Annotated in this window: 51 protein-coding genes, 2 pseudogenes and 1 riboswitch (1 of these 54 running past the window's edge); of the genes and pseudogenes, 43 read left to right on the top strand and 10 right to left on the bottom strand. The window is 70.5% G+C overall.

Annotated features, from left to right (window positions below):
• The 3 genes in view from D0Z06_RS15070 to D0Z06_RS15060 are tightly spaced (at most 29 nt apart) and all read left to right on the top strand, a layout consistent with a single transcriptional unit that may run on beyond the window.
• Positions 1–130 carry the end of a pilus assembly protein TadE gene (locus D0Z06_RS15070; protein ID WP_233517706.1) on the top strand. The gene continues 263 nt to the left of window position 1, outside the view, so only the last 130 of its 393 coding nucleotides appear in the window; its start codon lies beyond the left edge, outside the window; its stop codon occupies positions 128–130.
• Positions 127–552 (top strand): hypothetical protein, encoded by a 426-nt coding sequence (locus D0Z06_RS15065; protein ID WP_233517705.1) that lies wholly within the window; start codon positions 127–129, stop codon positions 550–552. The genes D0Z06_RS15070 and D0Z06_RS15065 overlap by 4 nt, the downstream gene beginning before the upstream one ends.
• Before the next feature lie 29 nt (positions 553–581).
• Entirely contained in the window at positions 582–3,920 is a 3,339-nt protein-coding gene (locus tag D0Z06_RS15060) for a LysM peptidoglycan-binding domain-containing protein (RefSeq protein ID WP_233517704.1), read from the top strand.
• Between the two features lie 126 nt (positions 3,921–4,046).
• Here the strand turns inward: D0Z06_RS15060 and D0Z06_RS15055 are convergent, their stop codons facing one another.
• A complete protein-coding gene (locus tag D0Z06_RS15055; protein WP_199522332.1) occupies positions 4,047–4,814 on the bottom strand; it encodes an AbiV family abortive infection protein in 768 nt (255 codons plus the stop codon).
• An 86-nt stretch (positions 4,815–4,900) separates the two neighbouring features.
• Here D0Z06_RS15055 and D0Z06_RS15050 point away from each other — a divergent pair, with 86 nt between their 5' ends.
• The 19 genes and pseudogenes from D0Z06_RS15050 to D0Z06_RS14965 all read left to right on the top strand — a co-directional run bounded on the left by D0Z06_RS15050 (position 4,901) and on the right by D0Z06_RS14965 (position 25,455).
• Entirely contained in the window at positions 4,901–5,260 is a 360-nt protein-coding gene (locus tag D0Z06_RS15050; RefSeq protein ID WP_117378303.1) for a hypothetical protein, read from the top strand.
• A 58-nt stretch (positions 5,261–5,318) separates the two neighbouring features.
• The gene (locus D0Z06_RS15045; RefSeq protein ID WP_117378301.1) at positions 5,319–7,118 is read left to right on the top strand and encodes an SIR2 family protein; all 1,800 of its coding nucleotides are present in this window, start codon (positions 5,319–5,321) and stop codon (positions 7,116–7,118) included.
• A 140-nt stretch (positions 7,119–7,258) separates the two neighbouring features.
• On the top strand, positions 7,259–8,536 hold the full coding sequence (locus D0Z06_RS15040) for an argonaute/piwi family protein (protein ID WP_117378299.1): 1,278 nt from the start codon (positions 7,259–7,261) through the stop codon (positions 8,534–8,536).
• Positions 8,537–8,885: 349 nt separating this feature from the next.
• Entirely contained in the window at positions 8,886–9,644 is a 759-nt protein-coding gene (locus D0Z06_RS15035; protein WP_117378404.1) for a hypothetical protein, read from the top strand.
• A complete protein-coding gene (locus D0Z06_RS15030) occupies positions 9,641–10,633 on the top strand; it encodes a hypothetical protein (RefSeq protein WP_147332058.1) in 993 nt (330 codons plus the stop codon). The genes D0Z06_RS15035 and D0Z06_RS15030 overlap by 4 nt, the downstream gene beginning before the upstream one ends.
• Positions 10,630–11,010, top strand: coding sequence for a hypothetical protein (locus D0Z06_RS15025; protein ID WP_117378295.1), 381 nt, complete (start codon positions 10,630–10,632; stop codon positions 11,008–11,010). Before D0Z06_RS15030 ends, D0Z06_RS15025 begins: the two co-directional genes overlap by 4 nt.
• Complete coding sequence (locus D0Z06_RS15020; protein WP_117378402.1) at positions 11,010–11,816, top strand: hypothetical protein; 807 nt, start codon at positions 11,010–11,012, stop codon at positions 11,814–11,816. The genes D0Z06_RS15025 and D0Z06_RS15020 overlap by 1 nt, the downstream gene beginning before the upstream one ends.
• Positions 11,817–11,955: 139 nt before the next feature.
• Complete coding sequence (locus tag D0Z06_RS15015) at positions 11,956–13,416, top strand: hypothetical protein (protein ID WP_233517703.1); 1,461 nt, start codon at positions 11,956–11,958, stop codon at positions 13,414–13,416.
• Entirely contained in the window at positions 13,413–14,927 is a 1,515-nt protein-coding gene (locus D0Z06_RS15010; protein WP_117378292.1) for an SCO6880 family protein, read from the top strand. The genes D0Z06_RS15015 and D0Z06_RS15010 overlap by 4 nt, the downstream gene beginning before the upstream one ends.
• Entirely contained in the window at positions 14,924–16,429 is a 1,506-nt protein-coding gene (locus tag D0Z06_RS15005; protein WP_117378290.1) for an ATP-binding protein, read from the top strand. Before D0Z06_RS15010 ends, D0Z06_RS15005 begins: the two co-directional genes overlap by 4 nt.
• Positions 16,426–17,595, top strand: coding sequence for a M23 family metallopeptidase (locus D0Z06_RS15000; RefSeq protein WP_117378288.1), 1,170 nt, complete (start codon positions 16,426–16,428; stop codon positions 17,593–17,595). The genes D0Z06_RS15005 and D0Z06_RS15000 overlap by 4 nt, the downstream gene beginning before the upstream one ends.
• A 53-nt stretch (positions 17,596–17,648) precedes the next feature.
• Positions 17,649–18,269: a conjugal transfer protein gene (locus D0Z06_RS14995; protein ID WP_233517702.1), complete on the top strand. Its 621-nt coding sequence runs from the start codon at positions 17,649–17,651 to the stop codon at positions 18,267–18,269.
• Positions 18,266–18,574, top strand: a complete 309-nt coding sequence (locus D0Z06_RS14990; protein ID WP_117378287.1) for a hypothetical protein — start codon at positions 18,266–18,268, stop codon at positions 18,572–18,574. The genes D0Z06_RS14995 and D0Z06_RS14990 overlap by 4 nt, the downstream gene beginning before the upstream one ends.
• Positions 18,574–19,866: a hypothetical protein gene (locus D0Z06_RS14985; protein ID WP_117378286.1), complete on the top strand. Its 1,293-nt coding sequence runs from the start codon at positions 18,574–18,576 to the stop codon at positions 19,864–19,866. The genes D0Z06_RS14990 and D0Z06_RS14985 overlap by 1 nt, the downstream gene beginning before the upstream one ends.
• 81 nt (positions 19,867–19,947) lie before the next feature.
• Positions 19,948–21,399, top strand: a complete 1,452-nt coding sequence (locus tag D0Z06_RS14980) for a type IV secretory system conjugative DNA transfer family protein (RefSeq protein WP_233517701.1) — start codon at positions 19,948–19,950, stop codon at positions 21,397–21,399.
• Entirely contained in the window at positions 21,396–21,878 is a 483-nt protein-coding gene (locus D0Z06_RS14975; protein WP_117378283.1) for a hypothetical protein, read from the top strand. Before D0Z06_RS14980 ends, D0Z06_RS14975 begins: the two co-directional genes overlap by 4 nt.
• Before the next feature lie 181 nt (positions 21,879–22,059).
• Positions 22,060–22,707: an Abi family protein gene (locus D0Z06_RS14970; protein ID WP_117378281.1), complete on the top strand. Its 648-nt coding sequence runs from the start codon at positions 22,060–22,062 to the stop codon at positions 22,705–22,707.
• A 408-nt stretch (positions 22,708–23,115) separates the two neighbouring features.
• Positions 23,116–23,274 (top strand): annotated as a pseudogene (locus tag D0Z06_RS27160) (HNH endonuclease); the annotation flags it as partial.
• A 114-nt stretch (positions 23,275–23,388) separates the two neighbouring features.
• Positions 23,389–25,455 carry a tetratricopeptide repeat protein gene (locus tag D0Z06_RS14965; RefSeq protein ID WP_233517700.1) on the top strand — a complete coding sequence of 689 codons (2,067 nt, stop codon included), beginning with the start codon at positions 23,389–23,391 and terminating at the stop codon, positions 25,453–25,455.
• 123 nt (positions 25,456–25,578) lie between these two features.
• On the opposite strand, the gene mobF is transcribed toward D0Z06_RS14965, so the two are convergent.
• On the bottom strand, positions 25,579–31,188 hold the full coding sequence (gene mobF, locus D0Z06_RS14960) for a MobF family relaxase (protein ID WP_233517719.1): 5,610 nt from the start codon (positions 31,186–31,188) through the stop codon (positions 25,579–25,581).
• A gap of 220 nt (positions 31,189–31,408) precedes the next feature.
• Here mobF and D0Z06_RS14955 point away from each other — a divergent pair, with 220 nt between their 5' ends.
• Both D0Z06_RS14955 and D0Z06_RS27155 read left to right on the top strand, forming a co-directional pair.
• Positions 31,409–31,747 (top strand): hypothetical protein, encoded by a 339-nt coding sequence (locus tag D0Z06_RS14955; RefSeq protein WP_117378275.1) that lies wholly within the window; start codon positions 31,409–31,411, stop codon positions 31,745–31,747.
• Between the two features lie 189 nt (positions 31,748–31,936).
• Positions 31,937–32,302, top strand: a pseudogene (locus D0Z06_RS27155) (helix-turn-helix domain-containing protein); the annotation flags it as partial.
• 36 nt (positions 32,303–32,338) lie between these two features.
• On the opposite strand, the gene D0Z06_RS26390 reads toward D0Z06_RS27155, so the two are convergent.
• Complete coding sequence (locus D0Z06_RS26390; protein ID WP_117378271.1) at positions 32,339–32,764, bottom strand: heavy metal-responsive transcriptional regulator; 426 nt, start codon at positions 32,762–32,764, stop codon at positions 32,339–32,341.
• A gap of 86 nt (positions 32,765–32,850) precedes the next feature.
• Here D0Z06_RS26390 and merA point away from each other — a divergent pair, with 86 nt between their 5' ends.
• Positions 32,851–34,218 (top strand): mercury(II) reductase, encoded by a 1,368-nt coding sequence (gene merA, locus D0Z06_RS14940; RefSeq protein WP_117378270.1) that lies wholly within the window; start codon positions 32,851–32,853, stop codon positions 34,216–34,218.
• A 186-nt stretch (positions 34,219–34,404) separates the two neighbouring features.
• Positions 34,405–35,649, top strand: coding sequence for an MFS transporter (locus D0Z06_RS14935; protein ID WP_233517699.1), 1,245 nt, complete (start codon positions 34,405–34,407; stop codon positions 35,647–35,649).
• A 325-nt stretch (positions 35,650–35,974) separates the two neighbouring features.
• On the opposite strand, the gene D0Z06_RS14930 is transcribed toward D0Z06_RS14935, so the two are convergent.
• Entirely contained in the window at positions 35,975–36,910 is a 936-nt protein-coding gene (locus D0Z06_RS14930; protein WP_117378268.1) for a M56 family metallopeptidase, read from the bottom strand.
• A complete protein-coding gene (locus tag D0Z06_RS14925) occupies positions 36,907–37,269 on the bottom strand; it encodes a BlaI/MecI/CopY family transcriptional regulator (protein ID WP_117378266.1) in 363 nt (120 codons plus the stop codon). The genes D0Z06_RS14930 and D0Z06_RS14925 overlap by 4 nt, the downstream gene beginning before the upstream one ends.
• 279 nt (positions 37,270–37,548) lie before the next feature.
• Positions 37,549–37,705: riboswitch (cyclic di-AMP (ydaO/yuaA leader) on the top strand.
• 44 nt (positions 37,706–37,749) lie between these two features.
• On the opposite strand from D0Z06_RS14925, the gene D0Z06_RS14920 reads away from it, so the two are divergent.
• From D0Z06_RS14920 to D0Z06_RS14890, 8 genes are all read left to right on the top strand, one after another.
• Positions 37,750–38,766 carry a C40 family peptidase gene (locus D0Z06_RS14920; RefSeq protein WP_233517698.1) on the top strand — a complete coding sequence of 339 codons (1,017 nt, stop codon included), beginning with the start codon at positions 37,750–37,752 and terminating at the stop codon, positions 38,764–38,766.
• Positions 38,767–38,864: 98 nt separating this feature from the next.
• Entirely contained in the window at positions 38,865–39,314 is a 450-nt protein-coding gene (locus D0Z06_RS27280; protein WP_458339535.1) for a DUF6153 family protein, read from the top strand.
• An 80-nt stretch (positions 39,315–39,394) separates the two neighbouring features.
• Positions 39,395–40,030, top strand: a complete 636-nt coding sequence (locus tag D0Z06_RS14910) for a DUF305 domain-containing protein (RefSeq protein WP_117378260.1) — start codon at positions 39,395–39,397, stop codon at positions 40,028–40,030.
• A gap of 201 nt (positions 40,031–40,231) precedes the next feature.
• Complete coding sequence (locus D0Z06_RS14905; RefSeq protein WP_233517697.1) at positions 40,232–40,792, top strand: TlpA family protein disulfide reductase; 561 nt, start codon at positions 40,232–40,234, stop codon at positions 40,790–40,792.
• A complete protein-coding gene (locus D0Z06_RS14900; protein WP_199522331.1) occupies positions 40,789–41,658 on the top strand; it encodes a cytochrome c biogenesis CcdA family protein in 870 nt (289 codons plus the stop codon). Before D0Z06_RS14905 ends, D0Z06_RS14900 begins: the two co-directional genes overlap by 4 nt.
• Complete coding sequence (locus D0Z06_RS14895) at positions 41,655–42,548, top strand: F510_1955 family glycosylhydrolase (protein WP_233517696.1); 894 nt, start codon at positions 41,655–41,657, stop codon at positions 42,546–42,548. Before D0Z06_RS14900 ends, D0Z06_RS14895 begins: the two co-directional genes overlap by 4 nt.
• A gap of 222 nt (positions 42,549–42,770) precedes the next feature.
• Positions 42,771–42,908, top strand: a complete 138-nt coding sequence (locus D0Z06_RS25110; protein ID WP_147252388.1) for a metal-sensing transcriptional repressor — start codon at positions 42,771–42,773, stop codon at positions 42,906–42,908.
• A 67-nt stretch (positions 42,909–42,975) separates the two neighbouring features.
• A complete protein-coding gene (locus D0Z06_RS14890; protein ID WP_117378258.1) occupies positions 42,976–43,242 on the top strand; it encodes a heavy-metal-associated domain-containing protein in 267 nt (88 codons plus the stop codon).
• Positions 43,243–43,556: 314 nt separating this feature from the next.
• Here the strand turns inward: D0Z06_RS14890 and D0Z06_RS14885 are convergent, their stop codons facing one another.
• Positions 43,557–44,153, bottom strand: a complete 597-nt coding sequence (locus D0Z06_RS14885; RefSeq protein WP_113831223.1) for a DUF305 domain-containing protein — start codon at positions 44,151–44,153, stop codon at positions 43,557–43,559.
• Positions 44,154–44,665: 512 nt separating this feature from the next.
• Positions 44,666–45,073: a four-helix bundle copper-binding protein gene (locus D0Z06_RS14880; RefSeq protein WP_113831222.1), complete on the bottom strand. Its 408-nt coding sequence runs from the start codon at positions 45,071–45,073 to the stop codon at positions 44,666–44,668.
• Between the two features lie 118 nt (positions 45,074–45,191).
• On the opposite strand from D0Z06_RS14880, the gene D0Z06_RS14875 reads away from it, so the two are divergent.
• From D0Z06_RS14875 to D0Z06_RS14835, 9 genes are all read left to right on the top strand, one after another.
• The gene (locus tag D0Z06_RS14875) at positions 45,192–45,569 is read left to right on the top strand and encodes an ArsR/SmtB family transcription factor (RefSeq protein WP_113831221.1); all 378 of its coding nucleotides are present in this window, start codon (positions 45,192–45,194) and stop codon (positions 45,567–45,569) included.
• A 177-nt stretch (positions 45,570–45,746) separates the two neighbouring features.
• A complete protein-coding gene (locus tag D0Z06_RS14870; RefSeq protein ID WP_113831220.1) occupies positions 45,747–46,088 on the top strand; it encodes an NADH-quinone oxidoreductase subunit A in 342 nt (113 codons plus the stop codon).
• Positions 46,079–47,383, top strand: a complete 1,305-nt coding sequence (locus tag D0Z06_RS25860) for a hypothetical protein (protein WP_199522330.1) — start codon at positions 46,079–46,081, stop codon at positions 47,381–47,383. Before D0Z06_RS14870 ends, D0Z06_RS25860 begins: the two co-directional genes overlap by 10 nt.
• Entirely contained in the window at positions 47,376–48,314 is a 939-nt protein-coding gene (locus D0Z06_RS14860) for an NADH-quinone oxidoreductase subunit H (RefSeq protein WP_117378256.1), read from the top strand. Before D0Z06_RS25860 ends, D0Z06_RS14860 begins: the two co-directional genes overlap by 8 nt.
• A 10-nt stretch (positions 48,315–48,324) precedes the next feature.
• A complete protein-coding gene (locus D0Z06_RS14855; protein ID WP_113831972.1) occupies positions 48,325–48,906 on the top strand; it encodes an NADH-quinone oxidoreductase subunit J in 582 nt (193 codons plus the stop codon).
• Positions 48,903–49,220, top strand: a complete 318-nt coding sequence (locus D0Z06_RS14850) for an NADH-quinone oxidoreductase subunit NuoK (protein WP_113800564.1) — start codon at positions 48,903–48,905, stop codon at positions 49,218–49,220. Before D0Z06_RS14855 ends, D0Z06_RS14850 begins: the two co-directional genes overlap by 4 nt.
• Positions 49,217–51,154: a proton-conducting transporter transmembrane domain-containing protein gene (locus tag D0Z06_RS14845; RefSeq protein WP_113831970.1), complete on the top strand. Its 1,938-nt coding sequence runs from the start codon at positions 49,217–49,219 to the stop codon at positions 51,152–51,154. The genes D0Z06_RS14850 and D0Z06_RS14845 overlap by 4 nt, the downstream gene beginning before the upstream one ends.
• A gap of 2 nt (positions 51,155–51,156) precedes the next feature.
• Positions 51,157–52,755, top strand: a complete 1,599-nt coding sequence (locus D0Z06_RS14840) for a complex I subunit 4 family protein (RefSeq protein WP_199522329.1) — start codon at positions 51,157–51,159, stop codon at positions 52,753–52,755.
• 5 nt (positions 52,756–52,760) lie between these two features.
• Positions 52,761–54,221, top strand: coding sequence for an NADH-quinone oxidoreductase subunit N (locus D0Z06_RS14835; protein WP_113831988.1), 1,461 nt, complete (start codon positions 52,761–52,763; stop codon positions 54,219–54,221).
• Positions 54,222–54,314: 93 nt separating this feature from the next.
• Here D0Z06_RS14835 and D0Z06_RS14830 read toward each other — a convergent pair whose 3' ends face one another.
• From D0Z06_RS14830 to D0Z06_RS14820, 3 genes are all read right to left on the bottom strand, one after another.
• A complete protein-coding gene (locus tag D0Z06_RS14830) occupies positions 54,315–55,379 on the bottom strand; it encodes a helix-turn-helix domain-containing protein (protein WP_117378254.1) in 1,065 nt (354 codons plus the stop codon).
• Positions 55,376–55,687 carry a hypothetical protein gene (locus tag D0Z06_RS14825; RefSeq protein WP_113831966.1) on the bottom strand — a complete coding sequence of 104 codons (312 nt, stop codon included), beginning with the start codon at positions 55,685–55,687 and terminating at the stop codon, positions 55,376–55,378. Before D0Z06_RS14825 ends, D0Z06_RS14830 begins: the two co-directional genes overlap by 4 nt.
• 1,079 nt (positions 55,688–56,766) lie before the next feature.
• Positions 56,767–56,949 (bottom strand): hypothetical protein, encoded by a 183-nt coding sequence (locus D0Z06_RS14820; RefSeq protein WP_117378252.1) that lies wholly within the window; start codon positions 56,947–56,949, stop codon positions 56,767–56,769.
• Between the last annotated feature and the right edge of the window lie 722 nt (positions 56,950–57,671).

The following is a 57,671-nucleotide window of genomic DNA, read 5'->3' as shown; positions in this document are numbered from 1 at the left end:
GGCATCGGTCACCGTCGCCGTGACGTGCACCGTCGACCTCTCCGACATCGGAGTTGCCGGCCTGCCCGGCTCTCGGACGCTGCACGACAGCGCCACCAGCCCGCTCGACCCTGCCAGGGACCTGTCGTGACACCCCGCCCGCACGCCAGCGCTGGACTCCGGGACGACCGGGGGTCCGTGGCCGTGCTGTTCTGCTTCATCGTGCTCATCGTCGGCGTCCTGGTCACCGCACTCGTCGACGCCGGGACCGCGATCCAGGCCGCCAACCGCGCCGACACCTACTCGGCTGAGGCAGCCCGCGCGGCCAGCATCGCCATCGGCCCGGTTCCCACCGGCGGCAGCACCGACGCACAGTTGGCGGCGACCGCGGCCCGTTCCTACCTCGACCAAGCCGGCGCGACCGGCACGGTGACCGTCACAGGCCCCGGCATCGTGGAGGTCAGCGTGACGGTCACCGACTCGACACCCCTGCTGGGCATCCCGGTCAGCCAGACCCGCGTGCACACCGCCCAGCTGCTGGTCGGGGTCACCTCCGGTGAGGGCCTGTCGTGACCGGCCACGCCGCCCGCCTGCTCAAGGCCGTGGGCGCCCTCGTGGCGCTGCTCGCCGTCGTCGTCGGCGTACCGGTGCTGATGGCGGTTCTGCACCTGGTCCCGGACAGCCTGCCGTCGCTGGACGAGGTCGACGCCGTCCTGACGTCCCGCGACAACGGGCAGCTCGCCGGACTCGTCCTCGCAGCCGGGGTGTGGGTGTGCTGGGCACTGTTCACCGCCGCGACAGTGGCGGAGATCGTGGCGTACGCCCGCGTACGGCCGGTTCCGGCCCTCCCCGGGCTGGGGATCTTCCAGCGGCCGGCCGCCGCCCTGGTCGCCGCCGTCGCGGTCGGCTTCACCGTCGCTCCACTGGCCGCCGGCGGCCCCGCATCCACCGCAACGGCGCCACCGCTGCCGGTCGCGGCCACATCCACCGCCGTCCCGGCGTCGGCGCAGTACGCCAGCGCACCGGTCATAGCGCAGACACCGGTCGCGTACTCCATGCCGGACGAGCACGCGCCTCCGGTCGCGACCACGACCTACCAGGTGCAGCGCCGGGACACCCTGTGGGCGCTGGCCGAGCGGCATCTCGGGGACCCGCTGCGTTATCCGGAGATCGCCAGGCTCAACCCGACCGCGGTGGGTCCGGACAACGAAATCGTCCCGGGCTCGGTGCTGGTCCTGCCGCCCGACGCGGTCGGCCTGCCGCCGATGGGCCCAGCCCCGACCACCGCGAGAATCGTCGAGGACGTCACGGTGGAACCCGGTGACACCCTGTGGGACCTCACGGAGGAGATCACCGGCAGCGGGCACAACTGGCGCCAAGCCTGGGAGCTCAACCGGGGACGCAGCCAACCCGGAGGTGCCACCTTCACCGACCCGTCGCTGATCCGACCGGGCTGGACGCTGAGCATCCCCGACCCGACCAGTCCCGCGACGCCTGCGCCCAGCGCACCGGCGCCTCCTGCAGCCGAGCCGGCACCGCCCACGACCGAACCGGCACCGCCATCAGCGCCAGCCCCGAGCAGCACCCCTCCAGCTGACCCGACCGCGCCAGGCACCAATGCGCCGCCTCCCGCCACGCCCGGTCCGGCCACCAGCGCCCCGACCTCGTCTCCCACGGCTGCACCGAACAGCGTCGAGCCGTCGCTGGCGAGGCCTGACGAGACGTCGACGGGTAGCACCTCGGAGCTGCCGATGGTCGCCTTCGCCGCCGGCGGTGGGCTGCTGCTGGCCGGGGCCTCGCTGACCGCGCTGCTGCGCTACCGCCGCAGGCAGTTCCGGCAGCGACGTCCCGGGCGCATGATCGGCAGCGCACCACCAGAGCTGCTGCGCGTCGAACGAGCACTGCAGGAGGCCGGCAGCGTCGGCAGTGCCGACGTCACCTGGCTGGACCAGGCGTTGCGGGCGCTGGTGCAGGATTTGGCGAGGGTCGACGCCGCTCGCCTGCCCGACGTGGTGGCGGCCTGCATGACCGACGACGTCCTGACTCTGGTACTCACCGAGCCGGCCTCGGGAGCCCCGGAGCCGTGGACGGTGGATTCGGCCGGCACCCGCTGGTCGATCCGGCGCGATGATCCACTGACCTACGACGAGCAGCGGCGGGCGTACTTCTTCGCACCGTTCCCCATGCTCGCGTCGGTGGGCTACACGGCCGAGGGCGAGCACTGGCTGCTCGACCTGGAACGGGTCGCGACCCTATCCCTGTCCGGGGACGCCGAACGCTGCCTGAACCTGGCCCGGTTCCTCGCTGCCGAGCTCGCGCACAACACGTGGTCGGAGATGCTGCAGGTGACCCTGGTCGGCTTCGGCAAGGAGTTGGCCCAGATCAATCCCGACCGGCTGACCCACACCGACGACGTCGAGAAGGCGATCGCGGCGCTCGACGGCCACCTGGAATCGGTCACCGAGGCCATGCGAATGGCCGACGTCGATGTGCTGTCGGGCCGGATGCGCGACGTGGCCGGCGACGCGTGGGCGCCGCACGTGCTGCTCATCGCTCCGGAAGTTGCCAAGGACAGCGCCGGGCTGGAACGGCTGATGACCGCCATGAAGCAGCAGCGGGCTGGCGGCGCGGTCGCGTTGGTGCTCATCGACGACCCGGACCACGCGGAGGCCGCCCGATGGCAGCTGACGGTCGACGAGGCCGGCATGCTCAGCGTCCCCGCCCTGGGAGTCGAGCTGATCGCGCAGCAGATCCCGGCCGACGAGGCCGCGCAGCTGGCCCAGGTCCTCGCGCTGGCTACCGTCACCGACGACCGCCCGGTCCCACCCTCTCGCGGCGATGAGGCCTGGGACGAGCACGCCGACGCCTGCGGCGGCCTTCGAGTCGACCCGTCCCGCGCCAGCCGGCGGCAGCCACCAGCGCCGGCCCAGGCGGACGACGTGCCGGTGGTCCACCAGACAGGCACCGCGGCCTGGACGACCAACTCGGTGCTACCGCTGTCCGCGCAGACCTACCTGAACCGGGCCGCGACCACCGAGCAGGACGTGCAGGCACTGGCTCCGGCCACCGACGAAGACATCCGCGATCAGGTCGAGGTCGCCGACCCTGCCCTGGACGCCGACCTCGCCGACTGGGCCGACCCGTCCTGCCCGCGGCCGAAGTTGACCCTGCTCGGCCCGGTCGAAGTGCGGGCGCAGGGCGCGCTGCCCGAGCGCAACCCGCGGCGGCAGTTCTACACCGAGATCGTCGCCTACCTGGCCACCCGGCCCGGCGGCGTGACCAGCGAGCGCTACGCCACCGCGATCTGGCCCAACGAGCCCGATGTCGTCGGCAAGACAAAGGTGCGGCAGTCGATCTCGATCGTGCGCGCCTGGCTGGGCGTCAATCCGGCGACCGGCGCGGACTACCTCCCGCCCGGGGTCACCGCCGGCGGGGTCGGCCGCTACCGCATCGACGACGTCCTCATCGACGCCGAGCTGTTCCGCCGACTGCGAGTCCGCGGGCTGGCCCGCGGTGTCGACGGCATCGCCGACCTGCGCGCCGCTCTCGACCTCGTCACTGGGCGGCCGTTCGACCTGCCCGCATCGCGGCAGGGTTCGCCCGGCGGCTACAGCTGGCTGGTCGAGGAGAACTCCCGGCTAGACCACGAGTACGCCGCCATGATCGTCGACGTGGCGCACACCGTCGCGACGCACCACCTCGCCGCCGGCGAGCCCGAGCTCGCTGCGGCCGCCGCTCACGTGGCGCTGAAAGCCGGCAGCTACGAGGACGTGCCCCTGCTCGATCTGGTCGCGGCCTGCGACGCGCAGGACAACCGGGCCGAGGCAGACGCCTACGTTGCCCGCATCCTGGCCAACCACGACGCCGAGGTGGAAGAAGACCTGCCGCCCAGAACCGCCGAGATCCTCTTCCGCCGTCAGTGGATCAACAGGGCCAGCTGACCAACGACGGAGGTGGTCGGAGGTGTGAACCGCTACGGACGGACGACGAACCTCAGAACGTCGCGTAGCCGTGCGGAGGGCCAGTCTCCCGCCCGCCCCGGACGGCCCCGAGCCGACTACCCCAGGTCATTCGCCTTCAGCTTCAGCCGCTGGGCCAGCAACATCGCCGATTCGATCGGCGAAGTCGGCGAACAGTTCTGGATGCGCATAGGGCAGGACTTCCCAATGGAGGTCTTGAACTGAGTCGATGGCGTGGACCGCAACGGCGTCCTGCTGGCGGGTGTGGTCCTCGATGAGGTGCATCTCAAGCGACTGCGCCGCTCGACGAAGGAAGGGGTCGATGCCCTCGGAAGGGATCGCCAAGGGTGTCAGAACGGCATCGCCAAGGCGGTCGACGTAGAAGCCTGCTTGCTTATCCGCGTTGCGCCTACGGGCGGCCTCTTCGAAGGTGATCAAGTCCGCTGGGAAGTAGTACTCCTCACGACGGCTTGCGTCCCAGAATCCGCCCAGACCCGAGGAGAACTGTTCGGCAGCCTGCAGCTTCTGCAGGTGGGGCAGTCGGCGGGTGCTCAACTCGGACGGCAGCAGAACGGTGCCGGACTTTGTGGAGGGCAGGCCGTACAGACCTAGGGGACGGCTCCACTCGTACTCGGCCGCGTCATAGAGCCATCGGGCCTTGGCCAGCTCCTCCATCGCCAGTACCAGTAGCGCCTGCGCCCTACCGGCGCTGCCGTGCGCCGCGAGGATCGCGCCATCCTTCAGCAGCGCGCACGAGTTGGCCATCAGGGTTTTCCACCAGTCCCGGGCGAACTCGGCGCTGACTCGCTCAACCTGTTCATGTTGTGCCATCAACGTCCAGCATCCCCCATCGAGCACGTGCGCGTTCGTCTCCAAGGGCGATTCACGGATCGCCGCTTGCTACGGCGTGTCGACTGCCGCCTACTTCCGTGGGCGCCCGGGTGTCGCTCTAACGTCGCGGCGTGGAGAAGTGGGAGCATGCGGTTCTTCGCTACAAGCAGGACCGCTACGGCACGGTGACGCTGAGACTGAGGTCGGTCGGCGCCTCTACCGTTGCCCCCATGATTATTGAATCGCAGCGCTTCGTCGGCGGGCACGAGGTCAAGCCTGGCGCCCGCATCCCGCACCCCACCAACCTCCAACCGGGCGCTCTGCAGCTGTTCACCGTTTGCGATGAAGTGAATCCGGACCGTTGGCACGCAGAGATCGCAGTACTCGGCAAGACGGTGCTCGCCACTGAGCAGTGCAACACCGACATCCAGGCCGCACGGGCCGCAGAGCAGCAGTTGGTCGACAAGCTGGCTCACTTGCTCGCCGGGTAGATCATCTTCAGCCAGGGCCGAAGTCGCTTCAAGCACCAGACTCGGGAGAACATTCGTAGTGGACGTTGTGGACCAGGGCGCCTTCGTGCGCTCCTGGAGCGTGCAGACGCGCCGCATCGCATGGCTGCTTGGCGCGGGGGCGAGCGCCGCCGCGGGGCTTCCGACCGCAACCCAGATACGCGACGACCTGCTGCTGCGGGTTTACGCCGAACGCCACGGACTGCTCCGGGAGAACCTGCACCCCAATGACCCAAAGGTCGCGGCCGAGCTAGGGGCGTACTTCGACGGTCGCAACGGCATGGTCGCGTTCGGTGCTGACGACGACTACTCCCGCGCCTTCGAGCTTGCCCTGCCTGACGAGTCGGCACGCGCGCGTTATCTGCGCGAACGCCTGGCGGGCAAGCAACCCAGCTATGGGCAGCGAGTCCTTGGCGCGCTGATCAGCGGCGGACAGACCGACATCGTCATCACGACCAATTTCGACGAGCTCCTCGAGACGGCTTCGGCCGAGGCGTACGCGGCGGTCGGTTCACCCGGGCAGCGACGGCTGCTGAACGTCGCGGCCTTGGGAAGCCGGGACCGCGCCCGTGCGGTGCTCGACCCCGACTCCCTGCCCATGCTCATCAAGCTCCATGGCGACTTTCGGGAGTCGTCACTGAAGAACCTCGACTCCGAACTCGCCGAGCAGGACGCAGTCCTACGACAGGCAGTGCACGACCTCAGCCGCACCTACGGACTTGCCGTTGTCGGCTACAGCGGCCGCGACGACAGCATTATGACGATGCTCGAGGCCGCAGCCGACATCGAGGGAGCGTGGCCCGCCGGCGTCTGGTGGTTCACGCGAGACCCCGACCGCACGCCACAGCGCGTCATGGAACTCCTGGACCGGGCCGCGGCCGCCGGCACCTCTGCCTACGTGGTCCGGCTCGGAGCGTTCGACGAACTCCTGGGTGATCTAGCGCTCCAGGTACAGCTGCCAGGCCACGCGCGCACGTTCGTCAGCCAACTCCAGCCCGCCAAGCGGGTGACTCCGGCGGCACCCCCCGACGGCCGCCAAGGATTCCCCCTGATCCGGTACAACGCTCTGCCAATTCTTCAGGCACCCACCCGCGCTCTCCGCGCCTCCTTCGCCGGTCCTGACCACCGGGAGTTCCGCGACCGGTTGAGAATTCAGGAGTACCGCGGCGCGGCCGTGATGAGCGGCGGCTCCCTATGGGGGTGGGGAAAAGCAGAGGCGTTCGCAGCCCTGGCCGGCGGCCCTGCGGAGACAGTCACCGTCGACCTCACCTCGGCGGCACTGGACCCTGGGCTGCACGCCCTCGCTCTCGAAGGGCTGACCAAGGCACTCAGCACTCGGATGCCGACCAGACCCAAGATTACCCGGCGCGAGTACGCGGTCGTCCTCACCGAGTTCGACGATCTCGACGAGCGCCGACAGGAGACTCTGGCCGCGTTCAAGAGGATCTATGGCGGTCACGTGCATGGTCACCTGCGTGTCTCCGATTACGGGTCTAACCGTGATGGGGGACCGCGTGCCTACGCCGAGGCCGTACGACTCCACCTTGAGCACCGTTGGGGCTTGAGCTGGCTGATCTTCACGCCCTTCACTTGGGTCGAACGCTGGGAACGTCCGGAGGGCCAGTTCGACGTGTTCGACCCCGCCACCGACTGGATCCGGGAACGTTGGGTCACCAGAAAGAAGAACGAGACCTGGGCTGAGCTCATCGCAGCCTGGACTGCCGCGATTACTCCGGAGCGCCGCGAGACTCCGCTCCGACTCACACGAGCACTCGGCGGGGACGCCTTCGGTGAGTTCCGACTGGGCCCTACGTCGGCCTACAGCATGAGGGCCCTGTGACAACGACGAAGGTGACCCCAGGGAAGCCCTGGGCGCCACATGCTGTCCTGCCCGAGCCGCTGCTGAAGTTCGACTCGGGATCAGCGCCAGCCACGCATCCCCACCCACTTGTCGGGTTGGCCAACCATGGCCCTTACGCCGTGCCACCGACGGGCAACATCCGTGTTGCCACCATCACGGTTCATGGCCAGCAGCAGACCCTGTATGACTTCCTGAGAAAGGTGACCCAGCCGCACGACCCGAGCGACCGCACCAGCTACGTCCCTCGGTATCCCGGCTTTAGCGAGCTGTTTCATGCCGAGCTGCTGCCGCAGACATCCGCTCATCGCAACCTCTCGCTCGACACCCCAGGTACCGGCAGCGGGGGCCACGAGCGGGTCTGCGAGGCATTGGCGAGGGCGGTCACCCAGCTTCAGACCGTTCGCGACACCTGGGACGTGATCGTGTTCCTGCTCCCACGTGCTTGGGAGCCACTGCGCAGAAGTCCCGACGGAGCCTTCGACCTGCACGACCGCCTCAAGGCTGCAGCGGCACCAATCGGCTGCCCCATCCAGATGATCCGCGAGGATTCAGCTCTGCAGTTCAGGTACGAGTGCTCGATGTTCTGGCGACTTTCGATCGCCTTGCTCTCTAAGTCCGGCGGTGTCCCTTTCCGCATGGTTCAGCCGACGCCGATCGACACGGCCTTCGTTGGGCTCGCGTACGCCATTCGTGGTGGTACCTCCAACGAGTTCGTCACCTGCTGTTCCCAAGTATTCGACTCCGAGGGCGGTGGATTTGAGTTCATCGCATACAACGTCGGCGCCGACCGAGACTTGGAGAACCCGCATCTCACCCGCGCTGAGATGCGCACGGTAATGGCCCGCAGCGCTCGCCTCTACCAGCGTCGACGCGCAGGGGACATGCCCGCCCGGCTGGTCGTCCACAAGACGTCTACCTGGCGCCCCGAGGAAGTCGAGGGCGTCTTCGACGCCTGGGGAGCTGCGGTGCCCGACATCGAGTGCCTTCAGATCAGGGCGGATACACCCTGGACCGGAGTCGCGCTGATTCCCGATAACACCAACCGGTCACGTCCCGACGCGTGGCCGGTTACTCGGGGGACGCTCCAGTACCTCTCCGGCACCGAGGCACTGCTGTGGGTTTCGGGAACAGCGCCCGGCGTCGCTCTACGCGGTGGAAACTACAATCAGTCCGCGAAGGCGCTGCCCACGCCCATCGCATTCTCCCGCGACGCTGGGAAGGGACCGCTCGAGACCCCGGCCCGTGAGATTCTCGCGCTGTCGAAGCTCGACTGGAACAACGACGCTCTCTACGGGCTGACTCCCGTGACGATTTCCTACAGCCAGAAGCTCGCCAAGATGATCGGGCGCGTGCCGTCTCTGCCTGACGGCAGCTATCAGTTCCGACTCTTCATGTAGTTGATGCCCGCTCGGCCTCGGCGGGACGCGCAGGTGCAGTGGATCGCCCGCTCACCCTGAAGGCGTGCGTTGGCTGCCCGCCGGCCGATCGGCTTTCAGCGCATGACGGTGCCCGGTGCTGGAAGCGGTCGTGCCGCCGTCGCCGTCGCACCTCGGTACGTCACCCCTTTGCTTCTCACTTCGTCACCCCTCGGTGCGGGATGCCGAGACTCCCCGGACGCGATAGCGGGGCAGCGCTGGTCACGGGGTGACGCGATCGCCCCCCTGTCACCCCAGCCAAGGGGTGACGACCCGTTGAACGTCTCTGCGGAGCGTCGACGGCATCACACCGATGCCGGAGGACCCGCACATGTTCCACGACCCCACCATCGTCGGCAGCTGGCCGGCGCTCGCCGCACGTCTGGACGGCGACGCCACCCTCGTCCGTTGGGCAGCTACCGAACCAGGCCTGGCCGGGCTGGGCAGCGTCCATGACCTGCTCGGCATTTGGGCCGAGGGCGGCGCGGACGACCGCCGCGACGTCGTGCTCGCCGCGCTCGTCCGGCGGGCCGCTGTGGACGGCGGCCGCGACGACGACGCGCTGCTGCTGACGCTTCACCTGCTCAGCGGACTGGTGCGGACGATGGCCAGGCAGCTCACAGATCTGAGCCCCGACATCCTCGCCGTGGTCGTCGGTGAACTCGCCTGCCAGATCCGCCGCTACCCATGGCGACGCCGACCTCGGGCGATCGCGGCGAACCTGCGCGCCGAGACCCGGCGGGCGGTACTCGCCGAACTGCGACCCAGCAGCCGTTACCACTCCGAGCGGGTCGAGAGCCTGACCGCTACGGGCGACATCAGTCGGATCGCAACTGCGAGCGCCGACGAGGAGGGGGAAGACCTCGACGTCGTCGACCTGCTGCAGTGGGCGGTGCGCTCAGGGGTCGACGCCGAGGACGTCGCACTGCTGATCGCCACCGAGTGCAGCCGCGACCGGCAACACCGGCGCGCCGACCAGAAGGTCGCCACCGCGCACGGCATCACGACGCGCACCCTGTACCGCCGGCGGAGCCGGACGCTGACCGCCTTGCGCGGCATGGCTCCTCAGTACCTGGCGGCTGTCGCGTGAGTCCTCTGCTGCAGGACGTCGACGAAGCCGGCGCCGTGACGGGCGGTGTGGCCAACGGCACCGACGTCGACCCCGACGAGCGACTGCTGTCGATTGCGGAGATCCAGCAGGCTTTCCGCGAGCTGCGTGCCCATCGTCCGCCATTTGCCGCAAGCAGGCCGGCCGTGCCGACGCGTCTCCACGAGCGGTGGGCTGACAGCGGTGACAGAGCGCCTCAGCGAGGCGCGAGCAGGGGTGACAGCGCGCCCGCGGCTGTCACGGGCAGGGGTGACATCGACGCGCTAGGGGCCGACTGGATCACGGTCGTAGCGGCACACGCCGGTGCCGGCGCCTCCACGGTGGCGCTGGCCATCAGCGACGCCGCCGCGGCCACCGACCGGCGGGTGCACCTGGTGGAGACTGCGCATCCCCGACAGTCGGGGCTGATTGCCGCAGCGGCGGCGGAGCTGGGCACCGACGCCGCCGGCGCCTGGCGACGTGGCTCCCGCGACCGCGTCACGATCGACCGCCGCGTCGCTGACGTGGAGCCTGACGGCTGGCCGGTCCTCCCGATCAGCGAGGAGCCGGCGGTCACCGTCCTCGATCTCGGGTTGCCTTCTCCGGAGGACCTGGCCCGGCTGGCCGCCGACCGTACGAGCACCGTCGTCGTCTGCCGGCCGACCGTGCCCGGAGTGCGACTGACCGAGCACGTGCTGAGCCAGCTCGCCGGGCAGCCGGTGATGGTGGCCGTCGTGGGCGCGGCGCGCTGGCCTCAGGTGGTCAAGGCCAACGCTGGTCCGCGGTTCCGCGACTTGCGGTCGAAGGGGCGGGTGGTCCGAGTTCCGATCGACCGACGACTGCAGACCGCCGGTCTGACCGGGGACCAGTTGCCCAAAGGAGTGGAGGCCGCCGGCCGGTCACTGGTCGCGCTGCTGATGCCCGCGGTGCCACTGCAGCATCGGCGTCGGGCGGCGTCGTCCCAGCCGAGCGCGGCGGGGGAGGCCTGGTGAATCCCCACCGGACTGCACATGCAGCGGTACGAACGGCCGCGACCGTCGCCTTCGTCGCCCTGGGCCTGGTCGTGCTGACCGCGGGGCCTGCCACCGCAGCGCCGGAGGAGCTCACCGCGGCGGTCTGCCCGGAGGCGCCGCCGGGAGTGGAGGCCTTTGCCGATCAGGTGACGGCGTGGGTGAAGTGGGGGGTCCTGGCGCTGATCGGGATCGCCGCGGTCGTGTCGCTGGGCTCAGTCCTGGTGGGCCGGATGTTCTCCCATCCGCATGCCTCCCGGTACGGGGCGATGGGCATCGCGGTGGTCGTGATGGTGGCCATCACCTACACGGTCATCCTGGTCATCCTCGGTTCGATCACCGGCAGTGGGTGCACCTGATGCGCCGCCGTCCTGACGTACATGGGAGCAGTGCGCCGGAGTGGAGCCCGGCGCGTCTTCTTGCGGCGCTCGTGGCCAGCGCGGCGGTGGCGCTGGCGGTGCTGGCCGGCCTGGTCCTGGCAGTCATCGGAGGGCTGACCGAAGAGCCGGACGAGAGGGCCCCCGCCCGTCGGGCGGCTAGCGCTGCCCCGGACATGACGCGGCGCGATGCGATGGCCGCCGCCCCGATGCCGACCGCCGACCCGCATGACGCGCTGCCCGGCCCGGTGTCGAACCAGGCTGCCGGCGTTCTCGAGCTGCCGCGCGCCACTGGAGTGGGTCCGGCGGACGTGCCCACCGGCTTTCCGCGGACGCCGGAGGGCGCGCTGGCGCAGCTAGCGGCGATCGACGTGACGGCGATGCAGAGCGGCTCGATGGCGGGCGTGCGACGGGTGATCGCCGAGTGGGCCGCTCCTGGCGGGCCGACCTCAGAGACGTGGTCGGGGGTGGACGGCATGGCGAGCCTGTTGTCCGCAGCGGGCCTGTCCGGTGCCGGGTCTCCGCAGCTGGCGATCGTCGTCCGTCCGGTGATGGGGCTGATCAAGGGCACGGTGGGGGAGGACTTCGCCGTGGTGTGCGTGAACTTCGAGTTCACCGTCACCGTGGAGCAGACCTCCCGAATCGCGATCGCCGACTGCCAGCGCATGACCTGGGCCGGGGACCGGTGGGTCATCGGCCCGGGGGAGGAGCCCGCGCCGGCGCCCTCGGTCTGGCCAGGCACCGAGGCAGCTATCGCAGCCGGCTACCGGGACCTGCGCTATGTCTGAGCAGCGACGCGAAGGGTGTAGCGGTTGGGGGCGCCGACTGGGAGCGGTCCTTCTTCTCTCGCTGGCGATCTGCTTGGTGTCCACAGGTCCGGCGGCGGCCGCGGACCCGATGGTGACGGCCTTTCCGGCCGTTCCAGGGGTGGGCGGCGCGCTGCCGTGCCTGCCGATCAATCCGTTCTGCGTGATCGGCGAAGCAGCCGGCGCGGTGGTCGAAGACGTCTGGGTCAACGCCATGTTGTCGCTGTGGGAGGCCGGCTTGTGGCTGCTAAGCCTGGCGTTCTCGGTGATCGACGCCCTGGCCACTCCGGACCTGTCCGCCGACGGCCCGCTGGCCGCCGTCTATCCGGTGACATTCGGCATCGGCGCGACCGTGGCCGCGCTGATGGCCATGGTGCAGCTGGGCGTCGCGGCGGTGCGCCGGGACGGGCAGACCCTCGGCCGGCTGCTGATCGGAGTGCTGCAGTTCGGGCTGGTCTGGGCCAGCTATATCGGGGTGGCCGCGCTGCTGGTCACCGGCGTCTCAGGACTGACCACCGCCCTGCTGCGCAACCTGCTCGACATCGACACCATGGCCGCCTTCGACCCGTCGATCAGCGTGAGCCGCGACCTGGTCGACGGCACGGTCGCCACCGTGCTGGGGGTCAGTTCGATCTTCCTGCTGGTGCCGGCCAGCGTGGGCTACCTGCTACTGATGCTGGTCCGCGAGGCGGCGCTGATCGTGCTCGCCGCGACCTCGGCGATCTCGGCAGGAGGACTGCTGGCGCAGACGTCGAGCAGCTGGTTCTGGCGGAGCCTCCGCTGGTTCCTTGCCGCGCTGCTGGTTGCCCCGGTCGCCGTGCTCGTCCTCGGCGTGGGAGTGACCATCACCGAGGGGATCCTCACCGGAGCAGAAGAGACGAGCGCCGAGGCCGCGATCGGCATGGCGGTTGTCGGCTGCCTACTCATCCTGCTCGGCGCGATCTGTCCGCTGGCGCTGTTCCGGCTGCTGGCGTTCGTCGACCCGGGCACGTCGAGTGGGGCGGGGTTGCGCTCCTCGCTGGCCGCGTCCGGTGGAGTCGTGGGCGCGCTGCAGAAGGCTGGTGGCGGGCGAGCCGCCGTGGCCACCGCGGCGGCGGGTGCCGCATCCGGTGGGGTGGCTGCCTCCGGTGCAGCGGCGCAGCTGGCCGGCGACCGCGCGCAGGGCGAGTCGACTGCAGACGCGGCGACCAGTGGGCGCTTCGCCGGCGCGCTGCGAGCGCTGGCCACGGGTACCTCCACAGCCGGCCGACTGGCCGCGGGGGTGGCCGCCTCGGCGTCAGACGTGCTGTCGGGCGCCGGCGTCGGGCACACCCACCCGTACTACGGGCAGCCGCTGCCCGCCCGGGAGCCGGCGCGCGGCAACGGCTCCGGCGGAGGGACGGCGACCGGAGGCGGGTACGGCCGCGGGCGCCGTCCCGACGACGGCGGAACACAGCCGACGAGACCGGCCGGGAACGGGCGCGTCCACTATGCCGGAGGCGCATCTTCTGCGGCCTGGCCCGCCGAGCGCTTCGACGGCATCGCACCTGACCGGCCCGGTGAGAGCGACCCGATCGGTCCCGACCAGGACGACGCGCGATGAACGCCGTCCGCTACGGCGACTACTCCCGCGACGTCTCCGGCTGGTTCCTCGGGATGACCGGCGCCCAACTGGCCCTCGTCACCCTCACGGGCGTACCGGCGCTATTGGCCCTGAACGCGCAGGCATGGGGGCTGTTCGCCATCTGGCTGCCGGTGTGGGCGCTGCTGGCCGCCGTGCTGCTGGTCCCCATTCGGGGGCGCGCGGCCGGCCGCTGGTTCGGCGATCTCTGTCTGCACGCAATTGGAGGAGCCATGGGCTGGACGGTCTTCGGCTCCCGGGCCGCCGCCGGGACGGCCGAGGACCTGTCCGCGGCCGACCTGCCCGGAGTGCTCGCCGGCATCCGGACCCACGACGGACCGCCCTACGGGCAGCTGTTCACCCGCCCGGTGATCGTGCAGGACTCCGCGGCGCGCACGTGGGCGGCCGTGGCGCGGATCGACCATCCCGGCATCGGCCTCGCTGAGCCGGCTGAGCGGGACAGGATGGGCGCCGGCCTGGCCGAGCTGTGCGAGATCGCCGCGCGCACCGAACTGATCGACGTCCTGGCACTGCAGGTGCGCACCGTGCCCGACGACGGTGCCGAGCGCGCCGCCTGGGAACGAACCCACACCCGTTCCGACGCCGCGCCGCTGGCCGCCCGGGTGAACGCACTGCTGGGCGCCACTCTCACCCCGGCCGCGGTGCGCACCGAAGCCTTCGTGACCGTCGTCGTCGGTGAGGGACGGATCGGCCGGGCCGCGAAGGAGTCCGGCGGCGGGGTGGACGGCCGCGCTCGGGTGCTGCACGGGGTGATGGCCGAGGTCGAGAGTGCGTTGCGTGGCCCGGTCGGCTGCACCGCCGTCACCTGGCTGGACTCGGCTGCACTCGCTGCCGCGGTGCGCACCGGCTTCGCTCCCGGCGACCGTGGCCAACTGATCGCCGCCGACCTGTCCGCCGCCAACGGCACGCAGCTGGCGACCGGGGTTCCGATGGCCGCCGCCGGGCCCACCCAGGCCCGCGCCGAGGTGCGCCACTACGTGCACGACGCATGGGCGTCGGTCACCGACACGATCCTGCTACCCGACTCCGGGGCGGTGCTCGGTGCACTGGCCCCGGTGCTGGTCCCGGCGACGGCGGGGGAGCGGCGCTGTCTCACGGTGTTCCTCGCCCCGCTGCCGCTGGACCGGGCCACCCGGGTGGTCGGCCGGGAGGAGATGAGCGCCACCACCGGCAACGAGCTGCGCGCCCGCATGGGCTTCCGTCAGCGGGCCCGACAGCGGCGCGACACCGAGCGAATCGGCGCCGCTGACGAGAAGCTGGCCGCCGGGCGTGCGCTGGTCCGCCCGGCCGTCGCAGCCTGTGTCACCGTCCCGGCCACCTGGCCGGTGGACGAGCACGGCCGCCGGCTCGCCGCCTCTATCCGTGCCGCCGGCTTCGTGCCGTTGCGGCTGGACTTGGCGCAGGACTCCGGCTTCGCCGCCGCCGCCATACCCCTCGGTGTGGGGCTGCCCGATCGCAGGGGACGCCGATGAACCGCCGCGGCTCCCGCCGGGGCCGGGACGTCGCGGTCCTGCTCGACGACTTCGGCCACCGGCTGCCCGCCGTCGTCGCCGTCGAGACGGCGGAACGGGAGCGCGGGCCATTCACCGCGCTAGTGCCCCGCCGCGGGCCGCACGGCCGCGGCCGGGGTCGCGCGGTGGCGCTCGCGCCGCTGTCGGTGTGGCGAATGACGTCGGAGCAGACGCCGGTGGTGTGGCCGCTGATCGCCACCAGCGGGCTGCCGCCCACCGGGGCGCAGATGGGCATCGACCTACTGTCGGGCGGGGCGTTCTACTGCGATCCGGTCGGCTGGGTCACCGACGACGACATCTCGGTCACCAACCCGAACGTCGTGGTCTTCGGTAAGCCCGGCCGCGGCAAATCCGCCACCGTCAAGGCCTTCGCGTTGCGCATGGTGGCTTACGGCTACCGCAGCCTCGTCCTCGGCGACACCAAGGACGAGTACGAGCCGCTGTGTCGCGCGCTGGGCGTGCAGCCGTTCGTCATCGGCCACGGACTCTCCGCCCGGGTCAACCCGTTGGCCTTCGGCCCGCTCGGCCACGGCTGGGAGCAGCTCGACGCCGCCGAGGCCCGCCGCCGCGAGGCCATCATGTTCGCCCGCTGGCTTGTGCTGATCCGTGGCCTGGTCGGCTCGCAGAACATGCCCTTCGGCCCCGTGGAGGAGACCGCAGTCGGCGAGGCGCTGCGACTGCTCACCGGCTACCGCAGCGGAGCCACCCGGCTGACCGAGCCCACCATCCCGCAGCTGTGGCGAGCCCTGGACGAGCCCACCGACGAGCTCGTCGCCTGCTGCCGGTACGCCGACCGGCGGCACTTCCTCGACGCCACCCGCACCCTGCGCGACGCCCTCGGCTCCCTCGTCAAGGGCTCGTTGGCCGGGCTGTTCGACGACCACACGTCGATCGAGGTCGACTGGCGCGCGCCCATCCAGTCCCTGTCGCTGTCCCGCCTCGAGCCGCTCGGCGACCAGGCCGTCGGCATCGCGTTGACCTGCCTGAACTCCTGGGGGCAGGCGATGCGCGAGATCGCCGACCCGGGTGACCTGCGCATCGTCATCCGCGACGAGACCTGGCGGCAGATGCGCCTCGGTGCCGAGGCGATGAAGAGCCTGGACGCCAACCTGCGGTTGTCCCGCCGTGACGCCGACGTGCAGATACTGCTCGCGCACAAGCCCTCGGACATGCTCACCGCCGGCGACGCCTCCTCCCAGGCGGTGGCCATCGCCCGCGACCTGCTGCATCTGTGCGACGTCAAGGTGCTGCACGGCCAGGACCAGGCCGTCGCCGACGAGCTCGCTTCCATGCTCGGGCTGACCCCGATCGCCCAGCGGGTGGTCACCGGGTGGGCGATCGCAGGCAAGGGCCGTGCCCTGTGGCTGGTCGGCGACCGTGCGTTCAAGGTGCAGACCGTCCTCACCGCGCCCGAGCTGGCCCTGACCGACACCAACGAGGCCCTCACAGGACCTCCGGCATGAGCGGGACGGCCGAGGGATTGGCCCGGGCGTATGCGAAGCGATGGCTGTGGAAGGCCGCCGCTCCCGTCGCCGTCCCAGTGTTCGGCGTACTCACCCTGCTGTTGATCCCGCTCGCGGTTCTCGCCGCTCCGGAGGCGTCGACGGCGGCGGCGTCATCGTCCTGCTCGATCGGCGGCACCGGCGCCACCGTCGCCGGCATCGAACTGGACGCCGTCCAGATGGGCCACGCGCAGACCATCGTCACCGTCGCCTCGGCACAAGGACTCGGCCCGTACGCGGCCACCGTGGCGCTGGCCACCGCTTACCAGGAGTCGCGCATCCGGATGCTGGCCAACGACGGCAGCAGCCCCGAACTCACCGCCGAACAGGCCGCAGTGACCGCCACCAGCCTGACCTACCCGCACGACGGGCTCGGCTCGGACCACGACAGCGTCAACGCCTTCCAACAGCGCTGGACCGCCGGATGGGGCACCGTCGCCCAGCTGATGGACCCCGTCTATGCCGCCGAGGCCTTCTACCGCCGGCTGGTCGAGGTACCGAACTGGCGGACCATCCCGCTCACTCAGGCGGCCCAGGCCGTGCAGATCTCGGCTGCCGGCGGCGCATACGCCCGCTGGGAGCCGCTCGCCCGCGAGCTGACCGCCATGCTGTGGCCCGCCGCCCAAGCCACCGCGGCCGACGCGAGCGGTGCGGCGGCCGGCGTCTGCCCAGACCTGCCGGTCCCGGCCGGGTCGTGGATCCGCCCCACCGCCGGCACCGTCACCTCCGGCTACGGGTCCCGCTGGGGCACCCTGCACGCCGGGGTCGACATCGCCGGCCCCCGCGACAGCCCCGTCTACGCCGCTGCCGACGGCACCGTAGTTCGGGCCGAGTGCACCAGCGCCTACTGCGACCGCGACGGCACCCTGAGCCTGGCCGGCTACGGCAACCTCGTCGAACTCGACCACGGCGGCGGGGTGACCACCCGCTACGCGCACCTGTCGGCCTACACCGCTACAGCCGGCCAGCGCGTGAGCGCCGGGGCGCTGATCGGCTTCCAAGGGTCCACCGGCAACAGCACCGGCGTCCATCTGCACTTCGAGGTCCGCCTCGACGGCGCGTTCGTCGATCCCGTGCCGTGGCTGGCCAGCCGCGGCGTCGACCTGCATGCAGCCAGCGCCGGCTGACCGGTAGAGAGGAACCAGGACGTGGACATCAACCACCGGCTCAGGGCTGGCGCGTGACGACGCCCTTCCGGCGTCGCGATCCGCAGCCAATTGCCCGGGGATGGGAACTGGCCGTCGCCGCGGCCGGTGGCGCCCTGATCGCTGTCGCGTTGGCGGCTCTGGTCGGTCTCGGGCTCGCCTCGGCGTTGTGGGGTGGTGGCTGGGTGTGGCCGCAGGGCACCGAGACGATCACCCACGTCCTCGGCGGACTGCTGGACGGCAACCCCGGCCGCGGCCTGCCGCCCGACCAACTGCGTCGGGTCGCCGGGCCCACCCCGGTGTACGCGTGTGTTGCCGTCGCCGAGCTCGTCCTGCTGACCGCCGCGGTCATCACCGCTGTCCTGGTCGCCCGCCACCGGCGCCCGGGCGACGCCCGCGGCGGCATGGCCACCCGCAGGGAGGCCGAGCAAGCCCTCGGGTTGCGCCAGCTCCGCGACGGGCGAGCGGTCATCCGCCCGGACCGATACCCGTCCAGAGGCAGCCGAGGCCGTGTCCATCGCCTCCTGTCCACAGGCGGCGACGCGATCCGGGGTCGCACCCACAGATCCGTCCCGAGCACCACTTCCCGATCGACATCCCCAGCACCGTCGAACCAGGCACCACCCGTCCGCACCGTGAAGGAGACCCCTCGATGAGCTCGACCGACGACGGCCTGAACGCCGATCTTCTCGCCGCCCGCGCCGAGGCTGCGGCACTGTTCGCCGCCGCTTCCCGGAACGACCAGGCCGGACCGACAGCGCAGCTCCACTGCCTCGCCGCAGCCACCGCCCTACGCGCACCCAGCGGCCCGGTGCCCGCGACCGCCGACGCCACCGACCCCGACCGGCTCGTCGAGCAGGCGCTGCGCATTCTCGGCAACCTGCCCGCTGACGACTTCGCGCAGCCCGACGTCCTCGCCGCGGCTCAGCACGGCCACCGCGCGCTGCGTGCGCCACGCTGATGGCCACCTCGCTCGGGCAGCTACTCGACGCCCTCGCCGACACAGCGCGGACCACGGACGACAGCGCAGCCGCGCGCGCCGATGCAGGCACCGCCTTGGGCCACCTGGGTCGGGCGCTGACCCACCTGCGCCGCGACGGCGTCTCCCCGTTCGCCGGCGATGGCCGCGAACAACAGGTCGCTGCCCTGGCTGCCGCCTGCACAGAGCTCGGCGTCCGCGCTCCGGCGACCGAGTCGGCGTTGACGCGGTTGGCGGCTGCCGCGGCCGACACCGTCGGCGTCCTGTACGACCACACCACCGTGACCAGCCGGTGGGCCGTCGCCACCGCCGTAGCCGAGACAGTGACGCCGCTGGCCGAGGTGGTCGCCCACCGCCTGCCTGCCGGTCCGGCGACGCAGTGGCACACCGAGGTCGAGCGTCAGGCGGCCCTGGTCCAGCAGACAGCCGCGCTGCAACCGCCGACACGCGCGGACGTCGCCATCCTCGACCGCCCCGTTCCAGGTCCCGCGGTCAATGCGTCCGTCGACCCGGCACGCGTGGTCCCCGATGCCATCGGCGTCCTACTCCAGGCCACGGCCCGAGCGAATGATCCGCCGTCGGTCACCGAGGTCCTGGCCTACACGATCGCCGCCCAGACACTCAGCTCCGCTGCGGAGCGCCTCGGCTCGACCGACGCACCACCGGCAGGTCAGACGACGGCGGCCGACGCCTGGCGCGCCGTCCGAGCATCCCTGCGTCCGTACGACGACGGTAGCCGCCGCTTCCACCAGCACACACCATCCGGCGTCACCGCAGCCGGTCGCCTCCATGGCGTCCTCCGCTCCGAGCCCGACCCGACCACCTGGACGGCGTCCCTGCGCTCATCGGTCACGTCCGCGGCTCAGCACCTGCCGACTCTCGCCACGCAGCTGCTCTACCGCACCGTCCGGTCCTGGGCGGACAACGGATCGCTGGTCGCCTACGCCCGTGATGTGCCGCCGCGCGAGGAGCGGGTGGCCGCGTACCTGCGCGGATATCAGCCCGGCGGGCTGGTTCGCGTCGACGCGACCGACCTGCAACCGGTCGCCGGAGCCCTGCACAACGCCCGCCTGCTCTCCCTCGCCGTTGCGGACCGGGCAGCCGATCCGGGCGCCCGCGCGATCGCCGGCTTCCCGCGCCGGGCCTGGGCCGCGAATCGGGCGCTGCTCGACGACCCGCAGACGCCGGTCGCGCTCAGCGTGGCCATCCAGCAGGCCCACCAGCAGCTGCAGGCGGCACGAGCCCAGCGGTCCGGGCCGAGCCGGGCACGCTGAAAGGAGAGACGGATGCTCACGTCAAGGTTCGACCCGACCGACGTCGGCTGGCGGCTGGGCCGCTCCTCCCAGCCGCACGGGGTGGAGCTGTGGTGCCGGTATGACCGCACCACCGGCGTCTACGGCGAGCAGGGGTCCGGCAAGACTCTCGACCTGCTCGCTCCCGCCCTGCTGGCCCACCGCGGCGCCGGCCTGGCGACGCTGACCAAGGTCGACGATTTGCTGCTGACCGCCGGACGACGGCAACGGCCCGCTGGCCCCGACGAGCCGCCGCGCCCGGTCGCGGTGCTCGATCCGTTCGGTGCGGCACCGGGATTGCCGGAGCTGGTGTGGGATCCGGTCGCTGGCTGCGTCGATCCTCGGATCGCCGAACGACGAGCCAAGGCGTTCGCCGCCGGCACCGTCGCCGGCGCGGTCACCGGCGGCCGGCAGGACAACGCCGCCCGGTTCTACGCCGCGGAGACCGCCAAGGTGCTGCAAGGATTCCTGCACGCGGCGGCACTCACCGGCCGCACCCTGGAGCACGTCCTGGAGTGGGTCGCCAACCCTGTCGCCGCCGAGCAGCCCGCCGAGATCCTGCAGCAGCATCCGCACGCGGCCCGGTTCTGGGACGGGCTGCTGGTCGGCGCGCTGCACGGCAGCCCGGACACCGTCGGCAACACTGTGACCACCGTCCAGCAAGCGATGGCCCTGTTCTTCCAGCCGGACATCAGGGCGCGCTGCGTGCCCTCGCGGGGACGGTCGGCGACCGACCTGGCCGACCTCATCGCCCGGCAGGGAACGGTGTACCTGCTCGGCCGTGAGGATCCGTACGCCTCGGCGGCACCGCTGATGACCGCGGTCGCGGAACACGTCCTCGACACGGCCCTGCAGGTCGCCACCACCTCGCCGCACGGGCGGCTGACCCCGTGCTTCCTGGCTTGCCTCGACGAACTGCCGTCCACCACGCCGCTGCCGACCCTGCGGGTGCGGATGGCCAACGAACGCGCGCTCGGTCTGTCGTTCATCTACGCCGCCCAGACCTGGAAACAGATGGTCGTCTCCTACGGCGAGGACGAAGCCCGATCGCTGTTCGGGCTCACCAACAACCTCGTCATCTTCGGCGGCGGCAAGGACGTCCACTTCTATCGGGAACTGTCCGACCTGCTCGATGACGTGCGGATCAGCCGGCGGACCGTCACCGAGGGGCCCGGCGGCATGGGCACGTCCCGCTCGGGTGAGGACGTGCGGGTGTTGCGCCCCGGCGACATCCGTCGCATCCCCGAGCGGCACGCTCTCGTCGTCGCAGGCACCGCGCCGCCGATCATCGCCCGGTTGCGGCGCTGCCTCGACGGCAAGGACGGTCAGCAGCTCACGACCGAGCTCGACGCCGCCCGTGCGCGTGTCAGCCACGCCCGCCCCGACACCGACGACGTCCAGCAGCGCACGGCTGCCGCGCTGGCCTACGCCCGCGACCACCGACTCGTCCCGAGCCGGCACGTCCAATCGGCCGACCCGCCGGTCGCACCGCAGTCCGAGACGCGGTCCTGGTGATCGTCCTGCCGTTCCCACCGCCACCCCTCGCGGTCCTGCGTGCGCTCGAACTGCTGGGGAACGCGCGTGGAGGCGACCGCGGGGGGGCGGCCCGAGCCGGCGCCCTGGCAGACCTGGAGCGCCCCTGGGAGCCGGCCGCCTGCACCGGGGAGCTGGGCGCAGCGGTCTGGAGCTGGTGTGACGACGTCGTGGCATGGATCAACCACGAGTACGCCTGGCGGCCCGCGCAGATGGTCCCGGCCTGCTGGTCCCACCACCCGCACATCGCCCGGGAGCTGCCCGTGCTGGCGGTGCTGCGGTGGGAAGCGGAGAACGCAGCAGGTCCCCAGCTGATGGAGGAATGGAACCGCTACGCCTTTCCGATGTTCTGCGACCGCATGGCGCAACGGCTCGGGGAGAGCACCTGCCGCACCGGCCGGCATCAGGACTGGCCGGCCGAAAGCCGCTACATCGCCTTCCTCGAGGCCTCGCCTCGATGATCAGCGCAGGTGCCAGCGGCTCACCGCGACGAAACGGGCGGACCAGGGCCAGGAAAAGACGTAGCCCCGGCGACATGACCAGAGATCAGCGGTCCACCGGGGCTTTCGCGGTCACTGTACGCCAGGATGGGTCGTGATGACAACGCCGACGCCGCCGGCCTTCCCACCGGCCGGTCGGTGGGTGGAGGCCTGGCTCAGTGCCCCGCGATTCGCGGTTTACCTGGCCTCCACCGGTACGGACCGCGACCGGGCGTTGGCGCTGTACGAGTGGAACGCTCAACTCAGCGCTGCACTGTTGCACGACCTGGCGCACGTGGAGGTCGGGCTGCGCAACGTCTACGACGTCGCCCTCTCCGCGCGCTGGCCCGGGCCTCCGCACTGGACTCTGGCCGCAGACACCGTCTTCGCTCCGGTGTACCGCACCCGGGGACGACGCCGCGTCGACGTAAACACCAGGCCCCGGGACAGCCTGCGCCACGCGATCGCCAACGCCGGCGGTCCGACCGCACCGCCAGGCAAGATCGTCGCTGAGCTCATGTTCGGCTTCTGGCGATACCTGAGCTCAGCGGCGCACGAGAAGACGCTGTGGGTGCCCGCGTTGCACCGCGCCTTTCCACCGGGCACCGACCGCGCCGTCCATGTCGACGGCCCGGTCGGCCGCCTGCACGACCTGCGCAACCGCGTGGCCCACCACGAACCCTTGCTGACCACCAACGTCGCCGGCCGACTGGCTGACCTGATCGCTCTCGCCGGCCGGCTCGACCCTCAGCTGGGCCAGTACCTGCAGGCCACCAGCGCGGTCTCGAGCGTTCTGGCCGCCCGGCCGTAAGGGCGCAGGTTCCGGCCGAGCGGCGCAGTAGACGCTGCAGCGGTTGGTCCCGCCAGCGCTGGGGGAACGCCGTGGTAGCGCTGCGCCAGGCAGTGTTCGCCTGACCGGCCTCAATCAGGGAGGCTCCCGTGACTTGGAGCGTCGCAGCCATCCCCGTACCCAGAGGCTGCCTCGTCTTCTTCGCCGACAGCTGGCTTGATGCGGTGATGATGTGCATGCGCGTGGGGTTGGAAGGCCGATCCGTCTTCCGCGTGGTGATATGACCACGGAGACGAGGCGGTTACCCTTCGCGTGGCCGCCACTCAATGCAGGGAGGCGAGGAAGACGGCGCTGCCAGCTCCAGACGAGCACTTGCTCTGGGCTCTTTCCGGTAACGAGTGTGCGCATCCTGAGTGCGGTCGGCGGCTGATGCAAGTCATAGACGGGGCCCTAGTCACTGTGGGTGAAGTCGCTCACATCCACGCTCAATCGACCAACGGCCCACGGTATCGGCAAGACCTGCTGCCGGAGGACGTGGATTCTGCGGCCAACTGTCTTCTCTTGTGTCCCGATCACCACAAGGCTATCGATCGCGGTCGACCACTCCCGGACGCCGAAGTGCTACAAGGGTGGAAGCGGCGACACGAAGGTAAGGTTGCTCGTGCCAGGGCGTCTCTCACCAGTCTCGCTTTCCCTAAGCCAGTGCCCGAGTATCAGACTCGTGATGAACTCACCACAGAAATCGAATGCGGGTTGGCGCAGGTCCATGCCGTCGTACTGGCGGGACTGTCCGGTAACGGCAAGACGCAGATTGCCGCGGACTATGCGATGCGCACTCAACGTCATCGTCATGTCTGGTGGCTGCGAGGAACAACCCTCGAAACATTGGATGCGGACACGAGCGCACTAGGGCGTGGCCTGGGCGTCGACAGGTGGCCCGACGAAGACCCTATTCGTTACGCTGGCAGGATACTGAGCGCGCTCGCTTCGTCGGAGGCGGGCCTGCTAGTCATCGACGACCTTGCCGACGAGGTCCTCCCTCTTCTTCAGTATGTGACCTCAAGTCTTGACTTGATAATTACATCCAAATCGCAAAGCTGGCCAGGCTATCCCGTAGTTCGCATCCCCATAGTAGACGCACAGGTGGGGCGCGGGATCTTTAGGTCCATTACAGGCCGAGTGGTGGATTCAGAGATCGAGGACGCGATCCTCGATCTATGCGCTGGCTCTCCGTTGGCAATCGCCCAGTCCGCCTCGTATCTCGATGAGACAGGCATGGACGCCGGTCGCTTCCTCGGCCTATTTGCCGCCAGTCGGGCCCGATTGCTAGACAGGGGAAAACTTTCGGGGCATGGGGGGCTGGCTGCATCCGTAAGGCTGTCTCGCGAGGCCTTGGACGGGACGACGCGGTCCGTCCTTGACCTTCTTGCCGTGCTAGGCCCTGGACCTTTTCCTATTGTCGCTATGCCAGAATTGCAGACACTACTACCAGCGCTCGGCGACGATTTAGCTCTAGAGGACCACTTGGCCTCGTTAAGAAAGTTCTCCCTCATTGAGCGTGGGCCGAAGGGTGTAGCCCTTCACGAGCTGGTTCGAGATATTGCGCGTGAGGTGCAAGGCGCCAACGAGCGTCGTTCCGCTGTGGTGCTGGCAGCCGCAGCGCTGCATGTTCTGGTGCCGGAGGATCCGTCACGTGATGCTGATCTGGTGGAGTTCGACTCTGTCGCCGGCCACGTGGACGCAGTCCTTGGGGAGTTGCGGGGCGAGGCTGCAATAGCGCCGCCCTTCACCGGCTGGCTAGCGAACAAATTCGGCCTCTACCTTCAAGCGCGCGGCCAGGATCGAAGGGCGGAAACGGTATTCCGCTCTGCTATCGAGGTCGTCGAGCGCGGGAGGGATGAAGATCGCTACGGGTTGGGTTCGCTGTATCACAATCTAGGGACAATCCTACAGGATGACGACAATCTAGATGGTGCCGAGGATGCCTTCAAGCACGCGCTAGACCTCAAGCAGCGCGAGGATGCAGATTCTCTACCGGCAGCCATAACGCTCTCCTCTCTCGCGATGGTGCAGTGGAAACGGGGGAACTACGCGGAGGCGCGTCAGCTGTTAGAGCGGGCGCTTCTCGTCTATGAGAGGGAGGGCGATGTCCCTCGAGCTGCAGATGCACTGCAAGACCTTGCAGGAATCATAAAGACCGCCGATCCTGCGGCCGCGCTGCGGCAGCTTCGAGAGTCCGTGACCCTTGCGCGGACCGCCGCGGTCGCGTGGCCGGAAGTGTGCATAGGGCTTGGGCGCATAGCGGAAGTTCACGAGGACGACGGAGACTTCGACGCCGCGCTGGGCTGTCTTGATGAGGCAGTTGAGATCTCCAGGGCGAACTTGGCAAATCATCGGCTTGCTTCGGTGCTTGCACAACGGAGCCATCTGAGAGCAGTGCGAGGCGAACTCCCCGAGGCTATTGCCGACGGCGAGGAAGCACTGTCGGTGATGGTGATGGTCGAGCCTGCCGGGGGCCTTGGTAGCGGAAGAAGGCGCGGAGACCTTGGAATCGTCCACTTCCAAGCAGGAAACCTCGATAGGGCCGTTGATCTGGTTGTTGAGTCCTATACCGAGATATCACGCCTCGTAAGGCGCGGGCATCATTCGGAAGTTATAGCGTTCGGCATCCTGTGTCGGGCGCTGGACTTCTGTGCGGGTCGACCAGACCTACTTGCGCGGCTAGTAGGACTGCTCGAAGCGGTCGGGGAGCAAGAAGCGCACGACTAATGCGGGCCTCAACGCTTAGCGGATACGATCCGTCGCCACACGAGAGCAGGTTCCCCTGCCGCCGCCTTCAGGGGACGGGCTGCCTGGCGGTGGCACGAGCTTTGAGAGGCACCTGCTCACGAATCACAACCCTTGGCGTGGCCGCGGCCGAGCTGGGAGGCGAGGGATTCGGCCCGCGGACGCACCTCGCTGGGCTGCCTGCACACTGTCGCCCAGCGTTTCCGGCCCTGTCTCTCTGTGGGACATGCCGGGGACGGAGGCCTCCACCCTCGGGTCAGTGGCCAGCTCGGGCAGCCGATCGGGCGGCCTTGTGCGGGCCGGCACGTGAGCATCTTCGGTCCGCGCTCGAGCGGCGTCGAAGACTTCGGACAGTGCGATATCGGGCGCGATGCTGGTGCGGGCCACGACGTGGGTGAGGTGCGCCGGCCAGCTCTCGGCGGGGAGGGCGGCGATGACCTCGGCGGCGCGGCGAGCGGCGTGGACCTGGCCTTCGACGGTGTCGAACCGGTCGGCGTAGACGGCGACGCGGGCGTCGATGAGTGCGCTGGCCAGGCTGTCGGAGGCCGCAAGGGCCCGACGCAGAGCGGCGGCGCCGGCCGTCTGCAGCAGCTCGGCGGGGTCCTTGCCGGTCGGAATGGCGAGGTGGCGGGGATCGTCACCACGGGCGGTGAGCTGCCAGAAGATCCGCTGGGCGGCCCGCTGTCCAGCCCGGTCGGCGTCGGTGGCGACGATGATCCCGGGCTTTCCGCCGCCGATGAATGGGCGTAGCGCGTCGGCCTGTGCGTCGGTGAAGGCCGTGCCCAGTGGGGCGATGCCGACGTAGTCGCCGTCGCCGGCGAGGGTGACTGCCAGCGCGTCGAGGGGGCCTTCCACGAGGACCGGGACGGCACCGCCGGTCAGCGCGGTGGCGCCTTCGGTGAGGCCGTACAGCTCGTGGCCCTTGGTGAACAGCGCGGTCTCCGCGGTGTTGAGGTACTTGGGGCCGGCGGGGGTCCCGTCCTCGTCGTGGTCGGGGTTGCGGCGGCCGATCCAGCCGTGGATCCCTTCGCCATCGCGGATGGCGAAGACGAGCCGGTCGCGGAAGCGGTCGATGACCCGGCCGGTGGATGCGTAGCTGCCGAGGCCGGCGGCGACGATCTCGGCGTCGGTGGCGCCGAGGCGGCGCAGGTGGCTGGTCAGTGCGGTCCAGCCCACGGGTGTGTAGCCGAGGGTGAACGGCTCCTCGTCGGCAAGGTCGGTGCCGAGCCGGTCGGTCAGGTAGGCCGGCGCCCAAGAGTCACGGAAGTGAGCGGCGAAGAAGTCGGCGGCCTGCTGGTTGAGCTCCAGGAGACGATCCCGGTCAACGCCAACTCCCTCTTCGTCAGCCCGGTCAGTTGCGGCTAGGTGACTCGGGTTGGTGGCCCGGCGGTCGGTTGGTGTCGAGACATGATGTTCGTCACCGGCCGGGTCGTCCCCGTACAGGTCCTCATGGAGAAGTTCGGTGTCGTCGGGTTCGACCAGACCGGCCAGCCAGTCGTCGGCGGCTACTCCGTCTGCAGTGGGCAGCTGATCGAGGTCGATCGGCGGCGTCGGCGCGTGTGCGCGTGCGGCGGACGCTGGGTCGGTGAGCACGCGGATCCGCCACACCAGGGCGGTGGCCAGCTCATCCGGGCGCAGTTGGTCGTCGTCGGGATGACCGGCGCGCAGCAGGTCATGGGCCGTGGACAGCACCTGGTCGGGCTGCCAACCGGCGGGGCGGGCAGCGGTGACGGCGGCGACCAGCGCGGGCCAGGCAGGGTCGGCGACCACCCGCTCGGCTGCTTCAGAGCCGAGGACGCTGGCCAGAACCGGGGTCCAGTCCGGGCGCAGCGTCTCCGGGACGTAGGAATCGGTGGCGGTCATCGCGGCGGGGGAGAGGTGCCGACACAGGCGCCACCACAGCGCGGCGGCGGGCTGCTCGTCCGGCAGGGGACGTTCGGCGGCGACGGCCCGGGCGAGCGCGGTGATGTCGATGCCGACGCGGTCGGCGGCGGCGAGCCGCTCGGCCAGGACCGGCCAGTAGGGGTCGCCGGCGATGCGTGGGTCGATGCTGTCGACAAGCGGTGCCCAGCGCGCGGTGAGCGCGCGCCCGTCGCCGAGCAGCCGCGTGACGCGGTCGTCAAGCGCCCGCTGGGCCCGGGCGTCAGCGGCGCGCGGCAGCGCCGGGCCGGTGGGACGGCGGTCGGCGTCGTCAACGCTGTGGGCGGTGCGCCAGACGGCGAGATCGGCGACCAGCTGGGGATCGCGGTCGATGAGCGGAAGCGCCCACGCGGGAGCGCTGGTGGGGGTCCAGGCGCGTGCACGGGCGGCGACATCGACGGCCGGTGAGCTGACCTGATCGGCGGAGTCGGCGAGGTAGGGGCCCCACTCGAGGTCGTCGCCGAGCGTCTTCGGAAGGCCAGGCAGCCACGGCAGGGGGCCGGTCCCGGGTGAGTGTCGTCCGGTGGGGTCGATACGCCAGTCCAGGACCGCGGCCACATCGCGGGCGTCGTCCAGACGTCGATCCGAGGCCAGGGCCTGCCGGAGGACGTCGGAGGGATCACGACCGGAGACGGCGCACAGCGCCAGGTGCGCGCGCAGGACGGGGTAGGCCGCCTGCGTGGTCAGGCCCGGCATCGCGGCGTCGGCGGCAGCGTCGATGGCCTCGAGCACCTCTAGGCCCAGGCGCTCCTCCGCGGCGGTGTTGAGCGCGTCGTAGTACCGATCTGCGGCGCAAGCAAGCAGAGCGGCGGGATCGGTCAGCTCGCGGGCCTGGCTGGTGGCTGAGGTCGGGGCGCCATCGCGAGCCAGCACACGAGTCAAGACGTCGACGGCGGTGGGCGGCAGCAGCGCGTCGCGGGTGATCACGCTGTGCGGGTCGCCGTCGCTGGCGGTGGTGAGGAAGAGGTGGTTGGCGTGTCGGCCGCGGGTCAGGGCGACGTAGAGCAGTTGGCGCGACTCTTCGCCGGTTGCGACGGTGTAGCAGGTGTCGGCGGTGAGGCCTTGCGCGCCGTGCACGGTGGTGGCGTAGCCCAGGCTGACGTGGTCGCTGACGTAGTCGGCGGGCAGGGTGAGGCGCCGTCCGGTGCGCTGGTGGACGACGTCGAGGGCGCCGGTGTCGCGGACGGCGGTGACCGTGAACCGGTCGCCGTTCTTGACCCAGTCGGTGGCGCCGATCGGGAGGGTGCGCTCGTTGCGGCGGGTGATGACCGCATCGCCGGCGGAGGCCTGCGAAGCGTCGGCGAGGGTGACCTGGGGACCGATCGCGCCGTTCTGCTGGGCGAGGCGGTCGCGGCGGGCGCGGGTGTTCAGTTCGGCGACCAGCTCGCGGGTGGGCGCCAGCATGATGGCGTCGCGCCCGGCGGCGCGGTCGTTCGACCAGGCGGTGTAGGCGTCGTCGGTCACCGTGGCCAGGTCCCCGACATGCACGCGTCCGTGATCGATGTAGTAGGCGAGGGCGGCCGGGTCGCCGTCGCGCAACGCCAGGGACGCGGCGCCCTCGGCGTGGTCAGGAGCACCGGTATCGGGGTCGGTGAAGCGCAGGACCTGCGAGAGGGTGACCGCACCGTGAGCGGCGGCGATGTCGCGCAGCACTCCGCCGGCGCCGATCGCCGCCAGCTGCTGGTCGTCGCCGATCAGCCGGACCGACCCGCCGGCCTCGGTGATGAACGCGATCGCCCGGGCCAGGTCGAGGGTGCTGGCCATGCCCGCTTCGTCGACGACCACGAGGCTGTCCGGGCCGATGCGCTTGACCCAGGGCGGGACGGCGTTGCCGGTGGATAGTGCGTGGATCAGCTTGGCGAGAGTGTCGGTGTCGGTGCCGACCTCCTCACCCAGCGCCGCCGCCGCAGCTGCCGAGGGAGCAAGGCCGACGACGTTGCCACCGTCGGCCCGCCATGCCGCGGACAGCGCACGCAGGGCGGTGGTCTTCCCGGTGCCTGCCGGGGCCAGTGCCAGTTGCACCCGGGTGCCGGAGGTGGCCAGCTGGCGGACCAGCTGCACCTGGCCGGGGTTGAGCTCGATCCGGTTGGCGGTGGACTCCAGCAGTGCGACGTCGACGGCCGCAGCCGGCACCACGCGTCCGTCACGGCGTCCGGCCGCGGCGAGGATGGCGCGCTCGGCGGCGAGGATCTCGGTCGAGGTGTACAGCGCCGAACCGGCCACGGTGTAGACGGAGCTGCCGTCCGAGCGGCGTAGCGCGGCTGGCTCGGCCACCGGCTCACGGCTGCCCAACGGCGTCGACAGGGACAGCGCTCTCTCGACGACGGCGTCGGTGGCTCCGTCGAGGTCGGTCAGCCGGATCGCGGCGGCGCGAGCCTGCCGCTCGGCCTCGGCGCGGACGTGGTTGACCTGCCAGGTCGCACGCGAGCTCTGCACCGCCGACAGCACGTGCTGGGCGGTCTGGTCGATCCATCTGCGCGTCGGGCGCTTCGCCTCGGGTCCGCGGCGGGGGGCGAGTGCACCCCGGAGGTAGTCGCGCAGGCCGCTCTCGCCGCCCAGCACCGCCAGCGCCTCGGTGCGCCAGGCGGCGCGCTGCTCGGCGTAGGAGCGGGGCTGGTGCTTACGCTGCCGGGTCTCGAGGTTGGCCCGCTGCGCCAGGGACACGGCCTCCTTCGGCGTCGGCGGTCGCCCGTGGTCGGCCTGGAACTGCGCCGACAGCTCCGCGCGGCGGCTATCGATCGACGCCCGCCGCGACGACCAGAGGCTGGGCAGCTCGCCATCGACGCCGACGATCTCGCGCACCGGGCGCTTGCTCGGGTCGGCGCCGGGACGGTCGGCGAAGCGGACGCCGAGCCGCTCGGTGAGCAGAGCCTGCAGGCGGGTGTTGTACCGCTCGGAGGCGGTGACGTTGTTCTTGTAGAGCAGCCGACCGTCGAGCGCTAGCCACCGCCCGTCGCGGGTCTGCACCTTGTTGCTGACGGCCACGTGGGTGTGCAGATCCGGGTCGCCGGCCCGTGAGTCGCGATGGGTGAACGCCGCCGCGATCAGCCCGCGTACCTCCACCTGCGCCACACCGTTGCGGCCCGTGCGGGTGTAGGCGGCGTGGTCCTCCAACCAGGTCAGGGTGTCTGCCACCGCGTCGGCGTGCGCCTGCTCGATGACGGCTGCGACCTCTGGCGGGGCGATCGCCCACAGCGTGGAGACGCTCTTGACCGGGCTGAACGTCAGGTCGTACCCGGCGACCGCGGTGGTGGCCTGCCGGGAGATGCGGGCCAGATGACCGGAGAGTTCGCGGGCGTCGGCCGGCGGACGCCCGTAGGTCTCGACGAACATCGTCGAGGCCAGCTCGGTGCGGATGCGGGCTCGTTCCTCGGCCGGCACGGGGGTGTCGGCGGGCAGGCCGAGCGCGGTGTTGTGGTCGCGGAACGCCCCTGCCGAGCGGCGGTGGAACACGTTGGCCTGCTCGTGAATCCGGTAGGGCGCGCCCAGGCGGCTGGCCTGATCGACCTGCTGGGGGGTCTTCCCAGCAAGCTGTGCATCGCGCTCGATCTGGTCGGCATTGGGGTGTCGCCCTTCCCCGAACAGCGCGACCATCTGCGCCTCGGTGACCCGGTCACCGACCGTAAAATCGGGCACGGCGGCAAGCCCGCGTCCCATCCAGACGCCCGGAGCCTCGCCCTTCTCGCTGTAGTAGTCGCCCAGGTTGTCGAACCCGCGGGTCGTGGCGTCGTGCGCAGCCACCTGGCGGGTCAGATACGTGTATCCGTCCCCCGCGGTGAGCTTGTGCAGCGTCATCACGACCCGACAATCGCGAGCACCTCTGCCACGCTCCGGCGCCGCGGCGCATCGACAAGCGGCGGTCCGGGCCGTGATGCATGAGGTGTGTCAGGTCGGAGGGGTCGGGGTGACGCCGGCTCCAGACGTCGGCCTGCTGGGGTGACGCTCGAGCCGGCAGCCGTGTCATGAGGGCGTGTGACGATCCGGCGGTCGGTCAGCTGAGAGAGCGGAGGAAGCGGTGGCCAGAACGGTGAGTCGGCAGGCGGCGGCGCTGACGAAGGCGCGGGAGCGACGACGGGCCCTGGACGCCGCCCGCGATGAACACGACCGTCGGGTCGAGCAGGCGACGGCCGAGGCGCTCGTGGCCCTGGAGGCGCGACGGGAGACCGAGCAGGGGCTGCAGGCGGCGACGGCGACGCTCGCTGAGACGCTGCGCGCCCTCCTGGCCGAGGATGTCTCGGCTGAGCGGGCGGCCGCGCTGCTGGAGATGGATACCGCCGAGGTACGGCGGCTGACGAAGATGACCGAACGGCCAGCGGCCACTCCGGCGAGACCGGTGGCCACGGGGAGCTCCTGATCGGCGCAGCCGAGCCGGCCCCATGGCCCAGAGGCAGCCGAGGTGACTCCAGTGGTCCCGCCGGCGGCGGTCGAGGACTCGCAAGCCGCCACCGGGAGCCATGGAGCGACACTAGGAGCGGCGTCAGCGAGGTCGAGGACTGGGACGAACCGGTGGTGATGAACCCACGGCCGGTGTCACGATGCGCCGGTGGGGCACTTCTGCGGCGACCGGCTGCGGCACGCTCGGCTCGCCGCCGGGTTGACCCGCGAAGATCTCGCCCAGCAGGCCGGCGTGCGCTCGGCCGACCGCGTCCGGGACTGGAGGCGGGGCGCGCACGCACCGCAGGCGCGGTACGTGCCGCGGCTGGCAGCCGCCCTCGGCGTTGACCCGGTCGCTCTGTACGACGTCGACCCGGCTCGCCCTACGCTGCGGGTGCTGCGCTTGGCCCGCGGCCTGTCCCTGGAGCAACTGGCCCAGCTGGCAGGCGTGCCGATCATGACTTGCCAGCGCATCGAGCAGGGCCGGGGCCACCGGCACGACCTGACGGCGCTGAACCGGGTGTCCCGCGCTCTCGGCATCCCTGCCGGCGCCAGGACGCGTGACCCGGCGTCAGCTGGTGGGCACGTGCCGTGCAACGACGTCGGCGGGTATCACCTGGCAGACGGCGGCGGGGCTGCACGTGGCCGGGTCCAGGGTGCCCGCCCGGGAGCGGAGCCGTTCGACGTCCGCGCGTAACGCGGTCAGCTCGGCGATGCGCCGGTCGAGGTCGGCGGCGTGGCTGTCCAGCAGGGTGAGGACGTGCTGGCACGGAGCTCCGCTGCTCGCCCGGACGGTGATGATCTCGCGGATCTCGGCCAGGCTGAGCCCGGCGGCTTGGGCCGCTTTGACGAATGCCAACCGGTCGACGGCGTCCTCGTCGTAGTCCCGGTAGCCGGAGGGACGCCGAGCCGGTGCGGGAAGTACGCCGGCGGATTCGTAGAACCGGATCGTCTTGGTCGTCAGCCCGGTTCGGGCGGCGAGCTGGCCGATACGCACCGGCGCACCCTACGACTTGACCTTCCAGCCCAGTGGAAGCCCTAGCGTCGGCTACCAGGTCATCGAGCCAAGCGGAGGAGCGGCACGTGGACGCAGTCGATCTGGTAGTCATCGGAACCGGCGGGGCGGCGATGGCTGCCGGCATCGAGGCACGCTCCCGCGGCAAGTCCGCCGTGCTGGTCGAGCATGGACCGCTGGGTGGGACCTGCCTGAACATCGGCTGCGTACCGAGCAAGAACCTGCTCGCCGCCGCCGGCCGGCGGCACCGTGCCCAGGTCAACCCGTTCCCGGCGGTGCCGACCGGCGCCGGCGACGTGGACATGGCCGCACTGACCGAGCAGAAGCAGGAGCTCATCGACCGGCTGCGGCAGCTCAAGTACGCCGACGTCGCCGAGGCGCACGGTTTCCCCGTCCGGTACGGGCACGCCCGGTTCGTCGACGAGCAGACCCTCGAGGTCGACGGGCAGCCACTGGTGGCGCCTGCGTACGTGGTGGCCACCGGCGCGGCCCCGCACATCCCCGACCTGCCCGGCCTGGCCGGCGTCGACTACGTGACCTCCACCACGGCGATGGAGCTGACCCGGCTGCCGGAGTCGCTGGTCGTGCTGGGCGGCGGCTACGTCGGGCTGGAGCAGGCGCAGCTCTTCGCGCACCTGGGCGTGCAGGTCACCGTCGTGGGCCGGTTCGCGCCGCACACGGAGCCAGAAATCGCTGCGGTGTTGCGTGAGGTGTTCGCCGACGACGGCATCACCGTGGTCGAGGAGCGCGGGGTGGCCGTGGCCGGCAGCGCCGACGGCATCGTGGTCACGACAAGCGGCGGCCGGGAGGCGCAAGGGCAGCGACTTCTGGTGGCCACCGGCCGGTACGCCGACACCGGCGACCTGGGTCTGGAGGCGGCGGGGGTGACGACCGATGAGCGGGGCTTCGTCGTGGTCGACGCGCACCAGCGCACCACGAATCCGCGGATCTTCGCTGCCGGCGACGTTTCTCGGGCGCCGCAGTACGTCTACGTCGCCGCGCAGACCGGGCACGCCGCTGCCGCAGGAGCGCTTGGTGCGCCGACAACCGTGGACTACCGCGGACTGCCCGGGGTGACGTTCACGACGCCGCAGCTGGGCAGTGCCGGCCTCACCGAGGAGCAGGCGCTCGCGCGCGGTCACGCTTGCGACTGCCGGGTGCTCGGCGCGCAGGACATCCCGCGGGCGCTGGCCAACCGGGACACCCGCGGCGCCCTCAAGCTGGTCATCGACGCCGACACCGGCAAGGTGCTGGGCGTGCACGCCGTACTCGACGGCGCCGGTGACGTGATGCTTGCCGCCACCTACGCGATCAAGTTTGGGCTGACCGTCGACGACCTGGCCGACACGTGGGCGCCCTACCTCACGATGAGCGAAGCGCTGCGCATCGCCGCCGGACTGTTCCGCACCGACAAGCCGACCAGCTGCTGCGCATGAGCGGAGGCATCCTGCTTGGGCACTGCGGGTCGGTTGCGTTCGCTCAGGTGCCAGTGTCGGAGTGCCTGGACGGCAGTACGGGGAGCCCGGACGTTCACAAGGACGGGCCAACCCGGTGAGGGCTGAGCGAGGCTCAGCCCCGGACGGTGGGGCAGTGGAACTCCGGTGACGAAGGACAGGAGGGGCGTGGCGGACGAGGAGCGGCGGCCGGGGATGCGTGCGGTGCTGGCCCAGCCGGAATTCCGGCGGCTCTGGGCGGCGCGCACGGTCAGCCAGTGGGGTGACATCTTCAGTTTCGTTGCGCTGGCCATCTTGATCTACCGGCTGACCGGCTCGGGGCTGGGCGTGGCGGGCGTCGTCGTCGCCGAGATCGTCCCGGTGCTGCTCATCGCCCCGATTGCCGGCGTGGTCGTCGACCGGCTGCCCCGCGTCCAGGTGATGGTTGCCGCCGACGTACTCCGTGCCGCCCTGGCCGGCGTGCTGGTGGTCTGGCACGACGACCCGCTGGTCATTTACGCGGTCGCGTTCGGCTTGTCCGCCGGGGCGGCGTTCTTCAACCCCGCGGCCAACAGCGTGTTGCCCTCGGTCGTGGCCGACCGGGAGATCGTCGCCGCCAACAGCGCCGTCTGGACCGCGGCGGTGCTGTCGCAGGTCGTCCTTGCGCCGCTGGCGGGAGGCCTGGTTGCCCTGGTCGGTCCCGGCTGGGCGTTCGGCATCAACGCCGCGAGCTTCGTCGTCTCGGCGCTGGCGCTGCGCGGCCTGCGGCTGGTCGAGCCGCCGGGCGAGGTCGGCCGCCGCCGGCTGCTCGCCGACGCCCGCAACGGCGTGGCCCTGGTCGGCCGCGACCGGCTGCTGCGCGCGCTTGCCATCGGACAGTTGCTGGCCGCGTTGTCGGCCGGGGCGACCAGCGCGCTGCTGGTCGTCCTCGCCGCCGAGCACCTTCGGGCACCGGCGGATGCCTACGGAATCCTGGTCGGCGCGATCGGCGTCGGCGCTGCCCTTGGGCCCATCCTCCTGCTGCGGTTCATCCCCGATCCACGCCGGCCGCTGTACGTGTTCGGCCCCTATGTGCTGCGGGGCGTGGTCGACCTGGTGCTCGCCTCGGTCCGCTCGCTGCCGGTCGCCGCCGCCGCCCTGGCCGTGTACGGCGTCGGAACCTCTACCGGCGCCGTCACCTTCAACAGCCTGCTCCAGTCGCACGTGGCCGACCGCACGCGCGGACGGGTCTTCGCCCTGATGGACCTGCTCTGGCAGACCGGGCGCCTGGCCAGCCTCGGCATCGGCGGGCTGCTCGCCGACACCATGGGGATCCGCGCCGTCTACTACCTCGGCGGCGTCCTTCTCCTGCTCGCCGCCGCCGTCGGCTTCGCCGCCAGCCGTGTCGCTGGCCCTGTCCTGCGCCGGAGCGGTGACGCCGCCGGCGAGCTTTGATTCGCCACGTCCTTGTAGTTATTGCCTGGTCGACTGGAACCGGCCGCCGCGGCAGGGGAAAAGGCCTACCTAGAAGGCCAGACTTCGACTACGGGGGGGGGCAGCACATTCTCCTGTACAGCGCCCGGAATCGACGTGCGCTGAAAGGGCAAGACACCGGCGGGCGTGTGCGCTCGGACAGGGATGAGGAGAGCCCCGCCCCGACCCCCGGTCTGGCGGGGCGGCCGGGGCGGTGCGCCCTTCTGGTCAGGTACTGGAAACTCAGTGAATCGCCTCCAATGCCGCTGGAGGGGATCAGGCGCTGTGGTCGGTGTCCTGGAGCATGTCAGGCAAAGGCGCACTGCACGACACTGACGGCCAGCGCGGCGGCGGCCGTGGGCAACGCCAGGGCCCCGGCCGCAACCGCCGTGCAACCAGCCAGTCGGCTGAGTCCGCTTCCCCCGATGCTGCCTGTGGAGAGCCGCTGGAGTCGCGCCGCAGTCAGGCGCCCGGCCATGGCGAGAGCTCCGACAGGCAGTGGGTGACCGGTCAGGCGAGACAAGGCTTCGCGGACCGCGGACGGTCCACAATGGCGGGCTGCCCGGCTGTCCGCAGCCAATTCCACGAGGTCTCGCGCGGCTTCAGGCGCTGCACGCAGCAAAGGGCACCACGGCAGAGCCAGGGCGAGTGTCTCGAGGATGGCCAGGATGAGGTGGTGTCGGCCCCTGAGGTGGGCGCGTTCGTGCTCAAGGGTGGCGTGCACGGCCGCGGGTGTCAGTTGATCCCGCAATCCCCGGCTCATGACGATCAGACCAGAGCGTCCGCCGATGGAGAGTGCCATGGGGCGCTCGTCCTCGATCCAGAGTGGGTCATGCGCCCGGCAGCCGGCGGCCAGCAGGCGCAGCTGCTGCAGGTGCGGGGCGTTGCGCCGCCGACGCCGAAGTCTTCTGTGGATGACGAGGCCGACTCTGGAGGCGATGAACGCGGCAGTCACCACCCCCGCGGCGGCGACAGCCTCCGCGGTCCCTGGCAGGACTCCGGAGGAGAGGGCCATCCAGCAGTCTCCGGCCAGACCGAAGGTGCCGGCATGATGCTCGTCGACGGGTAGGGCCACCAGGCTGAGCATGGCGAACAGCGAGGCGGCGAAGCCCAGCGTCGACAGAACCCAGCCGGTGAGCAGGATCGTCGGATCCAGGCGCCGATCCGCGAGCCACATCAGCACGCGGTGGCCGTGCCAGCCGAACAACAGAGTGCCGGCGATGAGAGCAACGACCGCGGTCACGGTTCAGCACTCCGCTTGGCGAGGCCGTCACGGAGGACTTCGGATTCCTCGTCGGTCGCGGTTTCGGCGAAGTGCAGGAGGACCGACCGTGGATCCTCCGAGGCCTCGAGGATCTCTCGCAGTGATGCCGCGGCCGCTGCTTCCCGGCTTCGTGCCGGGAGGTAGCTGTACGCGCGGCCGACCGCTTCGCGATCCACCATCCCCTTGCGGTGCAGGGTGCTCAACACCGTCATGACCGTCGTGTAGGCCAGGTTCCGCTGCACGGGCAGCCGCTCGAGAACCTCCCGCACGGTCAGTGCGGCGTCGGCCGACCACAGGACGCCCATGACGGCCGCCTCCAGCTTGCCCAGCGGTGGCACCGGTGCTCCTTCGTTAGTGCCGCAGCACGCTCTCCGTGCGTCGGAGCGGCGGAGTCGTGTCGGGAGCGGTCTCGCACGTTCCACGGTGTATCGGTCGCTGCACACTACTGGCAGTCGGCGAGGGAGTCCTCGTTCCAGCATGGCCGCAGTGGGCCGCAAGGCTCAGGAACCGTCGTCTCCGACACGGCAACTATTTGGCCCGCATAGTTGTCACGAAACGGTCACGCACCTATGTTGGCGAGGCTCGGTTCGGCAGTCGTCCTCCGCACATGGAGGCCCGTCCGGGCGCCGCCGAACGCAGGACGGGCGACCGTCCGAGACCGGGGACCCACCGCAGTACTGGGGTGAATCCTGCGAGCCGAACTGCCGGCCGCAGGTAGGGCGTCTTCCCGCCCGAATCCGTCAGCTAACTCGGTAGGCGGCCACTGGAAGACAGGAGAGCCGCCCGCCGTGGCGACTACCCATCGCGACTCCCTGCCCGTGACCCGCTCCGGCCCACAGTGGCGAAAGCGCACTCTGCTCCTGGCTGTCATCGCCGTCGTCGGGATCGATCTCGCCTCCGCCCCTGCGGCGGCAGCGCCGGGTGACCCCGTCACAGCCGAGGATGCAGCTTCTCTCGTCGCCGAGCGCGGCCACGAGCTGGAAGTTCTCACCGAGCAGTTCAACGAGGCGCGCGAGAACCTCGAGTCACAGCAGATGGCGGCGGCGGTGGCTCAGGATGAAGTCGCCGCAGCCGAGGCGGCACTGGCCGCGCTGAGTGACCAACTGGCAGCCGTCGCACAGACCGCGTACACGGGAGACGGACTCGGCGCCGTCCAGGCGTTCATGACCAGCGGATCCCCCGAGGAGTTCCTCGATCGGATCGCCCTCCTGGAATCAGTGGCCGGCCACCACAACGACGTTCTCGACCGAGTCGCGATCGCTCGGACCGCGGCCGAGGAGGCGCAGGCGGCGGCCGAGAAGGCAGCTGCCGAGGCGCAGCAGCAGGTTGACGAGGTCGCCGCTCAGCAGGCGGACCTGCAGTCGGAGATCGCCGAATACCAAGCCCAGTACACGGCGCTGACAGCCGCGCAGCGGGAAGAGGCCGACGCTGCCCACGGCGGACGGACGCTGGCCGCGCCGCCGCCCAGTGCAGTGGTGGCCGACAGCGCTGCGGCGCAGGCTGCCGTCGACACCGCAATGGCCCAGCTCGGGGACCCCTACGTCTGGGCCGCGGCGGGACCCGACTCCTTCGACTGCTCCGGGCTTACCCAATACGCCTTCGCAGCAGCGGGGATCTCGCTGCCGCACTCCAGCAGGATGCAGGCCACCATGGGCCAAGCGGTCCCGAGGGCGGAGCTCCAGGCGGGGGACCTCGTCTACTTCTACAGTCCGGTGAGCCACATCGGCATCTACATCGGCGGTGGACAGATGGTCCACGCATCTACGTTCGGTGAACCTGTCAAGGTCGGCTCTGTCGACATGTCGGGTTACGCGGGGGCGCGACGCATCGTCTGAAGGCTGGACCGCGAACTGTCGCCGTGAGGCGAACCGCCTCATGGCGGCAGGGAGTACTACGCGGCCTAGTAGCCTGAAGTCAGTCGTTGGGAGGTGGGATGTCGGCGCGACGCGTGTGGGCGCTGCTGCTGCTCGCTGCTGTCTTCTCCATGCACGGTGTTCAGTGCATGGCGGCCGACATGGACGCCGGCCACGGGACGGCGGCATCCGCGATGCCCGTGGTCCACGGCGTAGCGTCGGCAGAGTTCGTCTGGCCGGCGCTCACGGTCGTGGGGTATCAGTCGCCCGGCGTCGTCCCGGGCGCGGGTCCTGTCGCCGCCATATCCGGTCCGCCGCACGACAGTCCGTCGACGTCCGGTACCGCCTTCGGGGCGGTCTGTCTCGCGGTGCTTCTGACCGGCGTGGTCCTTCTGGGCGTGGCTGCGCTGATCCGACGAGTTCCAGGCTCCGTCGTCCGTGCCAGGGCGCCCTCAGTGCTGTGGCACGCCTGGTGGTCCAGGCTCCCGCGGCCACCGGATCTTTCCGCTCTCTGTCTCCTCCGGATCTAGGCCGAATGCCCAGACCCGCCAGCCATGTGCTCGGTCGGGTCCGTTCCGCATGCCTATGACACCGACCCAGGAGACTTGCAATGACGCGCACCACCGCTCGACTTGTCCGCCTTGCCGGCGGACTCATGACAGGCGCCATCGTGCTGGCCGGCTGCTCCGACGGAGGCGAAGGCGCCAGTGCTGGGAGCAGCGCCGAGGGCACCGCCGCCGCCGACAGCTCCGCCAACGACTCCACCGCCCACAACGACGCCGACGTGGCCTTCGTCCAGGGCATGCTCCCGCACCACGAGGGGGCCCTTCGCATGGCTCAGCTCGCCGATGGCCGGGCCTCGGACCCGAGGGTGATCGACCTAGCCGATCGCATCGAGGCGGCGCAGGGGCCGGAGATCGAGACGATGACCGGCTGGCTCGAGGCGTGGGGCGAGCCGCTGCCCGAGGAGGACATGGGCGGCATGGACCACGGCTCGGGCGGCATGGACATGGAAGGCATGTCCCAGGAGGACATGACAGCGCTGGACTCTTCCTCCGGCGCTGAGTTCGATCGGATGTTCCTCGAGATGATGATCCCGCACCACCAGGGCGCCGTGGACATGGCGGAGACCGAGATCGCCGACGGTTCCAACCCGGACGCCGTCGAGATGGCTCGGGAGATCGTCGAGTCCCAGACCGCTGAGATCGAGGAGATGCAGACGCTGCTGACTCAGTTGGGCGGATGACGCCGCGACGGGGTGGCGCTGTTCCAGCTTCGGGGCAGCGCCACCCCGTCGACAGCTTGCGCGGCCTCGCGGCTTCGCGCTTCGGCCGTAGAGCCGGAGCGCTCCCTCAACGTCAGCCCCTCCGTTTCGAAGGACTACCCCATGCGCGCTGGCATGCGTGGCTCAACCAGATCTGTTCGTGCGCCTCGTCGCCTCGCACTCTTGGCCGTCTCGGCCCTGTTCCTCACCCTTGCCGGTTGCTCGTCCAGCGACGTCGACCAGACCACGCCCGGGACCCGCTACGAGTTCAACGGCGCCACCTCTGCTGGCGAGGTGATCGAAGCCACCAGGCGCGCAGTCGCGCCATCCTTTAGCGGCGAACTTCTCGATGGCACACCGTTCGACTCGGCCGACCTGGACGGGGACATCGCCGTGCTCAACTTCTGGGGATCATGGTGTGCCCCCTGCCGCGTCGAGACCCCCGACTTCCAGGCCGTCTACGCGGAGGTGCGCGACCAGGGCGTGCAATTCCTCGGCGTCGACGTGAAAGACGACCGGCAGATGGCCAGCGCCTTCATGACCAACGTGGGCGCGGAGTATCCGTCGATGTTCGACCCGCGGGGCGAGGTCGCCATGGCCTTCCGGGGCTTCCCGGCCAACGTCGTCCCGTCGACCATCGTGCTCGACACGGAGGGACGGGTCGCCGGTGTCTATACCGGGGCCGTGGCACGAGACGACCTTCAGTCGGTGCTGTCGAGCCTCATGCAGGAGACCGGAGGATGACCGACCTCGGAAACTTGTTCGCCGACATCGTCACCGATGGGTCGCTGCTGGTGGCCTTCGCCGTGGCCGCGCTGGTCGGCCTGATCAGCTTCGCCTCGCCCTGCTGCCTGCCCCTGGTTCCCGGATATGTCGGCTACATCGCGGGGCTCGCCGGAACGGCAGTGGATGCGGAAGAACCGAGGGGCAGGGGAGCCGTACCCGCTCTCGGAACAGGGACACCGGTGGCGGCATCTGCAGGCGACGGCACGGGCGCCGTCAGGACGGCGGTCCGCAGCCCCGGCAGACGAAGAATGTTGATCGGATCCCTGCTCTTCGTCTCCGGCTTCAGCCTGGTGTTCATCTCTTTCGGCGCCCTGTTCGGTGGCCTGGGTCGGCTGCTGCTGGAGTGGGCACCGGTGCTGACCCGGGTGGCCGGTGTCGTGACCATCGGCATGGGGCTGGCGTTCCTCGGCCTGCTTCCCTGGCTGCAGCGAGAACGCCGTCTGCACCACCGGCCGTCCGGTGGCCTAGCCGGCGCGCCCGTGCTCGGCGTCGTCTTCGGGTTGGGGTGGACGCCGTGCCTGGGACCCACGCTCGCCGCGGTCAACACCCTCGCTTACGCAGAGGCCTCCGCGCTTCGTGGTGCAGTGCTCGGGTTGGCCTATTGCCTCGGCTTGGGGATCCCTTTCGTGGCGATGGCGCTCGGTGCCCGTCGCGTCGTTGGCGTGTCCGCTTGGGCGCGCCGACATGCCCACACCGTGACACGGATCGGCGGCGGCCTGTTGATCGTGCTCGGCATTCTGCTGCTCACCGGCTACTGGGATCGATTGATGTTCTGGCTTCGGGCATGGCTCGCGGCCACTGGATGGGGAGAGTCATTTCTGTGACCGACAAGTACTCACCGGCGGGGCCGGCGCGGCGTCCCTTGGTCGCGACGGCTGCAGCGGCCGCCTCGGCGCTGCTCCTCGCTGGTTGCACCTCCTCGTCCGGACAGTCGGAAGCAGCCGCCGCCGGAGCGACAGCCGGCATGCTGCCGTCCAGTCACATCCACGGTGTCGCGATCGACCCAGCTGACGGGCGGCTGCTCCTGGCCACGCACGACGGGCTCTTCGACGTGGGCGATGACGGCGAGTCAACCCATATAGGCCCGGTCATCGACCTGATGGGATTCGCCGTCCGCGGACCGGGGCACTTCCTCGCCTCAGGTCACCCCGGGCCGGACGCCGACCTGCCCGAGCCGGTCGGGCTGATCGAGTCGACGGACGGCGGCCGGACGTGGGAACCGCGATCCCGGCAGGGGGAGTCCGACTTCCATGCGCTGACTGTCAGCGATGCCGGGATCCTCGGTTACGACGGCTCACTCGTGCGTAGCGCCGACGGCGAAGAGTGGGAGCAACTACTGATCCCAGCAGCTCCGGCAGCACTCGCCGCGGCACCGGACGGGCGGACGATCCTCGCCACCACGGAGCAGGGGCTCCTCAGCTCCCTCGACGGCGGTAGGTCGTGGGTCCGGAACGACGGTGCGCCGCTCCTCCAGGTGGTCGACTGGGCTGACGACGGCATGAACGTCGCGGGGGTGGACTCGTCCGGTGCGGTGTGGACGAGCGCGGACGCAGCCCGGACCTGGCAGGCGGGGCCCAAGCTGGAATCACCCCCGCAGGCTGTGGCGGCGACGTCCTCGGTGGGGGCCTCGCTGAGGATCACCGTCGTCACGACCACGGCGCTGGTGGAGTCGGACGACGGCGGACTGACCTTTGAAGTGGTCCTGGAGGACTGAGGCGTGGCGGGTATGAGTCAGCGCAGGGAGCCGAAAGGCTCTCCTGCTGCCGCACCGGGCGATGCCCTCCCAGGTCCTGCTCGGGTGAGCACTTGATGCGTCATTGCATCACACCCCCTGGGGGTATAGGTTTCCAAGGCGTGGGTACTGGCGGGGGGTATCCGTCGGTCGGCGCAGGAACCTGTCACGGGCCACGCAGAGGCCAGCAGTTCTCGCGGCTACATGCAGCAGCGCAAGGACGACTACCTCAGGCCCCTTCGTCGGATGGAAGGGGAGGTACGAGGCCTCCAGTCCGTGGTCGAGGCCGACGAGATGATCCGCGAGGTGATCGAGGCCATCGCCGGCCGGGTCCGCTCCTGAGACAGGACCACCAGAACGAACATCCACGGCAATGCACGTACATGAGGAATCGAAAGGACAACTCGAGATGAGCACCGCCACGTACAGCGTCGTCGGCATGACCTGCGGCCACTGCGTCAACTCCGTGACCGAAGAGGTCCGCCAGGTCCCCGGCGTCACCGACGTCAGCGTCGATCTCGCCACCGGTGGACTCGCCGTCAGCGCCGTGGCCGATGTGGACGACGGTGCCGTGCGCGCTGCCGTTGAAGAAGCCGGGTATCAGGTAGCCGAGCCCGCCAACCTGCTCGCAGGGGCTGGTGACCAGACGTCCGGGTGTGGCTGCGGCTGCAGCTGAAAGTCTGCGCCCGGAGGCTGGTCGTGGGGTACCGCTAGCGGCCCATCGCCGGCCCATTCCGACGTCCGCCACGCGGGCGGCGGCACCGCAGGCAGCTGACCGAAAGTGGCCTTGTGTCGGCACGACTCGGGTGGCGCCCCTTCGGGAGCCGCCGCGCTGTAAGTGCCGGCTGTGGCGCAGCTCGGCGTCCTCATCAAAGGCCCGAAGGTGCTCAGGGTGGTCACGGTCCCGGACAAGACCGGGACCGTGGCCACCGGCCGGAGACCCCTGCTCGAGTCGTCACCGTCATGGACATGTGGCCGGCCTTACCGCGATCACTCCGACGCGCAGTCCCGCAGGGCCGAACCCTCGAAGTCGGGAACGGCGCGGGCCTGCGCCTCCTCGGTCGTGGCGGCCTTCCCGTTCTCCTCGATGTCCTGGATCAGCCACTCCATCTCGGCGATCTCGCGCTCCTGGGCCTTGATGATCTCGACGGCGAGCTGGCACACCCGGACGTCGGTGATGTCGGCGCGCTCGGACCGGGTGATGGCCAGCGAGTGGTGCGGGATCATCGCACTCATCCAGGCGGAGTCCTGCACGGTGGCCTGGCTGCGGTCCAGCGCGATTCCGCCACCCAGCAGCAGCAGGCTCACCGCCACGATCGCGATGTTGCCCTTCACGTTCTTGTACATGTTGAGCATCCACGCGAGCATGATCAGGCCCATGGTGCCGCCCATGGTGACCGCCATGAACACGCGGCTCTGGCTGAACCGGACGTGACTCCACTCCCACGTGCCGGCGAACATCGTGAAGTACATGACGACCATGGACGTCGTGATCATGGCTGTGAAGCGCAGGTACATCTTCGTCTCGTGGGACATGCCGCCGTCCTGACCGTGTTCCTTCGCCTCGTCGCTCCTCTTGGTCGCCATGGATCCGATCTCCGTCCTTGCTGTCGTCGGTGGGGAGGAACTCCGCAAACCACTGACTGCATCGTCACGCGAGCCGTTCGCCGCAGCCCGCGACGTCACATGTGCGTGGTTGCAGTGGCAGCGGTGTCGGCCCCCGGGCCCGGACCGCTGCATGGGTAGACGTTGGTTGGCGTACGTCGGACGTCTGGATGCCCGTACGGCCGTACGGATAAACCGGAGAGTCGATACCGCCGTCGGGACAGCTGGGGTTGCGCTCACGACGAACTCGCCATAAGTGCCGACTTGTTCGGCATCGATCGGGCGACATCAGCCCGCGACGCCGACGACTGGACGAAGAGCGCGCCGATCTGCGGAAGCGATGGCGTCGGGTGTCGTTGTGACCACGATGCCTTCGACAGTCGGCGGGGGCAGCTCGACGTCCAGCGCCGCTGGAGCGATGGTTCGGCCCCGGGGCGTCGTTGGGGCCGCTCTTGGCCTGGCGCCGCCGAGGCCGACCCACCGTGCAGTCCCTGTCAGCCCAGCGAGCTGATGAGGTCCCGGCACGCCCGCTCACAGCGCCGGCAGGCCTCGGCGCAGACCCGGCAGTGCTCGTGCATCGAGGCGTGGCTCTCGCACTCGTCACCGCACGCCTTGCAGGCGGCAGCGCAGGCCTCGAGCACCGCCCGGGTGAGGTTGGCGTCGTAGCCGGTGTGCCGGGAGAGCACACGGCCGGTCGTGTCGCAGACGTCGGCGCAGTCGGCGTTGGTGCGAATGCACTTGGTCAGCTCGGCGACCATGTCCTCGCTGAGGCAGGCGTCGGCGCAAGCGGTACACGCCTGGGCGCACTCGAAGCAGGCCTCGATGCACTCAAGGAGCTTCTGCTTGTCCACCCCGCCGAGGTCCTTGGGGTAGGTGTCGAGCATCTGGGCTGCCACGGTCATGGTTGCCTCCTCGGTTTCTCGGCGCCGGACGGCTCGGATGTCGCCCGGATCGGACGCCGACGATTCCGGCGGTACCCGCAGACCCGTACGGGTATGAGCGGCCTGGAGGTGTTTCTCGATGTCCGAACCTGACCACGCCCATCCGGTCGACCCGGAACGTGTCGCGCACGCCCGTGCCCGGCTGCCCAGCCGGGAAGAAGCCGCCCAGCTGACCAGCGTGCTGAGCCTGATGGCCGATCCCACCCGGGCCCGCGTGCTATTCGCGCTCGACATGGTCGAGGAGCTCTGCGTCGGCGACCTGGCTCTGGCCCTGGAGGCCAACGAGGACGCCGTCGGCTATGCCCTGCGGCTGCTTCGCACGGCGGGACTGGTGACCAACCGGAAGCAGGGTCGCGTCGTGTACTACCGCCTGGCCGAGGGCTTTCCCGAGCCGCTGCGGGAGCACTGTCTCCGCCAGTTGGTCGTCCTCTCGGAAGCGGCGCCCGACGACGATTAACGGTCGGTGTGTCGAGGCTGGCGCGGCGGCCAAGGCAGGGTGATCGTCGCCGCGCGAACATCTCCGACCACCCCTACAGTCGGGCACACCCGGACGGTCGTCCGGATGACGTTGTCGTATCCGCCGCCCGGCACCGGCCATTCCCAACGGCATCTCCGTTGAGGGGAGGAGAGCGCCATGGTTGCGCTGCTCTCGCTGGCCGTCCTGGTCGTGGCCTGGATCGTCGGGCTGTACGCGCTGTCGGCGGCGTTGCGCACCGCCCGGGGGCCCGCCGCCGTGCTGCCGTATGAGTCAGGCCTGCTTCCACAGCAGCACGCCGTGTCTCGCTACCACGCGCGGTGGTACGCGGTCACGGTCCTCTTCCTGGCCTTCGACATGGAGATGATCTTCATGTACCCGTGGGCGGTCGTGGTCGCGGACATGGGGACGACGGCCGTCGTCGAGATGTTCGGCTTCCTCGCCGTGCTGCTCGTCGGTGTCACCTACGTCTGGCGTGAAGGTGCGCTGCGATGGACCTGATCGCCCGAGTGCGGAACTGGGCGCTGGCGAGGCCGCGGGTGCTGCTCGTCGACGCCCCGGGTGCGACGACGCTCCGGTGGTCCGTCGAGGCCGAGTTGGACCGGCGCGGCTGGCCGTGCGCCGTGTCACCTGCGGACACCGACCTGCTGGTCGTCCTCGGCGAACCCGGACCGGAGCTTGCAGAAGCCGTCGACGTGCTGTGGAGCCAGGTCCCCGAGCCGCGGCGCCGAGTGGAAGTGCAGGGCACCGGTGACGTTGCCGTCGCTCTGGACCAGGGCCGAGCTGCGCTGGTCCGGCCGGCCGAATCAGGAACGAAGGAGGACGGTCGGCCGTCGCCGGCCTCCTTGCTTAGCAACGACGAGGACGAGGACGCCCACGACGAGGGCATGGGCCACGCCGGCCACGAGGGCATGGACCACGGCGGTGGTGGTCACGAGGGCATGGACCACGGCGGTGGTGGTCACGAGGGCATGGACCACGGCGGTGGTGGTCACGAGGGCATGGACCACGGCGGTGGTGGTCACGAGGGCATGGACCACGGCGGTGGTGGTCACGAGGGCATGGACCACGGCGGTGGTGGTCACGAGGGCATGGACCACGGCGGTGGTGGTCACGAGGGCATGGACCACGGCGGTGGTGGTCACGAGGGCATGGACCACGGAATGCACCACGGTGGTGAGGTCGCCGGGCTGCCCATGGCCATGACAGGCCCCGATCGGGACGGCCTCGAACTCGATGTCCTCAAGGTGGCGCTCGGGCCAGTGCTGCCGGGTTGGCCGACGGGGCTGGTCCTGCGGGCGGAGCTGCAGGGTGACGTCCTCACTTCTGCAGAGCTGACCTGGCTCGACGCCGGCATCCTCCCAGCCGCTCAACAGCAGTCCGACTCCCAGGGGGCCGCACTCGACCGGCTCGCCCGCTTCCTGGACGTGGCCGGCTGGCCGACCGCCGCCCGAGACGCGCGCCGCGCCCGGGACGGGGTAGCCGAAGGGGCCGATCGAGATGAGGCGCAACGGCTCGCTAAGGCCGTGGCGCGGCGGGTGAGCCGTTCGCGGACCTTGGCGTGGACGGCCGGGGGCATTGGGAGGCGCGGGTCCGGGGGAGACGCCCTGGACCGGGTCAGGCGTTGGTGCGACATGGCGTCGGGGCAGCCGGTCGAGGACTTGCCCGCGATGTCACTGGACGAGGTCGCGGCTCTGGTGGAGGGCGCGGAAGTCGGGAGCGCCCGGCTCCTCGTGGCCAGCCTCGACCTCAGCCCCGTGTCCGCGGTGTCGGCTCCGGAGCACCTGCATGCCTGAGCAGACTCTGGCGGAGGCGTGGGGGCTGGCCCCGGCGGTCCTCGGGGTCGTGGGGCTGGGACTTGTCCTCGGTCTCGTGGTGGCGGTGGTCGACCGCGTCGTCGTCTTCGGCGCATCGGGGGCCGCTGTCGAGCCGATCCGCTCGAGCGCGCGTCTGCTGGTCGAGCAGCGGCGGACGACGCTGGCGGCGGATCGGCTGCTGTGGCGGATCGGCTGCGTCGCTGTGCCGACACTGGCGCTGCTGTCTCTGGCGGTGGTACCCGTGGCTGGCCGGACCCTGTGGTCGACCAGCGCCGATCTCGTGTGGTTCAACGCCATGGAGGCACTGCTGTGGGCGGCGGTGTGGCTGGTCGGCTGGGGCCCGAACGCCGTCCATGCGCTGACCGGTGGATACCGATTCCTCGCCCAGGGCTTGGCCTACGAGCTGCCGCTGATGTTCGCGCTCATCACGGCTGGCCTGGCGGCCGGCTCACTGCGCACGACGGACGTCGTGGCCGCGCAGGAGGGCCTGTGGTTCGTGGTCACGATGCCGGTCGCCTTCGTGATCTTCGTGGCCAGCGCCGCGGCCTTCGCCTTCTGGGGGCCGTTCGCCGCACCCGCCGCAGCCGACATCGCCGGCGGCGTCACCTCGGAACTGTCCGGGGTGGACCGGCTGCTGGTGGAGGCCGGTCGTGCCGTCTTCCTCGGCGCGAGCGCGGCCATGGCGGCGGCGCTGTTCCTCGGGGGCGACTCCGGCCCCTGGTTGCCCGGCCCACTGTGGCACCTGCTGAAGACGCTGGCCGTCGTCGCTGCTTTGGTTTGGGTGGGACGACGGATGCCGGTGCTGCGGCCCGACCGCACGGTGGAGGTCGGCTGGATGGTCCTCGTCCCGCTGACGCTGCTGCAGGCGTTGGTCGTCGCCGTCCTCGTCCTGAACGGGTTCTACGCGTGAGGAGGAGCCGATGCTGAGCGATCTCTCCGGCTGGGCAATCACGGCCGTCGCCGTCCTAGGGGTCCTGTCGGTCGCCGCGGGGGTCGCCGTCTTCGTCGTCGACTCGATGGCACGGGCGACCTTCGCCCTGCTGGCGTCGTTCCTCGCCGTGGCGGGCATCCTGCTCGCCCTCGACCTGGTCTACCTGGCCGTCGTGACCGCGCTGATGATGACGATCGAGATGGCGATCATGGCCGTCTTCATGATCATGTTCATGATGAACCCGGCCGGGCTTATGCCGATGACGATGGTGCACAACGCCAAGGGCTCGGCCGTGACGGGTGCGGGTGCGTTCGTCGTCCTCGTCGTCGGCATCTGGACGATCGACTGGCCGACCCGGGACACCTCCCGCCCGGCTGACAGCACCCGCCAGCTCGGTGAGGCGATCATGGGCAGCCACATGCTCGTCATGCTGGTGATCGGCATCGGGCTGTTCGCCACGATCCTGGCCGGCACCGTCCTGGCCACCGCGCGCGGCCGCTACGACCGTTTCGGCCCGCGGCTGGATTCGCAGCGCCCGGATGACCCGGTGTCCGGGGGACTGCGCCGATGACCGCCGAGCTGGTGCTGCAGATCGTGCTGACCGTCGCCGCCGGCCTGATCGGTGTCGGGCTGTTCGGGGCGTTGTCCCAGCAGACGATCGTCATGGTGATGATGGGCCTCGAACTCGTCCTCAACGGTGTGCTGCTGGCCGGGGGAGCGGCCTGGTACTTCCTCGCGCCGGAGCTGCCCGACGCCCAGGTGCTGGTCGTCGTCGCCCTGGTGGTCATGGCGGTGGAGATGGCCATGGGCTTCGCCGTCACCGTCGCCTTCTACCGAGCTCGACAGCTCGACATGATCGACATGGCGTCGGACCTGCGCGGATGAGCGCCGTCCTCGGCGCCCTGGCGCTGCTTCCCGCCCTGACTGGCGCGGGGCTGCTGGCTACCGGTCGGCGGGCCGACCGCGCCGCCGGTCCGGTCGCCGTTGGTGCCACCGGCGTCGCCATCGTCCTCGCCATCCTGGTGGCGGCTGCCCGACCGAGCGTCTCCATGCCGTTCCTCGGGATCGTCGAGGGCGGGGATCTGCGCCTCGTCGTCGACGGGCTCTCCGCCGTGCTCGTCGTCCTGGTGGCCGGCATCGCCTTGCTGGTCACCGTGTTCGCCGTCGTGGACCTGCCGGCGGATGCCGCTCGGGGGCGGTTCTTCGGCTACCTGCTGCTGTTCGTCGCGGCCATGCTGGCCACGGTCACCGCGGCCACCCTGCCCGCGCTGCTGCTGGCCTGGGAGGTGATGGGCGCGACCTCCTACGCGCTCATCGGCTACCACTGGGACGAGCCGGGCAAGCTGGCCGCCGGCACCCGGGCGTTCGTGACCACCCGGGCCGGTGACCTCGGCCTGTACGTCGCCGCCGGGGCGGCACTGGCCGCGCCCGGAAGCCTGGTGCTGGCAGACCTGGACACTGCGGGCGGCGGCTGGGCGGACGTGGCCGCCGCCGGCCTGCTGGTCGCCGCACTCGGCAAGTCCGCGCAGCTGCCCTTCTCCGGATGGCTGTCGGCGGCGATGCAGGGACCGAGCCCGGTGAGCGCGCTGCTGCACTCGGCGACGATGGTGGCCGCCGGCGGCTACCTGCTGATCCGGATGCAGCCGCTCTTCGCCGCGACCGGCTGGGCCGCGACGGCGGCGGCGTGGGCCGGGGCGATGACCGCGCTGGTCCTGGGTGCGGTGGCCGTGGCGCAGACCGACTTCAAGCAGTTGCTCGCGGCCAGCACCGCCGCGCAGATCGGCTTCGTCGTCCTCGCCGCCGGGGTGGGTGCCACCGCTGGCGGCACCGCCCAGCTGGTCGCGCACGCCGCGGTCAAGGCCGGCCTGTTCGTCGCCGCCGGGGCCTGGCTCACCGCGCTGGGCACCAAGCAGCTGGCCGGCCTGCGTGGCGCCGCCCGTCGGTATCCGGGGATCGGGGCAGCGGCCACCGTCGCCGCCCTCGCGCTGGCCGGCGTGCCGCCGCTATCGCTGTGGGCCACCAAGGACGAGGTACTCGCCGGTGTCGACGGGACCGCGCTGAACATCGTCGGCCTCGCCGCCGCCGCGGTCTCGGCGGTCTACGCCGGTCGGATCCTGGCCGTCGTCCTCGCCAGGCCGGCGGGGGACGAGGCGTTCGACGAGGAGGAGCCGGGCACCCGGCGCGTCCCGGCCCTGACCACGGTCGTGGCCGGCGTGCTGGCCGTGTTCGCCGCCGGGCTGGGTGTGCTCGCGCTGCCGGCCGTGGCAGAGCAACTCAAGGCGGTCCTGGATGTGGGAGGGGAGCCGTCCCCGGGGCTGGGGGAGCTGCTGCTCTCCGGGGCGCTCGCGCTGGTGGCCCTGGGGCTGACCGTCGCCGTGGTCCGGGCCCGCCCTGCCGTCACGGAGCAGCTCTCCCGGGGGCCGCTTGCGTCGTGGGCCGGGCTGGGACGGCTGCTCTCGCCACGACCGGCGATGGCGCTAGCCCGGGCGCTGGCCACCGTGGACGACAGGGTGATCGACCGGGCGGTCGTGGGGGTGGCCCTCGGCGCCCGTCGGCTCGCCGGCATGGCATCCCGGGCGGACGACGGCGTCCTGGGCGGCGCGGTGTCCGGCGTCGCCGCAGCGACCCGCCGCACCGCGGCCGGCTCCGCGCGCATCGACACCGACGTGGTGGACGGCGCCGTCCGCGGCATGGCGCGGGCGTTCCGCCACGCGGGGGGCGCTGCTCGCCGTCCGCAGACGGGGCTGCTGCACCAGTACTACGCCCAGGCCGTCGTCGGTCTGGGGTTCCTGCTCGTCCTCCTGCTCGTGGTGAGGTAGTCGTGCTGCTGACCGTCGTGATCTTCCTGCCGTTGCTGGCTGCTGGTGTGCTGCTGGCAGTCCCGAGGGTCCCCGGTCGCGCGGCGATCGGGGTGTGGGTGGCTGCCTCCGCCGTCGACCTGGCGCTGGTCGGCTGGATGTGGTGGGGCTTCGAGCCAGGGGAGGGCGCCTCGGGCGTCGTCGACGGCCTGGCGTACGAGGCCGACCTGCAGTGGATCCCCACCGTCGACGCCGGCTACCACGTCGGCGTCGACGGGCTCTCCCTGCCGCTGCTGGCCCTGACCGGGGTGCTGTTCCTGGCCTGCGCCATCTACTCACTCCGCGAACCGGACCGGCCGCACACCTACGCCGCGCTGTTCCTCTTCCTCCAGACCGCGTGCATGGGCACGTTCGCCTCGCTCGACCTGATCCTGTTCTTCGTCTTCTTCGACCTGTCCATCGTCGGGATGTACTTCGTCATCGCCGGCTGGGGTCACGGCAACGCCCGGCGCAGCGCGCTGAAGTTCTTCCTCTACACCTTCATCGGGTCACTCGCGCTGCTCGTCGGCTTCATCGGGCTGTTCCTCGGCAGCGAGGAGCGCACCTTCGACATGGTGGCGCTGGCGGCGAACCCGCCGCTCGCGGACTCCCCGGTCGCCGGAGGGCTGGTCCTGCTGGCGATCGGTCTGGGGCTGGCGGTGAAGACGCCGCTGTTCCCGTTCCACACCTGGCTGCCCGACGCGCACACCGACGCACCGGCCGCCGGGTCCGCCGTCCTCGCCGGGATCTTGCTCAAACTCGGCACCTACGGGTTCGTGCGGATCGCCATGCCGATCCTCCCCGACGCCTGGCAGCGGTGGGCCATGGTCGCCGCCGTCGTCGGGGTGATCAGCGTGCTCTGGGGCGCGTTCGTGGCGCTGGCCCAGACCGACGTCAAGCGGATGATCGCCTACACCTCGGTCAACCACATGGGCTACGTGCTGCTCGGACTGGGCGCAGCCGGCCTGGTCGCCTCCGCCGACGAGGGGGCACGGACCGTGGCCACGGTCGGGGCGATGTACCAGATGGTCAGCCACGGCCTGCTCACCGGCGCGCTCTTCCTGCTCAGCGGCGTCCTGTGGTCCCGTGGACGCACCTACGCCTTCGACCGGTGGGGTGGACTGGCCCGGCCGGCGCCGGTCTTCGCCGCCTGCTTCGCGGTCGCCGCGTTCGGCTCCCTGGGGCTGCCCGGCTTCTCCGGGTTCATCGCCGAGTTTCAGGTGTTCACCGGTGCGCTTCAGGCCGCGCCGGTGGCCACGGTGATCGCCGTCGTCGGCATTCTCGTGACCGCCGGACTTTTCTTGCTGGCCCTGCAGCGGCTCTTCACCGGCGACACCGTCGTCCCATCCGAGACAGACCCCGACAAGCCGGCGGAGGGGCCGCGTCCGGACCGTGCGGACGGCACGACGGCGACCGCCGTCCAGCCGCGGACAGCGACCCGGATGCAGGACCTGCGCGGTCACGAGGTGGCATCGGTTGTCCCGCTCCTCGTACTCGCGCTGGTACTGGGCCTGCTCCCGCGTGCCCTGCTGGACGTGCTCGAGCCGGCCGCCATGGCGGTGGTGGAGCTGGTGGGCCGGTGACCGGCATGTCCGGCGGCGGGGAGCGGGTGCTCGCCCTGCTCCCCGAACTGCTCCTGCTCCTCGGCGCCGTCGGCGGCCTGCTGCTGGGCCTCTGGACCCCGCAGCACCGGCAGTGGCGGGTCCGGCTCCTGGTCACCGCCGCCTGCCTGGCCAGTGCGATCGCCGCTGCTGTCGCGCTGTCCGAGCCGGCGGAGCGGGTGTTTGAGGGCACCTGGGTCGTTGACACCACCACCGGCGTCGTCCGGATCGTGGTCGCGCTCGGTGTGACTGTCCTGGTCTGGCTGGCATCGGCCTCGCTGGCCGGACATCCGCGGGAGACCGAGGCCTACGTCCTCATGCTGCTCGGCGGGCTCGGCAGCATTGCGCTGGCCGCCAGCGGCGATCTGCTGCTGCTCGTCGCCGCGTATCTGCTGGCCAGCGTCCCGCTGTACGCGCTGGCCGGCTTCGCCAAGGACCCCGCAGGTGTCGAGGCGACGATGAAGTACTACCTGATGGGCGCCTTCGTGGGCGTGCTGATGCTGGTCGGCGTCGCCGCCCTTGTGCTCGCCGCCGGTACAACCGGATACCCCGACCTCGCCGCGCAGCTCCCGGAGGCATCGCCGGCGCTGCTCGCGGTGGGCGTCCTCGGCGTGCTCGCCGGGGTCGCCTTCAAGGCCGGTGCCGTCCCGGTGCACTTCTGGGTTCCCGACGTCACGGCCGGCACCACTCCGCCGATGGCCGCCTACATCACCACGATCCCGAAGATCGGCGCGGTGGCAGCGGCCTTCCGGCTGCTCGCCGAGCCCTTCGCCGACGTCCCGCTCGACGTGCCACTCCTGGTCGCCGTCATCGCCGCGGCCAGCATGACCCTGGGCAACCTGGCCGCCTTCAACCAGACCGACGTACTCCGCCTGCTGGCCTACTCCACGGTCAGCCAGGTCGGCTACCTCTTCATGGTCGTCGCCGTCGCCGCGCGCACCGATCTCGCCGTTCCGGCCCTGGCGATCTACCTGGCCGGCTACGCGGTGACCAACATCGGCGCCTTCGCCGCCGTCGCGGCGGTCCCGGTGGCCCGGACGATCACCGACTGGGCGACCGCGGTCGGACGCCACCGATGGCTCGTCGTCAGCCTCGTCGTCTGCCTGCTCGGCCTCGTCGGCACTCCACCCACGGCGGTCTTCGTCGGCAAGCTCGCCGTTTTCGCGGCGGCCTGGGATGGCGGGCTTGCTTGGTTGGTGGTCGTAGCAGCCATCAACACGGTAGCGAGCCTCTTCTACTATTTGCGCTGGATCGCTCCCGCCGCTACGGGAGTCGCCGCCAGCGAAAGCACGACGGCGGCTGCCCGGGGGACGGGGCCGGGCACCTCCGCGGGAACGGTGCAGCGTGTCGTGCTCGAGCCGGTCGTCGTTCTCCATACGGCCGCCGTCGCGTCCCTGCTTCTCGGCATCTGGTCGGGCGTCTGGCTCGCTGTTCTCCTGCCGGGCTGACTGTCCGCCACCCGGTCGCCGGAGTTCATGGCGTGCCGTACAGGGCGGCGGCCGTGCCGGCGCTGCCCCTCAACGACGCCGTGCCGCACATGATCACGCGGCGTTGATGGATGCGCGCCGGCGGGAAATGGTTCGTTTGGTGGTGGCAAGCTGCCGGGCGATGTCGCGGATGGACTCGCCGCGTTCGGTGAGGCGCCGGACGACTTCGTCCTGCTCAGCGAGGGTCAGGTGCTCGAGGCGGACGCCGTCGCCAGCGAGGGCGCGCTCGATGGCGATCTCGTCGAGGTCGTCGTCCTTCTCTACGCGCCGAGCGTGGTGTTGAGGCTCTGGGTCGGTGTCGATGTCGTCCCAGGCCAGAGGTGGCAGCCAGCCGCGTTCGGCGGCGAAGGCGCGGGCGGCGTCGGCGGCGGCGCGCTGGTCGTCGGTGGAGTGTGGTGGGCGGAGGTTCCACAGCTGTTCGTAGAGGGCGGTGACGTCCTGGGCGGTTCGCGCGGTGACGGCGTCGCTGAGCATGCTGCGTCGGAGACCAGCTGAGTTTCGGCCGAGCCTGGCGGCCAGCTCGTCGTGGGGCCATCCGATGGCGATCAGGGCCTGCAGCCGGCGACGAGTGCCCGTGGCGCCGACGTGACTGCGCGGTGCACGATTGGCCTCGTCGACGCGAACGCGTAAGACCTGGTGGGCGGTCTCGGGCCGGACCCGCCGGATGCCTGGGTTGCCGTCGCGCCCGGGGTTGGCCAGCTCGCGGACGTGGCTGGTGGAGAGGCCGGCGAGCATGGCGATCTGCTCGACGCCGATGCCGGCGGCCCGTAGCGCGCGGAGGTGCTCGCGCACCGGGGCCGCGTCCACGAACGGCCGCCAGCGGCCGAAGGTCTGCGCGCGGTGCACGGCACGGCCGGACGCGGTGTTGGCGGCGGTGCAGTCGGTGCATCGGCAGCGGTCCTTGACATAGGCGGCACGGGTTCCGTGCACATGCCGAGCACGCGGATGGGTGCAGTCCCGCCTCACCCGGCTCTGAGCGCGCTGGACACGGCGACGTGTTCGCTCGGTGGCCCGCTGGTGCTTCGCACAGGAATGGCGCGCGTGGTGAAGGTCGGCGAGGGCGTCGCTGGCGTACGTGCTGCTGTAGCCGCAGGCCGGGCAGGTACGGGTGGCGCTCATGCCCCGGCCAATGGAGATGCGGCGACGGGCTGACCGGTGTGGCCACGACCGGGTACGCCGGCCCTGCCCAGGACGTCCTCGATCCAGTCGGTGCGCAGGCTGCCGGCGTCTCCGACGTGGTCGTCGAAGGCCATGGCCGTGAACTGCTGGGCGGTGACGGCCCACTCCCGGTCGGACAGGGGCCGCTCGAGGTGCGCTTCGACGGTGGGCCGGTCGACGTAGGCGATGCTGGCGCCGATGACGTCGGCCAGGTCGGTGAGCAGACGGTGGGTGTCGCCGCTGTAGCAGTCGACGAGGTCCTGCAGCACGCCGCAGCAAGCAGGGGAGACGTGGGACGGTGCCAGCGCAGGGGCTGCCGCCGTCCGTCGTCTCGGCTGACCGCACATCCCTGCTCCGCTGGTGAGTAGTTGCTCTCACCGGGAGAAGGCGCTTTTCGGAGCCGTTTGGTGACACCCCGCCGAAAAGTCGGGTCCGGCGGCGATGGATCAGATGTCTAGCGAAGCTCCGGTCGAGGCGAGTCGTGTCGCGTCGTGGGGTTTCGTTGGTCCGTGGGGGAGTGGCTACGAGGAACTCTGCTTCTGTCTCGATCGCGACGACGGGATGTCAGCCGCGCGGGGTGTCACGCTGCCCCGGTGGGACACCCGTCGAGGAAGGGGTGAAGTCAGTGGCGAAGAGTGGATCTTCGGCGGCCCACCGAGGCGCCGGACCCGGTGATCGAAGCTGCCGGCGAGCCACTGTGACAGGCACTCTTTAGGCACCCAATACTCTCGCAACCAGTCGCTCGCAACCGTCGCAGCCAACGCTCCGCACCGTATCTGACCTGCGTGTTCAACGCGTGCCAACGCGAGCAATCGCCTCAAGATCAAATCGCAGGGTTATTGGTTCGAGTCCAATCGGGGGAGCAACACCGCAGGTCAGGTGGCAGCCTTAGCCTCCTTTAAGCCCTAGAGCCCCATCAAACCCCCATTTTTCTCTTACAGGGGCGTGGGACGGCTGGATCGAAAGGGACCCCGCTCATCCGTGGTCACCTGCGCCCACGGCGGCACGGTGATCGCAGTCCCGTCACCGAAGACGGGAGGGCCATAGGTCGACCACCCTCCGTCATAGCCAGCGCACCGCGTGGCATCTGTGTGGCCGCGGGTGGCTCCTCCTCCTGCATGCGCATCGGTCCACCTGACAGTGAGCGGCACCACGAGTACCTTGACGTATCGCAGTGCCGACCCCAGCGGGGAACCGTCTTCGGCTCTCAAGCCGGACAGCTGTCTCCTGACGGCGACCCACGTCCAAAGGAAGGGGTCCCCAACCAGGTCTTCTGCTTCAGCCCGGCGACGTCGTCGCGTGGGAACGTTTGGACTCGCGTTCTGTCATGCGGACGAGTGGCCACGAGTCACCGCAGGGCGTCGAGGTACTCGCCGCTGGCCGGGGCGGCGTTCATCGCCAGCAACCCGAGGCAGGGTATATCGCGCTGGCGAGCATGAGCGTCGTCGGCTCGCCAGGGGAGCGCGGTGGCGGGGGGCGGCACCGGGGTGGTGGCCCACAGCTCGTCGTCCCCCCGAACCTGGACGTGCACGGATGGAGTACCGGGCAGCGAGAGCTCCAGGACCCGAGGACTCCCGAGAACGACCGTGGGCCACTATCCAGCGACCTGGGAGGCGATGAGGCTTCGATCTTGTGCGGCACATGAACATCCAGGCCAGGTGCCGCTCCGGTCACCCGACGTCCGCGTCCAAGGTGCCTGGGTGCAATTGAAACCCTGATTATGCCGTTGCGCTGATTATGCCGTTGCGCTGCGCGGGAGGTGGAGACCCTATCCGCAAGTAAGCTTGCTGTTCACACCTCATCTCCGCGCCCATTGAGGGTTGACCAGCTGAAAGACTCGACTACGACCGAGTCGATCAGGTGCGCTCCGTCAGGTGCGGGCATGTCTGTTCCGTACAGATGTCGCTGGCTAAGTCGCTACACGTAGCCGCCAGCACCCGGGCTGACGCGGGAACGCGGTCGCCCGGACGGCTCGCCTGTGAGGCGCTGTCATGCTCCGGCGGGCGGCGCCATCACGACCCACCGATCTGCGACACGCCCGACGGATCGGCATGGGAACTCATGCCGACATATGCTGCAATGGCCAGCATGGGTGCTGGGGCGTTCGCCGGGCTGGTCGCAGCCATGGGACTGCCCCCAGTCCGGTTGACTCTCTTCGGTAGGGGTTAGGCCGCTGCTGCGGCGTGGGTGAGTGTCTCGTATTCGACCGGGGTGAGCCGGCCCAGGCGGCGTTGCCGCCGGCGGCGGTGGTAG

It is taken from the genome of Geodermatophilus marinus (genome assembly GCF_003428645.1).
In the GTDB taxonomy this organism is placed as follows: domain Bacteria; phylum Actinomycetota; class Actinomycetes; order Mycobacteriales; family Geodermatophilaceae; genus Geodermatophilus.
The sequence above is the reverse complement of the archived record's forward strand: the minus strand, read 5'-3'. Positions and strand labels throughout refer to the sequence as shown.

Coding starts and splice junctions, on each gene's coding strand:
- D0Z06_RS14860 (WP_117378256.1), top strand. CDS start 47,376: ATGCCTGAGCAGACTCTGGCGGAGGCGTGGGGGCTGGCCCCGGCGGTC.
- D0Z06_RS14990 (WP_117378287.1), top strand. CDS start 18,266: ATGAGCTCGACCGACGACGGCCTGAACGCCGATCTTCTCGCCGCCCGC.
- D0Z06_RS25110 (WP_147252388.1), top strand. CDS start 42,771: ATGCAGCAGCGCAAGGACGACTACCTCAGGCCCCTTCGTCGGATGGAA.
- D0Z06_RS14890 (WP_117378258.1), top strand. CDS start 42,976: ATGAGCACCGCCACGTACAGCGTCGTCGGCATGACCTGCGGCCACTGC.
- D0Z06_RS14875 (WP_113831221.1), top strand. CDS start 45,192: ATGTCCGAACCTGACCACGCCCATCCGGTCGACCCGGAACGTGTCGCG.
- D0Z06_RS14985 (WP_117378286.1), top strand. CDS start 18,574: ATGGCCACCTCGCTCGGGCAGCTACTCGACGCCCTCGCCGACACAGCG.
- D0Z06_RS15020 (WP_117378402.1), top strand. CDS start 11,010: ATGCGCCGCCGTCCTGACGTACATGGGAGCAGTGCGCCGGAGTGGAGC.
- D0Z06_RS14830 (WP_117378254.1), bottom strand. CDS start 55,379: ATGAGCGCCACCCGTACCTGCCCGGCCTGCGGCTACAGCAGCACGTAC.
- D0Z06_RS14880 (WP_113831222.1), bottom strand. CDS start 45,073: ATGACCGTGGCAGCCCAGATGCTCGACACCTACCCCAAGGACCTCGGC.
- D0Z06_RS15005 (WP_117378290.1), top strand. CDS start 14,924: ATGAACCGCCGCGGCTCCCGCCGGGGCCGGGACGTCGCGGTCCTGCTC.
- D0Z06_RS15010 (WP_117378292.1), top strand. CDS start 13,413: ATGAACGCCGTCCGCTACGGCGACTACTCCCGCGACGTCTCCGGCTGG.
- D0Z06_RS14885 (WP_113831223.1), bottom strand. CDS start 44,153: ATGGCGACCAAGAGGAGCGACGAGGCGAAGGAACACGGTCAGGACGGC.
- D0Z06_RS14845 (WP_113831970.1), top strand. CDS start 49,217: ATGAGCGCCGTCCTCGGCGCCCTGGCGCTGCTTCCCGCCCTGACTGGC.
- D0Z06_RS14855 (WP_113831972.1), top strand. CDS start 48,325: ATGCTGAGCGATCTCTCCGGCTGGGCAATCACGGCCGTCGCCGTCCTA.
- D0Z06_RS14900 (WP_199522331.1), top strand. CDS start 40,789: ATGACCGACCTCGGAAACTTGTTCGCCGACATCGTCACCGATGGGTCG.
- D0Z06_RS14835 (WP_113831988.1), top strand. CDS start 52,761: ATGTCCGGCGGCGGGGAGCGGGTGCTCGCCCTGCTCCCCGAACTGCTC.
- D0Z06_RS14870 (WP_113831220.1), top strand. CDS start 45,747: ATGGTTGCGCTGCTCTCGCTGGCCGTCCTGGTCGTGGCCTGGATCGTC.
- D0Z06_RS15000 (WP_117378288.1), top strand. CDS start 16,426: ATGAGCGGGACGGCCGAGGGATTGGCCCGGGCGTATGCGAAGCGATGG.
- D0Z06_RS15035 (WP_117378404.1), top strand. CDS start 8,886: ATGTTCCACGACCCCACCATCGTCGGCAGCTGGCCGGCGCTCGCCGCA.
- D0Z06_RS14850 (WP_113800564.1), top strand. CDS start 48,903: ATGACCGCCGAGCTGGTGCTGCAGATCGTGCTGACCGTCGCCGCCGGC.
- D0Z06_RS27280 (WP_458339535.1), top strand. CDS start 38,865: ATGTCGGCGCGACGCGTGTGGGCGCTGCTGCTGCTCGCTGCTGTCTTC.
- D0Z06_RS25860 (WP_199522330.1), top strand. CDS start 46,079: ATGGACCTGATCGCCCGAGTGCGGAACTGGGCGCTGGCGAGGCCGCGG.
- D0Z06_RS14910 (WP_117378260.1), top strand. CDS start 39,395: ATGACGCGCACCACCGCTCGACTTGTCCGCCTTGCCGGCGGACTCATG.
- mobF (WP_233517719.1), bottom strand. CDS start 31,188: ATGACGCTGCACAAGCTCACCGCGGGGGACGGATACACGTATCTGACC.